This window comes from Psychrobacter sp. 1Y10 (genome assembly GCF_052259005.1).
Taxonomy (GTDB): Bacteria; Pseudomonadota; Gammaproteobacteria; order Pseudomonadales; family Moraxellaceae; genus Psychrobacter; species Psychrobacter saeujeotis.
In genome coordinates, this window is sequence record NZ_JBQQES010000001.1 from 346,028 (window position 1) to 403,698 (window position 57,671).

Consider the following 57,671-nt stretch of genomic DNA (forward strand, 5'->3'; position numbering starts at 1 on the left):
TATCGTTCAGAGTAACTTGTACACCGCCTGCGGTGGTAGTAGAAGTGATATTACTGTCACCAGTGACATTAATAGTATCGCCTAGCGCAAAGTTATTATCTGTCGTACCATTCCCAAAGCTGATACCTTTATCAATATCAGCGGTATTAGTGGTAGTGCGTATATCTAGGTTACCTAGCGCGTCACCAACGTTGTTAACCGTGGTATTGGTAGTCGTATTGGTACCGTCATCCAAGGTATAGGTTGGGGCAGTATAGGTATCAGTTGCTGCATCATAAGCAGCATTGCCGCCCAATGCCGCTAAGTTGCCAGTAGAGCGATTGCTGTTGTCGGTGACATTGGTATTAGTAGTGTTTAATTGATCACCAGTCACCGCTTCAGTTGAACCTGCGGCAACGTTGCCATTAGAAAGGCCACTTAAGGTACGCACGCCATCATTGCCAGTAAAGTCAACGCTTGTACCGCCAGTCTGAGCGCCAACCGTAATCGCGCCTGTGCCAGTATCTTGACGGACGATACCGGTGCGACCAGCGTTGATATCGTCGATATCGCTAGTGTTAGTAGTGGTACGACCATCAAGGTTGGTGAGGGCAGCGCCCACGTTATTGACCGTAGTGTTGACACTAGCATTAGTCCCATCATCTAAAGTATAGCTTGGAGCACTGACTGCGCCAGTGGCTGCGTTATAGTTCGCGCCGCCACCTAGGTTACTCGCTGTACTGTTGCCCAAGACATCGGTCTTAGTATCAGCAGCATTGCTTGATGCTTCTAGCTGACCGAAATTCACTGCGTCGCCTGCGTCCGTACCGTCATCGACGTTGGTTATTTTATTACCGGCGGCATTGATACCAGCACTGGTGATACTCGGTCCACCCGTAATGGTCAGACCGGTGTTGTTTAAGACACTGTTACCGGCGGTGAAGCTACCATTTGCACCAAGATCAACGCTCTCATTTAAACTAACTTGTACGCCATCGGCGGTGGTAGTAGAAGTGATATTACTATCACCAGTGACATTAATAGTATCGCCTAGCGCAAAGTTATTATCTGTCGTACCATTCCCAACGCTAATACCTTTATCAATATCAGCGGTATTAGTAGTGGTACGAGTATCTAAATTACTAAGAGCGCCACCAACGTTGTTGACCGTGGTATTGGAGCCAGTATTAGTCCCGTCATCCAAGGTATAGGTTGGGGCAGTATAGGTATCAGTTGCTGCATCATAAGCAGCATTGCCGCCTAATGCAGCTAGGTTGCCAGTAGAGCGATTGCTGTTGTCGGTAATGTTGCCTGCGTTGATATCGATGTCTGTTCTATTAGCAGTAACGTTAGTATTAGTAGTATTTAACTGATCACCAGTCACCGCTTCAGTAGAATTTGCAGCAACATTACCATTTGCAAGACCACTTAAGGTACGCACGCCATCAGTGCCAGTAAAGTTAACGCTGGTACCACCAGTAGCAGCACCAACAGTGATCGCACCTGTACCAGCATCTTGGCGGACGATACCGGTGCGACCAGCGTTGATGTCGTCAATATCGCTGGTGTTGGTATCAATGTCTGTTCTGTTGGCTGCAACGTTTTGATTGGTAGTGTTTAATTGATCCCCCGTCACTGCATCACTTGATCCAGCAGCAATAGTGCCGTTGGATAGGTTAGTGATTTTATCACCGCCTACATCTAAACCATTAGCTGTGCTGGTCAATACCGTATTGTTAGTGGCATCACCAATAGTCGCTTGGGTGACACTGATGTTCTCTGCTAAGTCGTAGTTAATGCCATTATCGACAGTATTGGTCACAACTAGGTTGCCATCTGTATTGGTAAAGTTAACCGCTTCGCCTAACTGCACGTTGTCTTGAGTGCCATTGTCGGCACTGATGTTAAAGCCCTTTGCAATATCAGTGGTATTCGTAGTGGTACGAGTATCTAAGTTACCTAGCGCGCTACCGACATCGTTATAGTCTGTGGTGGTCGCATCATTATTACCGTTGTTTAGGGTGTAAGTTGGAGCAGTATAAGTATCAGTTGCTGCATCATAAGCAGCGCCGCCGCCTAATGCAGCTAGGTTGCCTGCTGAGCGGTTATCGTTATCAGTGATGTTGCTAGCATTAGTGGCAACATTGCTATTGGTAGTATTTAATTGACTCACGTTCACCGCATCATTGTCGGCTGTTCCGGCAGCAATGCCTGTCAGTTTACGGTTCTCATTTGTTGAATTACTGAAGTCAACGCTGGTACCACCCGTTTGAGCACCAACGGTAATCGCGCCTGTGCCTGTGTCTTGACGAACCAGACCAGTTTTACCTGAGGCCAGATCTGCAAGACCAGAAGTGTTTGCAGTGGTGCGACCATCTAAGTTGCCTAGTGCGCTATCGACATCGTTATAGCCTGTGGTGTTACCATCGTTATCGCCGTTATTTAAGGTATAAGTGGGCGCTTCAACTACGCCAGTGGCTGCGTTATAGTTCGCGCCGCCACCTAGGTTACTCGCTGTACTATTGCCTAGCGCATCAGTCTTGGTATCAGCAGCCCCTGCTGCTGCATCTAATTGACCGAAATTCACCGCGTCATCAGCTACGATACCGTCGGCAACTTTAGTAATACGATTGCCACCGTTATTAAGACCTTCATTGCTTAGAGTCACTGTTTGGTTTGTACCACCGGTTAAAGTAATACCAGATCTATTGACGGTAGTATTACCTGTTCTAACGCTACCATTTACTCCAAGATCAACGCTCTCATTTAAACTAACTTGTACGCCATCAGCGGTGGTAGTAGAAATGATATTACTGTCACCAGTGACGTTAATAGTATCGCCTAGCGCAAAGTTATTGTCTGTCGTGCCATTCCCAAAGCTGATACCTTTATCAATATCAGCGGTATTAGTGGTAGTACGAGTATCTAAATTACCTAGCGCGCTACCGACATCGTTATAGTCTGTGGTGGTCGCATCATTATTACCGTTATTTAGAGTATAAGTGGGCCCGGTATAGGTATCCGTTGCTGCATCATAAGCAGCGCCGCCGCCTAATGCAGCTAGGTTGCCAGTAGAGCGATTGCTGTTGTCGGTAATGTTGCCTGCGTTGATATCGATGTCTGTTCTATTAGCAGTAACGTTAGTATTAGTAGTATTTAACTGATCACCAGTCACCGCTTCAGTAGAATTTGCAGCAACATTACCATTTGCAAGACCACTTAAGGTACGCACGCCATCAGTGCCAGTAAAGTCAACGCTTGTACCACCCGTTTGAGCACCAACTGTAATCGCGCCCGTACCAGCATCTTGACGGACGATACCGGTGCGACCAGAAGCTAGGTCAGCGATGTTGCCAGTATTGGTTGTGATATTACCAGCATTCGTTGCAATGTCACCGGTATTGGCAGTGGTACGAGTATCAAGGTTGCCTAGCGCATCACCGACGTTACGGAAGGTGGAGGTCGTGCTGCTGTTAGTCCCATCGTCTAAGACATAGCTTGGGGCAGTATAAGTATTGTTTGCCGCATCATAAGCAGCATTGCCACCCAATGCAGATAGATTGCCAACAGAGCGGTTGCTATTGTCAGCGATACCAGCCGTGTTGGTGGTGATATTATTCGAGTTAGTAGTGATATTACCTGTATTCGCAGTAACGTCAGTATTGGTAGCATTCAGCTGATTACCAGTCACTGCATCTGTTGAACCGGCTGCAATAGTGCCATCTGCAACATTAGTAATCTTATCACCACCGATATCCAAACCATTAGCCGTACTGGTCAATACCGTATTATTAGTGGCGTCACCAACAGTGACTTGATGGACACTGATATTGTCTGCTAAGTCGTAATTGATGCCATTGTCACTAACGGTTGAGACTAGGTTGCCATCTGTGTTGGTGAAGTTAACCGCTTCACCCAACTGCACGTTGTCTTGGGCACCATTATCAGCAGTGATATCAAAGCCTAGATTGGCTTTGGTTAGAGCACTGTTTGCCGTCGTGTTTGCCGTGTTTGCTGTTGTTTGAGCAGTAGTGACATTGCTATTAGTAGTATTTAACTGATCACCAGTCACCGCTTCGGTTGAACCTGCGACAACGTTGCCATTAGCAAGACCACTTAGCGTACGTACGCCATCAGTGCCAGTAAAGTTAACGCTGGTACCACCAGTAGCAGCACCAACAGTGATCGCACCTGTACCAGCATCTTGACGGACGATACCGGTGCGACCAGAAGCTAGGTCAGCGATGTTGCCAGTATTGGTTGTGATATTACCTGTATTCGCAGTAACGTCAGTATTGGTAGCATTCAGCTGATTACCAGTCACTGCATCTGTTGAACCGGCTGCAATAGTGCCATCTGCAACATTAGTAATCTTATCACCACCGATATCCAAACCATTAGCCGTACTGGTCAATACCGTATTATTAGTGGCATCACCAACAGTGACTTGATTGACACTGATATTGTCTGCTAAGTCGTAATTGATGCCATTGTCAGATACGGTCGCAACTAAGTTGTTGTCAGTATTGGTGAAGTTGACCGCTTCACCCAACTGCACGTTGTCTTGGGTACCATTATCAGCAGTGATATCAAAGCCTAGATTGGCTTTGGTTAGAGCACTGTTTGCCGTCGTGTTTGCCGTGTTTGCGACATTCTGCGCAGCCGCTATATTAGTATTAGTAGTATTTAACTGATCACCAGTCACCGCTTCAGTAGAATTTGCAGCAACATTACCATTTGCAAGACCACTTAGCGTACGCACGCCATCAGTGCCAGTAAAGTTAACGCTGGTACCACCAGTAGCAGCACCAACTGTGATTGGACCAGTGCCAGTATCTTGGCGGACGATGCCAGCTGTCCCATCAGCGACAGCATCAGCCGTTGCCTGAGCACCTCTGATATTATCAACCAACTTATTAGTGACCGAAAAAACCTGACTGCCATTGATCGCATCGGTAGAGGATGCAGAGATCTCACCTGGCGCCACGTTTTTGATCTGGCGCTCACTACCTATGAGACCAACAGACACTTGACGCCCAGCATCGCCTGCATTACCAGCAAAGCCTGACGCACCGTCAAACCCTGTAAAGGTTATACCGTTGACTGTCTGGCTTTCAATCTTTGTTGCGCTACCATCCGTTTTACTACCTGCACCGATAGCAACTGAGCCTTCTTTGGACGCTTCAGCAGATACACCAAAAGCTGATGAGGCAACACCTGTAGCATTGGCCTGCGTACCAAAAGCAGTCGATAGTGCGCCAGAGGAGACCGCTTGTACACCAATAGCGACAGATGCAGCGCCACTTGATTCTGTATATGGATACTGGTTACCACCTTGAGTTGTATCAACTAAATTTCGACCACCAGAGTACTTTTTAAAAGTCGTATTGACTTCACCGCTGTTGACTGTGCCAACAGTCTCTGTGCCATCTGGGTTTACAGTAGTTCCAGAGGCTTTGTTTAGATCATCACCACCGATGGCAATAGAGGAGCTGCCTGATGACACAGCATTAGCACCGATCGCGGTAGATTGGTCACCACTCGCTGTCGTATTCTGCCCACCGTCTACTCCACCGATGGCAATTGATTGCCCACCTGTTGCTTGGGCATTTTGACCGATAGCCACACTCGTACTTCCTTCAGCATTTGCGCCAGTACCACACTGCACCCTATCAACTATACCAACACCGCTTGCATTGTCCTCAGCACAAGCAGCGATAGCTGATGCCTGCATACTAAACCCAGCACTCGCAAGTCCAATACACAACGCACTTAACCGCAACAAGTGCGCACCTCCTGTTGTCGTGCCATTGGAGACATTTGCAGCGTTAGAGCTTACGACGGTACTTGATGATTTTCCTCGGCTCTTTGCATATTCTGCGACTGCCATAAAACAGTTTAATGACTGATTCCAAATAACTTTATAATTGCGATTCATAAGTTAACATCCTGTATTGGTCAAAACCCTGCCTAGTAACAGTAAAACCTGCTGACAATAAATTGACATCACGAAAAACCAATTTATGGTTTATTAAATAAAATTTAATTAATGTTAATGCAAAAATAAATAAAAGTGAAGTTAATAAAAATAATAATTATAAAATAATACGCAGGATATATATTAACCTAAAAGAATATATTCATTCATCTATATATTTATTTTTATGAATATAAAAATTCATTAAAACGAATATTGATGATAGTCGTTATTTGATATAAAAGTTATAGAACATATGAGGAGAATTTTGTTTTTTAATATAGGGTAGTAGTCTGTAGAGGGAGGGGTGCAGGTAGTCTTAAGTGACTGCTAGTCACTCAATCTATAACTATAAAAATGAGAACAGTTTATTTTAAAGTTATTTAATTTATATTTTTTTAAAATAACATTAATTCATTTATTAAAATAAAAAATAAAATTTTGTTATATTGTATTTTAATCGAAATTAAATTAGAAAATAATTATTTAATAATATAAAAAATTAAGATATTTATTTTTTACCTTAATTGTAATAAATTAAATTATTAAAATTTAATTTTCGTTTTAGGTGAGTTTTTAAATAGATATACGATATCGTAATGAGAGACTGATAATCAGACGCATGATTTAGAGTATAATGGCAGAACATATTAATAGTGCAGAATGTACTAGACATCAGTAAAGTTATACATTGAATGAAGCAGGCAAAATATCATGAGGCAAAGGATGCTAACAACAGAACGGCTTGTTCTTAGGCAATGGCAACCAAGTGATTTGGCCGTGTTTGCTAAGATGAATGCAGATCCTGAGGTCATGAGATATTTCCCAAAGCTACTAACACCGACATTGAGCGATGCGATAGCCCATAAATGCCAGCAGCTTATTGAAGACAATGGCTGGGGGTTTTGGGCGGTCAGCTTAAAAAAAAGCAATGTTTTTATAGGGATGGTCGGCTTAAATACAGCACATGCTGATATGCCTTTTGCGCCCAGTGTGGAGATTGGTTGGCGACTGCATAAGGATTATTGGGGGCAGGGTTATGCTACAGAAGCGGCGCGAGCTTCATTGAGGTTTGCATTTGAGGAATTAGAGCTTGATGAGGTCGTTGCCTTTACTGCCGTTGTTAACACGCACTCACAGCTAATTATGCAGCGCATCGGTATGAGTAATACACAAGACAACTTTGATCATCCTATGCTTGATCCTAGCCATCCTCTAGCTGAGCATGTCTTATATAAGATTACGCAGCAGGAATGGCAAGAAGCTATTAATAGTTGATGAACAAACTCTAAAGGTGAAAAACACAAACCATATTGGTTAGTAGAAATATTGTTTACACTTTAGAAACATTTTTGTTAGAAATTTAATAAAGTAACTTTATAATTTTAAGTCAGTTTTTTCAAAATCTTTCAAAAAGCTTAACCATTTCGAGAAAACGTCAAAATATGCCCTTTAAACGGTAGATCCAAATAAGTGGTATCTTCAGGTTTTATATGTTGACTACTAAACCCTGACTCAATCATTTTTGCTGTAAGTTTATTTTTGCGTCCGCGACCTGGATCAACGATGATTACCTCACATTTGGGACTAGCATGGCGCTCAATAAATGCGGCCAATATATCGATATGCTGATCTTCGTAGAGTAGGTCGCTACCGATGATTATATCAAAGCGTCCAAGATGGCTGTTGTCTTCGGCCCAATCTAAGCGCTCAAAGTTAATCTCTTTATTATTATTGAGCGTGGTATTGCGATCAAGGAAATACTCGACCGTCGGATGATAGTCCGTCGCAGTAATGTCTGCATGCCGATGATTAAGTAGTAAGCTGGATAGTGCCATTCCGCAGCCGACCTCCAATATACGCTTGCCAGCGATATCGTAATCGAGCATATGGTTGGCCAGCACTAGGCTTGACGGCCATATCACACCGAACAGCGGCCAAGATGCCGAGCAAATACCTAAATTGAGCGCTTCATCATCAGGGTCACTGAATTGTTGATTGTCACGTAAGGTGCAAATATGAATATCAGTATTGCCAATTTCAATCGTTTGATAACGCACGCGCACAGTAGTAAGCGAAGTCATAAACTGTCCTAAAAAATGAGCAAGAGTGCAAGGGCTGGCAGAGGTTGCCACTATCAGGAGTTGGATAAACTGGTAGGAGAGAAGACTGAATCACAGCTTTTATAAAGAGGTAGAGTTTAATTAATTTAAAATTATCTAGGCAATATTATGCCTGATAGCTCGGTGAATTATTGTTATTTCGCAGGCTATTAATATTACTAGTCTTACTGATGTTACTAGTTTTTTAAAAGGAGCCTGCTATCAAAAGGAGTCTTCTATAAGACATATGGTAAGAGCTTAAGTTTTTCTTGTTTGCTGTTTGCCAGCATGACAGAGGCTGCAAAAATTTATTACAGCAAGCAGCACTGTCTGGCTTTTAGAGTGAATGGGCTATAAGCGTTCACTTAGGTTGGAGTTGGTAAATAGATAGGTGCGCGATTGCTTTAATACAGGAGGTTTTCAATACAAAGTTATCCCTTGCATTGACGTTTTTTGAGATAAAAGGCTTTAGTTATCAAATCGTAGCCCAGAGGTTTTGATTCCCCAGATGAGTTCCACAAAGGCGCGATTGTTAGTCAGTGGTTCGCCATCGATAATGAGAGCGTAGCCGCCACCATCGATCCACAAAAATACAAAGCTGGTCTCAGGTATCAATAAATCAACTTGCTGAAAGAACGATATCGCTTGGCTTTCAATCGCCCAGCCGCGCTGCTTTTGGCGTAGCATAAATCCGGAGAAATCCGCAGCAGCTACACTTAGCATGTCTGCTTCTTCTTGGCTATAACCAATGCGAGCTAGGCAAAATCCTTCATCTGAGGCGATAGCAGCACGGCGCTTGCCAGATAAGCTTGCGACCACATATGGCAAAAACTGATCAAGCGGTAGGTTGGGTGCGGGCAAAAAGGTAGATAGCTTTTCGATAAACCCTTGCTCAACGAAGCTATTTAGCCATCGCTCTGAGTACTCCTCTAACCATCCTGCGACCAGCATCGTCTCGCGATATGATAGGAGCGCTTGTAGTGCTAGCTGCTGTGCGGTCGGTTGCTGTTGGGAAAAAGCCTCGAATACACCAGCAGGAGTCAGAGTAATATAGGTTTTGTCAGCATTATCAAAAATGGACATAAAAACGTTCTCGTTGACAGAATAAGTAAAAATGAATAAGTAGTAAGTGGCTACAGCAATGCTCAATGCGGCAGGTAACTGTTGGGTAAGTAACCGCTACACGCTTGATTGAGTGTCTAAGTTTTGCGTATTTTTTAGGACGGTAGAGCCAGTTTGTTCTAATTGCTGCTGACAGTCACACCAGCGCTCATCAAACTGCCAATCGCTTTTGCCCAAACCAAACCAAACGATGGAAAAAGCCAAACGATCATTACAGGCCAAGCAGTGCGCAAAAAACTCACGTTCAACTTGTTCAATTGTATGCCAATCTTCAGCAGCACGCGCACTCATAAGCTCAGTGGTAATGTTTTTGGCGATTTCTTTTGCATCGTCGCTACTGATGCGTAGACGATGGGTTTGTACGTTTAACGATGGTGTCACCAGCACGCTCCAGCGCGTTGCAAACTCACTGCTATACTTGATGTAATCGAGCTTGTTAATACAGTTATGAAAGGCGTGTTCTATCTGCGGATGCAGGCGACCTTGAATACGGGCAAAGATATCTTTGACATCGTAAGGAATGTCATACCAACAGCCAAAGAAAAAGTCGGCGACCGCGCCTTGTAGCGGTTCTTTTTCGTTAAGTAGCAACGCAGCATTAATACGCTGTTCGTGATAGTAGCGGTTGCTAGGATCGATAAAGATCTTTCGCGCATAATAACGATACGTATGACGTGCAGTCATCTCGCTATCTTTATACAACGACGAGTCTTCAGTTGCAGATAAATCAGCCATGACGGTGTCCTAAATATAAAAAGGAATGTTAGGTTTTGACGCTTAATCGAGCAAGGTTTCCATCAGATCTAACATAAACTCGCCATCTTCTTCACTCATTGCTTCAAATCCTTGTGGCATACCAAGCTCGGTCAGTGCTTCTTTACCACTATCATCTTGATGAAAGGCCAGTAACGCCTGACTCAATGCCTGTGCATCAGCGAAGTCATCTTTAATCAGTAATATATGGCTAATATCTGCTAGATCACTTTCGATCAGCACTGACAGTTGTGCTTTAGTCAAACGTGAGAAGCTGTGAAAGATTTCTGCTAAGAAAAACGCCACTTGAGCGTCACCTTTGATGACCTGCCTTGCTGCCGCTTGATAGTTTTCGGTTACCTCCCAGATAAGATCGGACTCTTCTAAATCTACCGCTTCTAATAAGCGCAGACCGATAAGCTTTACATCACGGTTGTCTGCCATAGCGATAGACGCGCCTTTGGTCAAATCCTCTAAGCGTTTAATATCACTACTGGCGGACGCTGCAATCACCATTTCATCCGACTTACCGATTGGACGCGCAATGGCCCGATAGCCTTTTTCGCGAATCAAAGCAGCAGCATCAAAAGGGTTGGCATAGATAATATGTATGTTACCAGCATTGACCATCTCTTCTTGCTCAACATGAGAGGTGGGCGTATTGAGATGCAAGTGAATGTCAGCACGCTTTTGAATCAAGGTATTAAACATGTGCCAGCCTGCAAAACGATCAGGCGAAAAATCAGGAGCGATTAATAGGTTATAGGTTTTTTCATTCATGGTTTAACCTTCCTCATTCTGTTTCATTTGAGCATATTGCGTGATCGCGGCTTCTATCTTGCGACGCGACGGCTGACGGCGTACAGAGGTATAACCGACGGTCTGTCCGCGGCGTATGTTAGGAACGACCGTTGCATACACCCAATAGTGGCTACCATCTTTGCACAGGTTTTTGACGTAGCCGTGCCATTTTTGTCCTGATTTTACCGTCTGCCATAAGTCTTGGTAGGCGGCACTTGGCATATCAGGGTGGCGCAAGATATAGTGCTGTTGACCGATCAGCTCATCTATCGTATAGCCACTGATTTCGACGAAAGCATCGTTTACATGGGTAAGATGACCATCCAAGTCAGTACGTGAGACGATAAGCTTACCATCAGGGTAGGGACGCTCGATCCCCGAATCATAAATCGTGCGTGAGACACCGTCATGATAGGTTATGCTAACTTCTTTAGCTGGCATGTCAGGCTTTGCAGCATCTAAAAGTGGAGAGCCCATAAGTATTTCCTATATTTACTGTTCTAAATTCTTGGTTATCTAAGTCTGTTTAGATGAGCTTTGCTAGTGCTTCTGATGCACGCTTAATATCCAAAAAAATCAATCCCAGTTTGGCATTTGGCTTGGCCATGATCGTAAGGACTGCTTCATCACCTGATGAAGTGGTGATTACATAGCCTTTTTCACCTTGAATCATAATTCGGTCAATACTGCCCCGAGCCAACTCGCGACCGGCACGATCACCTAGTGATAAAAGCGCAGCCGACATAGCACCAACGCGGTCTTCATCGATGCCTGTCGGTAACGCTGACGCTATCATCAAGCCATCATTTGAGATTAGAGCAGACGCTTCGACATCTGCTGATGAGCTATTAAGGTCTTCTAGTATTTGTTGGAACGTATCTGTACGCATAGATATCTCACAATCCCTTATAGTTAAATGGTCATATGCCATTCGTTGGTAAAGTTAAAAAGGAGTCTTGTACTCGGGTAAACGATGTATTCAGGTAAACGATTATAATACCCTACTAGCAATGTGGATTATTATAAACCCATACTCTTTATATTGATATAGAATTATTAGAATTAAGCCGGTTTTTTTACCTTTTGTTTTGTTTTTGATACCGCTGATACCGTTATCTGTTTTAATATGATATAAGAATCAAAGAGTTATATGGTGACAGGTGGGTTTAAAATTATAGTCATTCATAATTGGTAGCATTTATATTGCAATACGGGATTGACTTTTTTCAGTAGCAAGGTAAATTAAATAAGAGCTATCAAGCAATCTATCGTTCTGACCGCATATGCTGCGCACTATAATTACTGTCTTTGTCATATCTATCCTATCTATGCACAATCAGTATTTTCAAACCGTAGTCTCAAAATAATATGTAGTAGATCTAATCTATCAATGTCATAACGCCTATCGGTTGCTCAACTTATGGGTTATTAAATCCGCTAGCCTTTTATTTACTGTAAAAAAGCCAATCCTGCATCAGTATCTACAATATGATCGTCTTTTAAAGACGACATGGTAGGGATGTAATTCAGCACGACCACACGTTCTATAGTTAAGGAAGATATATGAGTATTAGTCAGGTCATCGAAAAAATCGAATCACGCTACGCCCATCAACCTGAATTTATTCAAGCGGTTAAGGAAGTTGCTCTTACCATTACCCCTTTATATGATGCTCATCCTCAATACGAAAAATTCAAAATATTTGAGCGCCTAGTAGAGCCTGATCGTGTTATCGCTTTTCGTATCAATTGGGAGAACGACAAAGGTGAGGTTCAAGTCAATCGTGGCTGGCGGGTACAGTTTAGTAATGCCTTAGGCCCTTATAAAGGTGGCGTACGGTTCCATCCTACTGTCAACCAATCCGTGTTGAAGTTCTTGGGCTTTGAACAAATTTTCAAAAATGCTTTAACTGGTTTGCCTATGGGCGGCGGTAAAGGTGGTTCGGACTTTGATCCTAAAGGAAAATCAGATAGCGAGATTCGCCGGTTTTGTTATGCCTTTATGCGTGAGCTGCATCACTATGTAAATAAAGACGTTGACGTACCAGCTGGTGATATTGGTGTTGGGGGGCGTGAAGTGAGCTACATGTTTGCAATGTACAAAAATCTGACTCATGAGCATGGCGGCGTGTTGACTGGTAAAGGTGTGGGTTTTGGTGGTAGCTTAATGCGTACAGAAGCCACAGGCTATGGTGCTGTCTACTTCTTAGAAAATATGCTCACAGCGCAAAATGAAGATATTAAAGGTAAAAAGGTATTAATATCAGGCGCGGGCAATGTCTCACTACATGCCGCTGAAAAAGTCTGTATGCTCGGAGGCATCGCAATCACGGTGTCTGACTCAAAGGGCACTTTGTATGATGAAAAAGGCTTTGATCAAGAAAAAATTAATTGGCTAAAAAACCAGAAAGAACAAAGCAAACCGCTAGCTGATTATGTCGATGTCCATGGCGGCGAATGGTTCGAGGGTCAAAAGCCGTGGGGTATCAAAGGAGATATTGCGATACCATCAGCGACTCAAAACGAGGTTGATGAAGATGATGCCAAACTTATGGTCGAAAATGGCGTCAAATATGTTGTTGAAGGCGCTAATATGCCATTGACTGCTAAGGCAGCAGACTACATTTGTCTACATCGCGTACATTATGCGCCAGGAAAAGCCGCCAATGCGGGAGGAGTCGCTGTGTCAGCGCTTGAGATGTCACAGAACTCGGTCCGTCAATATAAGAGTTTTGAGCAAATCGATGAGCGTCTAAAGCTTATTATGAAAGACATCCATGATTGTGCAGCTGACGCATCAGAGAAATATGGTCAGACTGATGATGGCTATATTGATTATATGGCAGGAGCCAATATCGTAGGCTTTAAACGCGTCGCTGATGCCCTTGTGGCGTATGGCATTTTAAACTAATTTATAAGATAAGCTAACTTGAGCTACAAACCAGCTCTGTTTGGTTAAGCGACAGTAAATCTAGATACCGCTACTATGTCTGATAGTTGCGGTATTTTTTTGTACAAAATAAACCCGCCAAGCGGATTCTCTACAGATTAAATGTCGTCACGATATTTTGTAATAACATCAAACGTATGAGATTCAACACGACGTTTACTATCGTTTATAAAAGCTAATAATCAAACAAGACTATCCATACTATAAAGACGATAAATGATTTTATATGGACGCTAAGTAGCTAATAAAGCGAGACTTTTACAATAATTACGTGACGTTACACTACTAGGTTGTTATGTACATTTCATACGTAAACTCTACTATTTATTTCAACTATTATAAAACTTCATACAAGTAAATAGTAAGAATAACTACAAATATTGCTCAGAAAAATTTATATATCAGTAAAAGCTGAGTGTCAATTAAGTACATATATATACAGGCGTTGACCCTCTAACTCGTAAATGCATTACCACAACAATAGAGACCGAAACGTTTCTATTTTTGTCTTAATCTTTTTTAAGTTGATGGGTGAACACAGGAACAAGACATGAGCATTAACAATACAAACTATGCTACAAGAACGCCGTTATCTGTAAGTGAGGAGGTCATCAGACAGAGTGCTATAAAGAAGAATGCTATAGCAAAAGATATAAGAAGGAGAGCTGGTATGAAAAAAATAGCTGCCAATCGCCATACTGGTATAAGGGACGTAGAAGAAAATGCGACTGGTTTAGATTTAACTAAGAATAATATATCAAAAATTGATCGTTCAACTGGTTATAAATTAGATAGCTTTGAGACAGATAGCTTTGAAACACCGATCAATAAACAGGCAAGAGAAGAGCACAGTAATGTTTTTAGAGATAATAATTATAAAGAGACCGTCTTAAATAAGAAAAATAATCGAATATATAAAGGCGCATTAAATAATAACAAACAGAGCAGTACGGATGCTCTAGTACGTTTGAGCTTTCAGCTAATGACTCGTGCTGAGCCGGCGAACATGGTTATTGATACTATTAAGTCGTTATTGGCAATCAAAGCGGACGACGATGAGATCTTAATTGTCGATAACAACAATACCCAAACGTCTTTATATGAGCCTTTGGCACAGTTTTGTGCCAGTCTCGATGCGCATCACAATGTGCATTTTTATCATATCAATGCGGTGGCAGGCTTTAAAGCAGGTGCGCTTAACCTAGCACTGGGTCTTATGGACCCTGAATGTAGTCATGTGGTTGTAGTCGATAGTGACTATCAAGCATTACCGCAGGCGCGTGTATCTATTGCAAAGGCCATTGAGCGTTACCCAGACCATGCGCTATTGCAGTTTCCACAGTTTTATCGTGATGCGGGAAAAGAAGATGTCCATAGCGAATTAAACCATTATTTCAACCATCATTTGTATCGTTCATTTAACCGTCAGCGTGCACTATCGACAGGTACTTATGCCGTTATTCGTCGTCGTGCGCTGCTAGCGATGGGCGGCTGGTCAGGTGCGTCGATTACCGAAGATGCACAGATGGGAGTGCTGATGCATGGTCGCGGTTTGCGTACTCGGTTTATACCTGAAGTCATTGCCACAGGTCTGTTACCGACTACCTTACATGATTTAATGAGTCAGCGTCGTCGTTGGATCTACGGTAATATGCAGGTGCTAAACACTTACTTTTCTACGGTATCAAATTCATCTACACCAAGCTCATCTACAAGTAAGAAACTTAGTGAGCGCCTAGCCTATATGGGTGCACATGTATCACAACTGAGCGCATGGGTGAACTTTACAGGGATATTTATTGTCTTGCAGTTGTTGACGCTACTTATCATTACAGGTGCGCTACTGTTCAGCACCAGTGTCAACATTCATGCTCTGCTTACGCCTCTATATGCAGTGTACGCAAGCTATGCAGTATTTTTGGGTAGGCGCTTATGGGCATATATGCAAGATAATGCTCCGCTGAATCAGCAAACTGACGATGGCGTGGCACCAAGCTTAGGCAGTCGACTTCGAGCTTGGGCGTTACATCTGAATTTCTGGGAGCTTGGTGCTTTGTCATGGTGGCCTGTGCTTTGGGGTCAAAAAAAGCCTTTTATCTGTACACCTAAGCAAGCGCTCGTACGTACACGCATGTCCGTTTATGCGGCTAACCTGATGGCAATGCCTAAAGTGCTACTAATGCTAAATATAACCACAGCTATCATTGTGTCGCCACTTTCATTGCTGTACTCACCGCTATTATTTGGCTGTGCGATAGTGGTTTGTATTTTAAAGATATGGGCGGCCAAAGTCATGCTGGTCAATTATGGTTATGAGAAGCGCTCAGTAACTAATAAAGCTGTAACGGTTAAGAATACCTTCGCTAAAAACCTGTCTCATTCGCGCATAGTCCGTCTTAACGAAAAAAAATCGTTTGAAGATGATAATACTGTAAATTTTTAGCGCCAGCTTATTCACATCTAGCCATTAGACATTGTCAATTTTGATGGTTATGGTTTTGTCTGCTGCTATAGTCGATTTATATCCCCTTAACTTATGTTGGACTCGTTATGCTATCTAGCCCTACTGTCGATATAACAAATATTACTGATGATAGTAATGCAAAAGCAAAGTACGCTTCCGTACTACGTATTGCGGTTATTGCGCATTCTTTATATCCTATTGCACAGCCTTATGCAGGCGGTCTTGAGATGATTACTCAACTGATCTGTGATGAGTTGGTGGCTCAAGGTCATGAGGTATTGCTTTATGCCCATACCGATAGTCAAACGAGGGCGACATTGGTGCCATTTATGACTCGTGATGAGTTTGATAACACGGTTTATCCCAACGAACATGATTCGTTAGGGATGAGCCGCGAAGAGCTATATCAGTATTTGGTTTATCAGCAAGCCATGCGCGATATTATTAGCCGTGATGAACAAGGTATGATCGATGTGGTACATAACCACAGCTTGCACCATATACCGATGACAATGGGTCAAACGTTTGGTGCACGCTTCTTTACCACCTTTCATACACCGATTTTTCCGCAGCTGCGTTTGGCATTATTGACGTTACGCTTAGGGACGCAAACCCAGTTTACGGCGATTAGTGGTCATCAGCAGCAGCTGTTTGATGAATTTGTACCGTCGCATGTAGTCTATAATGGTATCGATGTGCAGTCATTTAATGCCAATACAAACCCAATTGATGACGAAGTATATTTTTGGTACGGGCGCATTTGTGTTGAGAAAGGCACGCATTTGGCAATGGAGTACTGTAAAGCGGCAGGTAAGCGTCTTATTATTGCGGGACCTAAAAGCAATGAGGAATACTTTGAGGAATATGTAGCACCGCTACTAGAAGAAGACAAAAACGATGAGTCTTTATTCGATTACGTCGGTCATCTGAGTAAAGATCAAATCAATGAGCGCTTAAGTCAAGTCACAGCCATGCTATTTACCAGTACGTGGGATGAGCCTTATGGCTTGACACTAGCTGAGAGCTTAGCTTGTGGTACACCCGTGATTGGTTTTGATGTTGGTGCAAGTGCTGAGATTGTCACGCCAAAGACAGGCGTCATCGTACCCAAAATGGATAAAGATGCCTTTATTCAAGCCTTTGATGGTATCAAACACATATCACGCAAGGCATGTCGCGTTCGCGCTGAGCAGTTTTGTTCAGTCGCTGCGATGGTCGATGGTTATCTGCGCTTATATGAGCAAGCAGTAACGGTCGATGATAGCGACAGCATTCAAGAGGCGTTTGTCTAGTTCTTTTTATTCTCTAGTTACTATAGTCGATCCACTATAAAAAAACATAGCGCTACTGGTATAAATTTTCCTTGCGTGCTGCGTACCCAGAGGCTGCGCAAAATTTATACCAGTAGCACGCTGGCATAGCTGTATTCTTTTTATTTAGGATTAACTATATCAGTGACTGCCTTAACCTGTTAGGAACTTTTTATAATGCGTATCGGCTATTATGCTCATCACCATGGCTCGGGGCACTGCCGCCAAGCAGATAAACTGGCCGCCTTGCTACCATCAGAGTTGCGTCAGAAAGTGACGGTGTTTACAAGTTTGCCTAATGACGCTTATCACTTCAGTACGATAACTGATGAGCAAATCGTACGTTTGAGTGCTGAGGATGAGCTGCCAGATGATGTACTACCAGGGCGCGCTGGAAAATACTGGCAGCCAAACAGTTTGCACTATTCGCCAGTGGGTAATGAAAATATTCAAAAGCGCAGTTGGCAGCTGCTTGATGCTATTTATCAGCGCCGGATTGATTTGATGATTGTCGATGTCAGTGTCGAAGTCGCTATGCTGTGCCGTACCGTTAGCGTACCTTATTTGTATGTGAGGCTGGCAGGCGAGCGCGATGACATACCGCATTTAAACGCCTTTGCTGGCGCGCTTGGATTATTAGCTCCTTATCCAAAGATGCTTGAAGCGGCAGCAACGCCAGACTGGGTACGCCAAAAAACACTATATCTTGATTTTTTGCCAAACAAAGCTCAAAGTCTGCCCAGCTTTAGCGAGTTTATAGATAAGCTCATGACGCTCAGCGAAAATGACGCTACTAAACAACAGCTATGCTCGCACTCAAGTGCTGATAAAGCAATCTATGATCATGATAAAGCTAATGCTGAAAATAATCCAAAAACTAATCCAAAAACCAGTGTTAAAACTCATATAGCCACTGTGATTAAAGGTTATGGTGGTCATGAAGCTATTGATGCCAAGCTGCCAGAGCTGCGCCAACTGTTACCAGACACTATAATTGTCTCTCTTGGCCCTATTAATGAAGAAGTAAGACATTGTGTTGATATCGCCGCCCATGTGGATGATGTGACGCCATTTATCGCCTATAGTAATTTGCTGTTGATGGCCTGTGGTCTCAATGGTATCGCGCAAGTCTATGATTACCCAACGCCGCTTGTGGTGCTGCCTGATGTGCGTCCACATCGTGAGCAAGAAGTGATGGCAGAAGCCTTAATTGAGCAAGGGCGTGCTTTAAGTTGGGCACAGTTTATGGCTCAAACTTCCTATATAGACAGTCAGAATGGAACGTCTTTTTTATCAATGAGCGATAAAACCATTAGCAATGAGCAGACTGCTTTGGTCAAAAACCCCACTATGGCGGCGCAAAACTTTATGAATAGCATCGCTGACTATATTTCTGTGAACGCTTGGTTTGCAGAATGGCTATTGCCGCAGTTGGACTTAAAACCTGAGAAATAAGAAGTAACAAAGAAACTTATAATAATAAAAGTAAAGAAGATATTTATGACTACCATACCCCAAGTAGCAAACGCTGCACACAACACCATTCCCGTGAGTGTAATAACGACCTGTTACGGACGCAATCGGCATCTCTACAATCTACTTGGTAGCCTGGCGCAGGGTAGCGTCAAACCAAGCGAGGTTATTATCGTTAATGACGATGCTGAGGCTGAACGTCTGGCAGACTACGATTTAAATATTATTAAGATAGCAACGACTACAGCGACTGAGAAGGGACTGGCAAGTAGCACCTCGTTTGATATTGGTCATAATCGTAATCTTGGCGCTGCGCGTGCCACACATGAGGCCATGATTTTCTTGGATGTGGATTGTATCGTCGCCTATGACTTTATCGAAGGGTTATATGATAAATTGCAAACGTATCCTGATGCGCTACTGATGGGACAGCCACGTTATCTGACACGTCCTTTGACGGATGATGAGGGTAATCAGCTACAACAAGGTAAATTGGCAGTCAACTTTTTAGATGAGCTGTCCGTATTTAACCCTTATCGCGATAACTTTGATTTACAGCATCAGGGTCAATCTATTAAACAGACGCAAGATTATGGCGCATTTTGGAGTCTTTGTTTTGCTATTATGCACAGTCAATTTGAGCGGGTAGGCGGCTTCGATACCGATTATGTTGGCTATGGCGCTGAAGATACGGATTTTGCTTTTATGGCACGCGTGTTAAATATCGATTTTTACTTAGCTGACGATGTGACTTACCATCAACAGCATAGTGTCTATAGACCGCCGCTTAATCATTTAGATAGTATCGTTATCAATGCCAACCGTTTTTATGAAAAATGGCAACATTGGCCGATGGCAGGCTGGCTTGTAGAGTTTGCGCAGCGGCAATTGATTGATTGGCAGGAGGCGCAGACAGTGCCGATTGCTATTAATCGGCAACCCAGTAAAGCGGAGATTAATGCCGCGCATTGTCCAGATGCGCCTTATGTGTAGATATAGAGTCGATACTAAATAAAATAGATATACGGCATTGATACGCTAGACTGGTACAAATTGCTTTTGCGTGCTGTGCCTGCGTAGACAGAAGCTGCAAGAAATTTATCCCAGTCTCGCTACATCAGTTTTAAACTGAATCAACTATAAGTGTTTAATCTTATTAGTAGTGTTCTATTAGTATTGACGAATAATTTCGACATCTTTAGGCGGTGTGGCAAGTTCTTGTCTTTCAAACGCCCAGTTATGACCTTCCCAAAAATGCGCGGTTTTATCATCATTATTAAAACCTAACATCACTATTGATAGCAGCGTCTTAGCTTTCTGTTTTTGCTGAATATGCAGGCGTGCAGATAAAAGTAACCGATATAATAAAAACCCTGAAGTTGGCGCAGATGAATGAATATCAGCAAAGATAGGATAGTCTGCTACTACTTCATGTTGTTCTGACAATACGCGGCAATACTCATCACTGCGTAATAGTTTATCAAGCGCCTCTGAAATCTCTAACACTCGGTCAGCCGTTATGGGGTCATCATGAGGACTTGGGTCATCAGATGGCAATGGGAACTTATAGTCAGTGTTGCCAAACAAAATACCAAGTGGCGCTTGCTTTGCCATATCTAGCATCGCTGTTAAGTTATTACTACGCGGCGGCAGGCCAAAATGTAGCTTACTGTCACCGATTTGTCTAAAAAACAGTAGCTTTGGTAAATCTTTAGCTAGCGGATGATGGACAAAGAAGTCTGCATGAATAAAGTCATTGAATAACACCAGCATATCAGTAGGCTGTAATAGTGCTTCTAAGCTCGCTGTATCTATCGACGGATTGTTAGCTATCAATATGATCCGCTCACTTTGTAATAATGACTCTTGAATCATAAGCGGTAAGCTTGCAAAAGCCAAAGCCGATATCATATTTTCATCGGTAGCAATATTGAAATCAAAGTCACCTATAGAGTGATAAATGTTGTCGTACAATGAGTCTGTTGGCTGGGACGTATGTAGCATAGAAGCTTAAATGACCTAAATAGAAAGAAGAATTAACATTATAAAAAACGGAGAAACATTATAACGTATGTCTATTAAAATAACATCACCTAAGGTTATGATAAATATAGTAAAAAACCGAGTATTAGACAATGTTTTGTAATACATAGATGCTACATTTTGCAACCTTTTTACCTTAGAGTCTTTTTTATATATCCGTACCATAAGAGCAGCTAAATCATAATTAGAAGGATGAATTTATGAAAAAGACATTTAAGAGTTTTAAACTAACGACATTGGGTGCTTGCCTGACTTTGGCATTGACGACAGGGGCATTAAGTACTGCTGTTATTGCGGCAAACCATTCTGATGAAGTAAGTATGGCTCAAGCAACTAAAGTCAGTTTGAAACAGGCCGTTGCTACAGCAAGTAAAGAAGCTGCTGGTTCTTTGGTCAGCGCAGAGCTGGACGATAATGATAGCGATGCCCAAAATGGTAATAGTGTCTACGAATTAGAGTTCAGTACTGATACGACAAGCTACGAGATAAAAGTCGATGCCACGACGGGTAAGATTGTAACGTCTGAAACCGAGCAACTTGATAAAGAGGATATCGACGATTATAAGGTTCAGCAACAAGCCAAGATAAACATGACGGATGCCATTGATATTGCTGAAAAACAAACCAACGGTCATACTCTAGAGATTGAATTTGAGAGTGACGATGATGAGATGGACCATCCAACTTATTATGAAGTTAAGGTGTTAAAAGACAATCAAATATTTGAATTAAACATAGACGCAGAGACGGGTACAGTGTTTGAAAATTCAATTGATGATATAGACGCTACGCCAGATATGACGGCAGTCGAGTTATAACACTTTTAAAGTTTATCTACTGTATTAAATTTTGGTTAACTTCTATCGATAGACAATAAGAAAGCCCCAATCATTCAATGGTTGGGGCTTTCTTTAGTTATGCTAAGTGTCTATATAATTTCGCTATACTGTCTCGCGCCATTTGCCTTGTACCATGATACCTGCAATAGGGTTCAATCCTATTTGATACGCAAGGTCAGCGGGGCGGGCGATGTCCCATAATGCCAAATCAGCATCACAGCCTACTTCTATTTTACCTTTTTTGGCGAGACCTAACGCTTGTGCCGCATGAACAGTTGCCCCTGCCAACACTTCTTCAGTAGTGAGATAAAATAGGGTACAGCCCATGTTCATCGCCAATAACAGCGATGTTAATGGGGAAGTACCGGGGTTGCAATCTGTTGAAACGGCAATTGGAACTTGGTGTTTACGCAATTCTTCAATCGGTGGCAACTTAGTATCACGTAGCGTATAAAAAGCACCCGGCAATAGCACGGCTACCGTGTTGCTTGCGGCCATTTTTTTAATATCTTCTTCTGCTAAGTGCTCAAGATGGTCGCTTGATAATCCTTGGTATTCTGCTACCAAAGCACTAGCACCTATGTTTGAGAGCTGCTCGGAATGCAACTTCACTGGTAAGTCTAATGAACGAGCGACTTCAAAGACGCGCTTAATCTGCTCAGCAGTAAAGGCGATGTTTTCACAGAAGCCATCGACCGCATCGACCAAACCATCGCTATGCAAGATTGGTAACCACTGGCAAACTTGCTCTATATAGTCATCGGCATTGTCTTTGTACTCAGGCGGTAGGGCATGGGCGGCCAAATAAGTGGTGCTGACATGAATATTGTGTTTGTCACCGAGCGCGCGGGCGACTTTCAGCATTTTGCGTTCAGTGTCTAAGTCCAGTCCATAGCCAGATTTGATTTCGACACTGGTCACGCCTTCTTTGATGAGCGCGAGTAGACGTTTTTCACTTTGCGCAAACAATTCTTCCTCATTCGCTGCGCGGGTGGCGCTAACAGTTGAGACAATGCCGCCACCTTGTGCCGCGATATCTTGATAACTGGCACCTTGCAATCGCGCTTCGAACTCATTGCTGCGGTTGCCACCATAAACGATATGAGTATGACAGTCGATGAGTCCAGGCGTTACCCAGTTGCCATCAACATCTTTGATTTGATCGTTTTTATAATGGGTAAGGTGCGGTTTTATTTGCTCATGCGTACCAACCCATGCAATTTTGCCGTCTTTGATACCGATAGCGGCACTTTCTAATTGACCATAAGAGGTGCTTTTTTCTTGGTTTTCGCTATAAATATCAAACCCGTATTGCTCTGAAAAGGTGGCGAGATTGGCATTGATAATGATGTAGTCAAATGATATTAGGGCGGAGTCGTTTATAGGCGTTTGGTCTGTAGAATTTATTGTATTAGTCATGATGTGCTCCTACTTATTAGTATAGATTTAGTGCAGCCATCCATAGTCCGTTCACTTTAAAATAGACATTGTGTCGTTGGTAAAAACGCTTCTTGCTGTGGTGCTGCTGACAGAGGATGTGCAAAATTTACTTCAGTAGCCTTGTATGGTTGGTTTATTTTAAAAATGTTATAGCGTGACTGGTACAAACTTTACTCGCTTGTTGTGCGCAAGCGAGACAAAGGCTTCGCAAAATTCATCCCAGTCACTTGTATAAATATTCATAACACTTTTATTCTGTATCGATTTATTTATACTAAAAGTAAATGCTGCTCGATAATAGTTGCTAAGAGGCGAGCCGCGACTTTACAGCTGCGTCCATCAACATCAAAGGTCGGGTTAATCTCGGCAATGTCAGCCATTTTTACTTTGTTTGATGCCATAATACGTTTGACCGCGCGCTCAACGAAGCTCAGCTCAATACCATAGGCGGCGGGCGCACTGACACCAGGAACGACGCTCGATGGCAAGCAATCCATATCAATGGTTAAATAGACCACATCAACGTCGTTGATAAATTCTTCTATTTGAGCCGCAATTTTTTTCCATTTCTTATTGGTGCAATCTTCGTCACTGATAATGTGTACGCCTAACTGCTCAGCACGGTCGAAGAGCGCGGCTGTGTTGGAAAACCGGCTGACGCCGATACAGCAATAGTGAAATGGCTGACTCTGTTCATCAAGGTGCTCGGCAATCTGGCGAAAGGGCGTACCAGACGTCGCGACATCAGACTGACGAATATCTAGATGCGCATCAAAATTAATCACCCCGATGCTAGGCATTGTGCTCGCATGGCTTTTAACATGGCTTTCGACATTATTTTTGACATCATTTTCGACATTGCTAACGTCATCAATAGACTTATCGGTTTCTGATGACAGTGCCTGCCATAATCCTAAAAAGCTGCCATAAGCGATGGCATGACCACCACCAAGCCCGATAGGTAGCCCGCCTTGCTGGATAATATGACTAATTTTATCGGCATACTTTACTTGAGCTTGCTCCAGAGTACGCTCGGCAAAATCATCATTATCATGACAATGGATATCACCCGCATCACCCAGTAGGGTTGGCAATTGACCATCAAAGCGTTGTTGTAACTCAGCGATGACTGGTAGCGCCGCAAAAGCTTGACGAATCAAAGGCGGCGCAGCTCGTGCACCTACGCGTCCTTGATTACGTCTGACACCTTGGTCACAAGCGAACCCAACCAGTCCAATGCGCTGACCGTTTTGCTGACTGGTGCTATGAAAGGCATAAGGCTGGGCTATTTGATACCAGTAGCGGGCGCGCGCAGACTCAAACGGCTCTGCACGTCCTGTCCACCGACTCATATCAGCTGCAGTATGGCTTACGGCTATTGTCATTGTTGACCTCCTTTCATAATATAAAACCTGACTCTCAATTTAGTATGGCTTACGCCAATAAAGCTAGATGGTTGAGAGTGGGTTTTATATATAAAATTTTGCTATTTAGACTCATACCAATCACTACGCAGTGACTGCCAATATTCGGTGAGCGTACCATCTAATACTATTTGCTTTGCCGCTTCAATATCAGGGGCTAGGTAGCGATCTTTATCATAAAAAGTGACTTGCTCGCGTAGTTTCTGATGCGCTGTCTGTAACGGCTCTGAAGTATCTAGTCCACGATGGAAGTCGATACCTTGACCAGCAGCCAATAGCTCAATGCCGACAATGGTGGCGGTATTTTGCGCCATCTCGTATAGACGGCGTGCGCTATAAGTGGCCATCGATACATGGTCTTCTTGGTTGGCAGAGGTTGGAATGCTATCGACACTGCCAGGATGGGCGATAGACTTGTTCTCTGAGGCTAGCGCCGCTGCGGTCACGTGTGCAATCATAAAGCCTGAGTTTACCCCAGCATTATCAACTAAGAATGGTGGTAAGCCGCCTGATAAGGTTGCATCAATCAATAAAGCCACACGGCGCTCAGACATAGAACCAATCTCAGCAATCGCTAAGGCTAAAATGTCTGCGGCAAAAGCAACTGGCTCGGCATGGAAGTTACCACCTGAGATAGCAACTGGACCATCTTCATTGTTAAAGATAAGTGGGTTATCGGTTACCGCATTCGATTCAATTAATAAGGTTTTTCCTGCTTGGTTGATGATATCAAGGCAAGCACCCATGACTTGTGGCTGGCAGCGTAAGCAATAAGGGTCTTGTACTCTATCGTCCTGTTCGCCATCATGCGATGCGCGGATAGCGCTGCCTTTAATCAGCTGACGATGCGCTTTGGCAATTTCAATTTGACCATGATGACCACGCACTTCATGAATACGTGCGTCAAATGGGGCATCCGAGCCTTTGGCGGCATCAATGGACATGGAGCCGACGATGGTTGCTGTCTCAAGTAAATCTCGCGCTAAGAAATAACCGCGCAATGCCAGTGCGGTGGATACTTGGGTGCCGTTAATCAGGGCAAGACCTTCCTTTGCCGCAAGGGTAATGGGCTCAAGACCATGCTGCGCTAACGCATCAGCAGCAGGTACTTTTTTGCCGCCAACATAGACGTCGCCTTCGCCCATCATCGCCAGCGTCATATGCGATAAAGGTGCTAAGTCACCAGAGGCGCCAACTGAACCTTTGGCAGGAATGTTTGGTGTAATTTGATTATTAATTAAGCCAAGTAAGCTATCGACCACAGCGCGGCGGACGCCAGAGACGCCTTGCGCTAAACTGGCAACTTTCATCACCATAATTAGCCTGACCACGTTGTCTGGTAGCGCCTCACCAGTGCCCACCGAGTGAGAAACGATAAGGTTACGCTGGAGTAGCTCAAGCTGATCATCACTGATGCGGGTTTTTGCTAACAGGCCAAAACCGGTATTGATGCCATAAGCGCTCTTATCACGCGCAATGATGGTACGTACATCTTCGTGTGAGGCATCTATCGCTTCATAAGCACTGTCAGGTAACGTCAATATGACAGGTCGCTCATAAATATCGCGCAACATCTCAAAGCTTAATTGGCGCGGGTGTAGGGTTAGTTTTTTGATATCAGTCATGCGAGTTATCCTAATTTTATGAGCTATATTAATTGTATTTTTTTGTCTATACATTTTAGTTTATGCGTTGTTGTTTATAAACCGTTAAAAGCTATGCTTTCTAAATTTATTTAGCCAATTCGGCTAGTTTTAGTTGGTCTAACTGATCCAGCCTAAATATATCGCTAGATGTCCGAAAGGCGCAGCGATTAGAATGCTAAGCACCACGCGCTCAAACCAGATAATGACCATCTTAGGTACTGACAGCGGAATCTCAGTTGCCAATACACAAGGAATCATCGCTGAAAAGAACAGTACGCTACTAATCGAAACGACGCCTGCCACATAGCGGGTTAAGACCTCAGCTTCCGTTAGCAATAGGGCAGGCAAGAACATCTCAGCCAATCCCGCTGACATGCCTTTAGCAGCAACTAGTGGCTCGGGCATACCGGTTACCCAAGTGAATGGATACAAGAGCAAACCTAATGCATCAAAGACGGGCGTATATTTGGCTAGTAAAAGGCCTGTCAACCCTACTGCGATGATAGAAGGCACAATCGCTGCCGCCATCGTCACCCCATCGCGAAAGTTCGACCACATAATTTGTTTGAGGTCAGTCGCACGGCGTGAGGTAGCTAGTCCTAAATGATAAGCTGCTGCTAAGCGATTGCCTTGTTGGTTGTCCAAATCTGGACGGCTGGCACTATCATCAAAACCCCGGATAGGCGGAATACGGGCAGTAATGGCAGTGACAATAAAGGTAATAATCAGGGTCGACCAAAAGAACAGATTCCAAAACGCCATTAAGCTTAAGGTCTTAGCAACGATGACCATAAAGGCCGCCGATACCGTAGAAAACCCAGTAGCAATAACGACGGCTTCACGGACCGAATATTGCTTTTGCAGAAAGACCCGATTGGTAATAAGTAGCCCAATAGAGTAACTGCCAACAAAGGACGCAACCGCATCAATCGCTGATGAGCCGGGCGTTTTCCAAATCGGCTTCATAATAGGCTGCATGAGTACCCCAAACATCTCCAGCAAGCCAAAACCGAGCAAAAAAGCGAGGATTAATGCGCCAATAGGGACAATCATACCGACTGGTAATGCCAGTTTTTCAAACAAAAACGGCAACATGTCCTTTTCCATGATGATAGCAGGCGCCATATCAGTGATATACATGATGGCGAGTACTAGCCCGATAATCTTAAAGGCGGTTAATACCATATTGGTGATATTTTTACGCCATGAACCATCATAAATGGGCTTGCCAACGCCATAAATCATCAGTAGAAATAGCAAAAACACAGCAAGGGTGTGCTGCTGAGTGACTAGATAAGTTGCCCCATGATCAAATAAAATCGTGCTCTTTTCACCAATAGTGAAGGGCACAAAGAACATCACCAGACCAATAGCACTAAATACGATTAGCTGTATTAGCGCGACAGGTTTGGACAGCAGCTTTTCAAGCGGCGGGCTAGCAGGTGCTGGACTGTCTAGAGGGGTTCTAGGCACGGAGCTGCCTGGGGGCAAAATATCACGTTCAGACATATTATCGTCCTTGATAAAGTGTTGATGATGTCCTTATATCATTTGAGCATATAAGGACAAGGGCAAGCTATTTAATCATCGGTAGATTTAAGCCATAGTCTTTCGCTGTTTTAATCGCCAGCTCATAGCCTGCATCCGCATGACGCATCACCCCTGAGCCGCAATCATTGACCAGTACTCTTGCTAAGCGCTTGGCAGCGGCATCTGTGCCATCAGCGACGATGACCATGCCTGAGTGCTGCGAGTAACCCATACCCACGCCGCCGCCATGATGCAATGACACCCAAGTGGCGCCGCCTGCAACATTGAGCATGCCATTTAATAATGCCCAGTCAGAGACAGCGTCTGAGCCATCTTTCATGCTTTCTGTTTCGCGGTTTGGGCTGGCAACAGAACCAGTATCTAAATGGTCACGGCCGATAACGATAGGGCCTTTTAACTCGCCATTCTTCACCATCTCGTTAAATGCCAAGCCTGCTTTATCACGTTCACCAAGACCTAACCAGCAGATACGCGCTGGCAAGCCTTGAAATTGAATGCGCTCTTTTGCCATGTCTAGCCAGCGATGAATATGGGTATTTTCAGGGAACAGCTCTTTAATTTTTTGATCGGTTTTATAGATATCTTCTGGATCGCCTGATAATGCGACCCAGCGGAATGGCCCTTTACCTTGGCAAAACAGCGGACGAATATAAGCAGGGACAAAACCTGGGAAGTTAAAGGCATTTTTTACCCCTTCATCAAAGGCAACTTGACGAATGTTATTACCATAATCGGTCGTTGGGATATCCATTTCTTGTAGATCTAGCATGGCCTGTACGTGTACTGCACAAGACGCGGCGGCATCTTTGGTTAATGCGGCATGTTGGTCCGGATTTTCTTGTGCTGTTTTCCATTCTTCAACTGTCCAGCCACTTGGTAGATAGCCATTAATCAAGTCATGCGCTGAGGTTTGATCAGTAACCAAGTCAGGTTTTATCTCGCCTGCATTGGCACGCTTGACCATCTCAGGCAAGATGTCTGCAGCATTACCAAGTAGGGCGATTGAGACAGCTTCACCTGCATCCGTATGTTGCTTAATCAGCTCATAAGCATGGTCAAGATTGTCAGCTTGCTTATCGACATAACCAGTACGCAAACGGAAATCAATACTAGACTGCTGGCACTCGATGTTTAGAGAAGTCGCGCCGGCAAAGGTCGCCGCTAATGGCTGTGCGCCGCCCATACCACCAAGACCTGCGGTCAAAATCCAGCGTCCGCTCCAGTCGCCATCATAATGCTGACGACCTGCTTCGACAAAGGTCTCGTAAGTGCCTTGGACGATGCCTTGAGTGCCGATATATATCCAGCTACCGGCGGTCATCTGACCGTACATAAATAGGTCTTTGCGATCTAGCTCATTGAAATGCTCCCACGTTGCCCAGCGCGGGACAAGGTTGGAGTTGGCAATCAATACGCGCGGTGCATTTTCATGAGTTTGAAAGACGCCGACCGGTTTGCCAGATTGCACTAATAAGGTCTCATCGTCTTCTAGTTCTTTGAGTGACGCTAAGATTTGATCATAGCTTTCCCAGTTACGGGCTGCACGTCCGATACCGCCATACACAACCAAGCTTTTTGGGTTTTCGGCCACATCAGGATGTAGGTTGTTTTGAATCATGCGATAAGGCGCTTCGGTCAGCCAGCTTTTGCAATTTAATGTACTGCCAGTCGGTGCAGCAATGTTGCGACTCTCATCACGACGCGTAAATTCATTATTGTTGCTGGTGCCGTTGTTGCTTATTTCATTGTCGGTAGTCATGATCATATCCTTGTGATTATCTATACAGTTTGCTGGTGACATTTTGGTAGTAGCATTATTTGGTATAATGAATAAGTTGTATATACAAATTATCAAAGATTATTTTTTCATGCAAGCATTTTTTTATAAATAGTTAAATTATTTATGAAGTTGCTTTGTTAGATAGGCTGTTCTCATGGTGATTATGATAATGGTCATGATATTATGTCAGCACTTTTATAGCTGCATACCTGTATAGTTGCAGTCGGCGGTTAAAGACGAGCATGACAAAGGTGAAGCGTGACATGACAAAAACAGTTCCAGCATATCAGCGGATTAAAAACGCAATATTGGATAATATCCATTCTGGAAAGTGGCAGGCGGGCGAAGCTATCTCCACCGAAATGGCGTTGGCGGAAGAGTTTGGCGTATCGCGAATGACAGTAAACCGCGCCTTAAAAGAACTAAGTGAGGAGCGGGTGTTAGAACGCAGGCAAGGGTCAGGGACGTTTGTTGCACAGCAGCAGTTCAATCATACCTTTGTAGAAGTGCGTAATATTGCTCAAGACTTAAAATCAGCCAATCGTGACTATCAGGCACAAGTGGTGAGCAAACGCGCTATTACCGCGAGCATGTTAGATGATGAAATGCGCCGTAAATTTGGTATTGATGAAGCAGTCGTGCCCTCTAACTCTAAGGCCACTAATGCAAAGAACGTTGACTCATATAGCATTGATAGCAATACTGATAGCACTGAGGCAGCTGTTTTATATGAAGTAAAAATCATTCACTTTGCGGATGGTCAGCCGATACAGTTCGAAGAGCGCTGGGTTGATGCGACAAAAGTACCAGAATTCATTGAGCAAGACTTTAGCATGGTGAACACCAGCGATTATCTGATTGCCAAAAGCCCGCTTGAGCGCGGTAACTATACCATTCGCGCCTTAGCAGCACCTGATAAGATCGCTGATGCGCTACAAATTGCACCGCAGTCACCAACGTTAGTACTGCGCCGTCAGACTTATTCGGCAGGACGGGTGCTGACCTTTGTAAAGATGTGGCATGCAGGGGATCGTTATCAATTCTCCGGCAAACTTTAACCTTCTTACGTAAGGTCACTGTTTTCGTACGGTCATTCTTGCCAAGTTGTAATAAGATAAGTTATAAATAGCAGACGATTATCAACCATTAACGCTTGGTTCTATTGAATCACGTTTTAATACAAAAAGCTTATTCCAAAAAAATACTATAAAATGGTATTGAAAGACACAAATAATACCCTCAAATCGGGCAGCCAGAGTAGGATATTGCCAAGAGTGAGTTATATTTTGCGGCAACATCGATGGTTTGTTTAACTTGGTCCGCTCATTACATTATTTTCTTACCTTATAAGGACGCCTTATGAAACGTCGTAATCTTTTAGCCCTTGCTGCCAGTACCGTACTGCTTGCCGCTTGTGGTCAGTCACCTACCAATGAAGCGGAAACCAGTGCGACCGATAATGCTGCAACCGAAGGCTCCGATTTGCTACAACGTATCAATAACGGCGGCACGATCAATGTCGGTACAGAAGGTACTTACCCACCGTTCACTTATCACGATGAAAGCGGACAGCTAACTGGTTATGATGTCGAAGTGACTCGTGCAGTCGCTGACAAGCTAGGCGTTGACGTTGAGTTTAAAGAAACCCAGTGGGATGCCATGCTGGCAGGCCTTGATTCTGAGCGTTTTGATATAGTCGCCAACCAAGTAAGCTTGACGACGCCTGAGCGCCAAGCGAAATACGACCTCGCTCAACCTTATAGCTGGTCAGGTGCTGTCGTCTTAGCAGCAACCGATGACAATCGTTATAGCTCATGGGAAGCATTGAAGGGTCTGCGTAGCGCGCAATCATTGAGCAGTAACTATGGTGAAATGGCAGAGCGCTATGAAGCAGAAATCGTTCCTGTTGATGGAATGGCGCAAGCAATCCAGCTGGTGAAGCAGGACCGTGCTGATTTCACAATGAATGACCAACTTGCTGTACTAGACTACCTAAAAAAATTCCCAGACAGCGGCCTAGAGATTAAATTGGAGGCTCCTGCTAGTGAGCAGCGTGGTTCAGGTTTAATACTGCTAAAAGGTGATGATGCTGTCGTAGAAAAGCTGAATGAAGCGATGGGTGAGTTGCAAGCAGATGGCACGTTGACTGAGCTTAGCGAAGAGTTCTTTGGTGCTGATATAAGTCAACAAAAATAATGCTAGCGTCTATAACGTCGATGTTGGCTGATTTATTGGCATTGTTGCCGTTTATGAGTCCTGATCGGGCGCAAATCGTTATTGATTCTTTTTGGCCGATGCTAAAAGGCGGTATTTATTATTCGATACCGCTGGCATTGATATCATTTGCTATTGGTATGATGATTGCGCTGACAGTTGCGCTCATTCGTATTGTGCCGCGGACAGGCTGGTTTCATAAGATTATCTATAGACTGGCTCGCATCTATGTGTCTGCTATTCGCGGTACACCGATGCTGGTACAACTATTTATTATCTTTTATGGTTTGCCAAGCGTTGGCCTCAAGCTTGATCCGTTTCCCTCAGCGATTATCGCCTTTTCATTGAATATTGGAGCCTATGCATCGGAGACCGTGCGTGCAGCGATTTTATCGATTCCTAAAGGCCAATGGGAAGCAGGGTCAACCGTTGGCTTGACGTATTTGCAGACCTTTCGCCATGTGATCTTGCCGCAAGCACTACGGGTATCGGTACCACCGTTATCCAATACTTTTATCAGTTTGGTCAAAGACACCTCATTGGCCTCACTGGTACTGGTTACCGAGTTGTTTAAAGAAGCCCAGATTATCACCGCACGTAACTACGAGTTTATGCTGGTCTATACCGAAGCGGCATTTATATATTGGGGTATTTGTCTGTTCTTGACCTTTATTCAAGGTAAGCTTGAAACTAGGCTTGATCGTTACGTGGCTAAGTAGTTCATTGACTCATTCACCAGCAGTTTTAGTATTATTAGCACAACAGGAACCTTTATGATTCAAGTCACCAATATTCACAAAGCCTTTGGTCATAATCAAGTGCTCAAAGGCATCGACTTGACCATCGAAAAAGGTAAGGTAGTGGTGATACTTGGGCCATCAGGGTCAGGTAAAACAACTTTTTTACGCTGCTTAAATGCGCTAGAGATTCCTGATCAAGGTGTCATTGCTTTTGATGATGACAGTTTGACGATTGATTTTGCTACTAACCCTAAGAAAAAAGCACTACTGGCGCTACAACGCAAATCTGGTATGGTGTTTCAGTCTTATAATTTGTTTCCGCATAAGACGGCGATTGAAAACTTGATGCTCGGACCGACTATCGTACAAGGTCAGAGTAAAGCGCAAGCTCGCGAGCAAGCTTTAGCATTGCTAAAGAAAGTTGGTTTATCTGAAAAAGCTGACCTGTATCCCTTTCAGCTGTCTGGTGGCCAGCAGCAGCGTATCGGTATCGCGCGGGCGCTGGCGATCGAGCCGTCATTATTGTTGTTCGATGAGCCAACGTCTGCACTTGATCCAGAGCTAGTGCAAGACGTGCTTGAGACCATGAAGCAGCTGGCATCTGAAGGCTGGACGATGGTCGTGGTGACCCACGAGATTAACTTTGCTCGTGAAGTGGCAGATCATGTGGTTTTAATTGAAGACGGTTATGTGGTCGAAGAGGGTAGTGCCAAGCAGATGTTTGAGCTATCAACACACCCACGTACACAAGCGTTCTTACAGCGTATAGAGCAGTAGTGTCGCTAAAACAGCCACAATTATCTATTGAATTCTGACGGCTCAAAACCTTCTTTTCTAGTAAACGATGAAGTAATAGAAGTAACACCTCTTTAACGATAATATCATGGCTAAGGGTTTAGCTCTTTATCGACTATAAGCGCTCACAACTTTTAATCACTACACTTTTTGTCGTCTTTTTAGCCAACGCGGTACACGAGTCGTCGTACCGTTTAAGAGAGCATTTAATAAAGCTGCCAGCAAAATGAGTACCACGCCCACATACTGTATCCACGACAATGATTGATGTAGTAGTAGTATTGCTAACGCAATGGCAGTCAATGGCTCAAAGATAGTAAACACCGATGCTCGCGTGGCGGGAAGTTTTACCAATGCTTTCATGTAAAGTGCAAAGGGCGCCACTGTCCCAATCAAAGACAGTCCTAAAGCGTAGCCCCAGGTACGTAGTGGCAAGCTTAGTAATTGCTCGTAAGTTCTATAGGTCTCGGGCAATAAGAGCAATACGCTTGCACTGATGATGATAGAGGTAAAAAACACTAAAGGTGCGGGATGAGCGTAGTGCATAGCGCGTTTGCCAAGTACGCCATATAGGGAATAACACACACCTGATAGCAGTCCGAGCACGATACCCCAATTGATTTGCGCCTCATCACCAAGCATCGTTAATCCCACACCAAATACCGCCATGAGTGCCAGTAATGCCGACTGCCGTGTAATAGACTCGTTTAATAAAAAAGCCGAAAATAACAGACTAAAAACAGGTGCAGTATAAAGCAGAGAGACTGCAGGGCCAGCACCGACATAAATAACGGCAAAGAAATAACAGATCGACATACCCAGTACGCCAATCAACGATTGCAGCGCCAGTCCCAGCCACTGCTTTGGACGCAGTTTGATTAAATAGGGCCATAGTTTTGGTAGCATAACAAGAATAAGAAGAGCGGCAGTCACGACGCGCAAGATAGTAATCTGCCAGCCACTAAAGCCGATTTGATTGAGGTAGGTAGAAAATATTCCCAAAGTACCCCAACAGACAGCGGCTGTAATGATTTGGATGGTGCCTATCCACGATTGCCGCGCTGACATTATGCTATCAGTATTTGCCATATCGCTCTCTATTGTTATGTATTATCAAACTCGAAAAACAACCTCTTCAAGCTTTTTCTTCATTACCATGCTGAAATAATAAAAGACAACCTGATTAAAGGCTGCCTTTTGTTCGTCTTTTCAGTCTATCATGAAAGTGTGACTAACGCGCTAACACAAGTTGATAAGTCATCATTAAATAGATACCAGCGACGAGTGCGAAGTGGCAGAAAGTAAAGAGTATCTATACCAGTAGCGCGTAATTATACTTACTTAAAACAAACTACACTTGCAATAAAAAATTGGTAAGTAGCCGTTTGGCGCCTTCGGTGGCAAAGGACTCAGGGTGAAACTGCATGCCCTGAATTGGGTATTCTTTATGCTGCAATCCCATAATCTCATCTCCTGCAAGCGCTGACTCAGCCAAGCTTAAATGATGGTATGCATCATTTGCAATGACAGCTGTGACGCTTAAACACTCAGGCAAAGTATCTGCTCGTACCATAAGTGAGTGGTAGCGCATGATTTCAAGTTCTTGCGGCAAGCCTTGGTAGACACCTGCGTCATCATGGCGAATGGCTGAGACTTTGCCATGCATCGGTACGCTAGCTTGAACCACATCTCCGCCAAATACATGAGCGATACCTTGCATGCCTAAGCAAACACCCAGTAGTGGCACCGTCTTACCCAGTGTCTCAATTACTTCTGCACAGATGCCAAAATAGGCTGGATCATCGGGGGAGCCAGGGCCGGGTGAGATGATAATACGGTCAAGATTCATCGCTTGTACGTCAGGCAAAGTAATCTCGTTGTTGCGTTTAACGATGACGTTTGCAGCGTTAGTGCCGTCTTTATCATCATCCATGGTTTGCAAAATCTCGCCGATATATTGATATAAGTTAAAGGTAAAGGAGTCGTAGTTGTCGATAATTAAAACGTTCATAAGTCATAAGCTCTTTACTGAGATATAGGAAAGTTAGGCGGTCATAAAGCTGTCTAACACCACTTTCATGGCAGAAAGCTTACGCTGAATCTCAAGATATTCATCAGCAGGGTTGGAGTCGTAGACATTGCCGCCGCAAGTTTGCGCGTAAGCGGATTCACCATTGATAAATAGACTACGAATAGGAATAGCAAAAATACAATCGCCATTAAAATTAAACGAACCAAGCGCGCCGCCATAAGCACCGCGACCATCAGGCTCTAACTCATTGATGACCTTAATAGCCTCTACTTTTGGTGCCCCTGATAAGGTGCCAGCGGGAAAGTTGCTGGCTAGAGCGCTAAACATATCTTCATTAGGGTGCAAAATCCCAACGATTTCAGAAGAAATGTGCTGGACATGTGAGAAGCGTTTGATGTCCATTAGACTGCGTACTTTTACCGTGCCAAAGCGCGCGACGCGGCCGATATCATTACGGTGCAGGTCAACAAGCATATTGTGCTCGGCAATCTCTTTAGCATCATTTAGTAAGGCACGAGCAAGCTTACGGTCCTCCACTATATCGACGCCACGCTTAGCGGTGCCTGCGAGTGGGTAGGTCTCCATCTCACCTTGACGTAAGCGAAACAGCAGCTCAGGGGAGGCACCAATGATGCACTGCTCGGCAAATTTCATAAAATACATATGTGGTGACGGATTGACCGCCCGTAGCTTTTCATAAATCGGCATTTTGTCACCAACGATACGGTACTTTGACTTAAAGCCGACCTCGCACTGAAAAATACGACCAGAGATAATGTCTTCTTTGACCTGCATCACTACCTTGGCATGTTCTTCTGAACTCATGCCATCGCCCAAAAAATCAACTCTGGGCGCTTCATAGCTAGGCGCTGGCTCATCAAGTAGGGCTTTGATTTGCTCAATACGATTGTCTTGCTGAGCAGTCGGGTAATAAAAATAGAAGATTTCCCCGGTCATTTTGTCTAGCGTCAATCCATCTAAATACACGCCAAATTTAAAGGGTTCAAAATCGTCACTGGGCTTAGCATTAAGACTTGGCTCAAAAAAATTGACACTGTCATAACCTAAATAGCCGACCAGCCCACCGCTTTGGTCACGAGCAATGACATGCTGCGGCGTAATTTTTCGCAGCAACTGGTAAGGGTTGCCAGTCTGATAATGTTTGGTATTCGCTGTTTTATTATCAGTGATAGCCAGGGTAGTGCGGTCAATGGCTGCGATAGTCATAACTGGATCAAAACCGATGGCATGGTGACGTGCCATATGACCATCTTCGCCCAATGACTCGAGTAGATAACAGGTCTCAAAAGCACGCTCAATACGTTTAAATAGCGCGAAAAAATCGATATCTTGTGTCAGTTTGATGCGTTGTGGTTTGCTGGGAATATCAATCGCAGCAGGATGATCATGTTGGGATATAGAAGAGCTCATAACAATGTCCGAGGAGATTTATAAATATTGGCAAAAAATAGATTCAAGTTGTGTGATCTTATTTATTAAGCATCTTGTCTATGGGTCGCTAGTAGCGCACTGACATCATGACTTTGCATCACTTTGGCCCCACGCGAGACAGTGGCAATACCGACGCCTAATTGTTCAGATATCTCACGCTGAGTCATACCGTGTGCTAATAGATCAAAAATACGAATACGATTGGCGATTTCTTGCTGTTCTTTATCAGTCAATAACGCACTAAATAACACGTCAATAGCGGTACTGTCACTGCAATTTGCTAAATGAGTTAATAAACTGTGATAGGGATCAATGCTCATGGTATTTAATCTTTATGATAGTAGGATGAATAATATACTGTTTCAGTATTCTAGTGCAATAGTACATGGAAAACAAGTACAGTTATTGATTGTTTTACCAGTACTTGATCAAAGAACTACTTTATTATGATTCAATTTGCTATAAAAACAAAAAACCAGCTAATGGTTATTAGCTGGCTCTATTATGGAGTAGTATGTATTTATAGCGCTTATTACTCAAAGTTACCTATCGTTCTGGACGAATAAACGGCATATGACGGTTCACATCTTTATAGAGTAAGTATCTAAACGGTCCAGGACCGCCAGCGTAGCAAGACTGTGGGCAGAACGCACGCAGCCACATAAAGTCACCCGCTTCAACTTCTACCCACTCAGCGTTTAAGTGGTAGACCGCTTTACCTTCTAGTACATATAAACCATGTTCCATCACATGAGTTTCATCAAATGGAATCACACCACCTGGCTGGAAAGTAACAATGTTTACATGCATATCGTGACGCATGTCTGATTGCTCTGTAAATCTAGTGGTTTTCCATACACCTTCTGTACCTGGCATTTCAATCGCTTCGACTTCGTGATCGCTGGTGACAAAGGGTTCAGGCACATCAATACCTTCTACAAATTGATAAGCTTTACGTATCCAGTGGAATTTAACATGCTTGTCGCCATTGTTTTTCAACGACCATTTGCAACCAGGTGGTAAAAATGCATATCCACCCGCTTCAAGATGATGTGATACGCCTTCTATGGTCATGTCCATCTCACCTTCGACGACGAATATGACACCTTCAGCCTTTGCATCTAGCTCAGGTTTTTCTGAGCCGCCATTAGGTTCAACTTCGACGATATATTGTGAAAAAGTTTCAGAAAAACCTGTCAGTGGGCGTGCAATCACCCACATGCGCATACCTTGCCAAAACGGTAGGTAGCTGATAACAATATCAGTGAGCACACGTTTGGGAATGATGGCATAAGCTTCAGTGAATATAGCGCGGTCAGATAGTAATTGCGTTTGCGGAGGCAAGCCGCCTGTAGGGGCGTAATAAGTACTTTTTGTTGACATAATTGATGTTCCTTAGCAGTTTTGTGTCACGATAAATTTGTATTTAAACTCATAGAGCAAAGAGGAGTTATATCTGTAAAATTATGAATCATCTAACTTCTAAACAGTATTAGCCTTTGCTCTATTTGACCTAGCTTGCTCAGTAGCGACATCAATGCAAACTTCCCAATCATCAATCTCAAATTCATGGCAGTTATTGCCCTCACCATTAATGCGATCGATAACTAAAAAGTCACAATCAGCGTTTAGAGCAAGTAGCGGATGATGCCAAACGTTAGCGTCATATTGAACGCCCTGATGCGAATAAGCATAAAAAACTTCTAAATCATCAGCTGATTTAGGTGGATCGCCTGGTTTGGCCACGACGACTAAATAGTCTGTTGAATTCATAGAAAAAAAAGCTTGTGTACCAAACGGATGATATTCCATAACTGATAGAGTAATAGGGCAATCACGTCTTTTAGTACGGAATATACTAAGACCAACCTCTCCGCCGTCAAGAGCAACTTTTGTGATGGAGTCATGACGACAAGCATAACCGCGATTGATATCCCAGCTATTTTCGGGGGTTTTTTCTTCATCGCTATAAGGCTCAATCACTGAGCCATATGGCTTAAATGCAGCTTTAGTTAAAGGCTGAGCAATTATCGTAGTTTTCATAAGTTCACCTTTATGACAATTAACAATGTCATTCATTATAGATTACATCCAATTAGCAGTATTGTCATCTGTGGCAGGATGATTTTCGTACCAATGTTTGGCGATTTCATCGCGGCGGCAGACCCAAACATCAGGCTTGCTGGTGATGTATTTTAAAAATTGTTTGAGCGCAGTAATACGGCCAGCACGGCCAATAATACGGCAATGCAAGCCAATGGTTAGCATTTTTGGTGCGTTTTTGCCTTCTTTGGCACCTTCTTCATAAAGGGTATCAAAACTGTCTTTTAAATACTGATAAAAGGGTTCAGCATTGGTAAATCCTGGACTTGACGCAAAACGCATATCGTTGGTTTCAAGGGTATAAGGAATAACCAAATGCGGCTTGCGGGTTAGCTGACTGCCTTCTTCTACCTTCACATTGAGCCAGTAAGGTAGTTCATCAGCGTAGGAATCAGAGTCGTAGATATAGCCACCTTGCTCAGCGACCAGCTCACGTGTATTAGGGCTATCACGCCCAGTGTACCAACCTAGTGGCTGACCACCGAGCATGCGATTAAAGATTTCAGTTGCTCGGCGTACATGTTCACGCTCCGTCTCACGATACATGTATTGATAAGTGATCCAGCGTAGTCCGTGGCTTGCCACCTCATGCCCGTCTTCTAAAACACGCTCAATAATGTGCGGTGTCTTTTCAGCAGCAGAAGCACAAGTAAAGGTGGTAATTGGTAGACCATATTCTTTAAAAACATCTAACACTCGCCAAACGCCCACACGGCTACCGTATTCAAAGGCAGACTCGATAGACTGGTGACGGTTGTTAAATTCTGGTGTCCCTAAAACATCCGATAAAAAGCGCTCAGACTGACCATCGCCATGCATGACACTGTTTTCTGCGCCCTCTTCGATATTTAGGACGAACTGCACCGCTATTCTTGCACCGCCTGGCCAGTTTACTTGTGGCGGATTGGCACCATAGCCTTTTAGATCGCGGGGGTAGGCATCATGATTAAAATCGCTGGTAATCTTTTTTGTCATTTTGTTTAATCCTTTATAAAAACAGAGCAGTATAGTCGCTCGAAACTTACTAACTAAAAGAGGATAAGAACGCGATAAAAATATAATAGAGCGTTATCGCGTATTTATTACGAGTTGAATGTTATCGATTGAGCGTTATGAGTAGGCTTCATTAGTGATCTAACCGTTTTGATATTGTAGCAACGCCTATTGAGCAAATAGTCAGTACAAAGATAAGATCGTTTGTACTGACTTTTACAAGCAGGCTTATTTTTATACTGTGGTTCTCATTCTACTATTGTGTCAGGATCTACTGCATAAGAGCGCATCAAGACCCAATATACGACACCCCCTAATGCGGCACCTAACAAGAAACCATAGCCTTCAAGCTTGGTAAGCGCTGGTATCAGCACCGTGGCAATAGAGAATAAAGCACCGATGGCAAAGGCGATAAGCGCACGAATGTTCCAGCCTTTGTAGTAATAATAAGCGCCTGTTGGCTGATCAGAAAACAAATCATTCATATCGATATGTTGACGTTTAATCAGGTAGTAATCGATTACCAAGATTCCAAAAAATGGAGCGATGATGGCACCGACAGCATTGACAAAACCAACAATACCGATCTTACTGATGAATGATAACCACAGTGCGCCAACAAAGAAGGCGATAATAGCAGTGATTAAGCCGCCCCTACGAAAGTTAATATGTTTAGGGAACAAATTGGCCAAATCGTAAGCTGGAGGAATAAAGTTTGCGACCATATTGATACCGACCGTAGCAGCAAAAAAGGTCACCGCCGCAACAATAGTCAAGGAGAGGGTGTCCACTCTATCAACAATGTCCGATGGATTGGTCAACGCTTCACCAAATATGACCAAGGTACCAGCAGTAATGACCAAAGCGATGAAAGAGAAAAACACCATATTAATGGGTAGACCCACTAAGTTACCTAAGCGCATATCACGCTCGCTGCGTAGAAAGCGTGAGAAATCCCCGAAGTTGATGACGACTGCGGCAAAGTAAGCAACCATCGTACCGACGATAGCAGTAAATGCTTGGATGGAGTTTCCACTGTAATCACTGCCACTTGCAAAGATAGAGTTGATGGCTGGTAGCAACTCAGAACCTGACTGATACCAAATAACCGCCATAAGGACGACCATCACAACATAAACCAGGGGACCTGCCCAATTTAAAAAGTGCTTGATTGGCTCAATACCTGCCCAAAATAGCAGAATCTGAAATACCCAAACAATCACAAAAGCAATCCATGCGGTACTGTTTAAACCTAAAAATGTTGTATCCGGACTGCCTATAAAGATTGCCAATAAGATGGCGACTGCGGTCGAGGCAAAGTAGGTCTGCACCCCATACCAGAAGATACCGATAATAGCGCGTAAAATAGCAGGTAAATTGGCACCGTTGATGCCCATGCTGGCACGTATCAATACAGGAAAAGGAATACCATATTTGACACTAGGCTTACCAGTTAAGTTCACCATCCACATGACGATAAAGCCTGAACAGATAATGGCTGCCATAACCCACCAACCACTCAAACCATAGCTCAAAAACAAAGACGCAGCAAGGGTATAACCAAATAAACTTTGGATGTCATTAGACCAGACATTAAATATCGCAAACCAGCCCCAGTTGCGCTGTTCTGGCTGTAACGGTGCTAAATCTTCATTGTATAATCTGGAGCTTTTACGCTCGGGATTAAACTTATTACAGTCATAGAGAGCCGTGTTCTTATGAGTATTCTGCTGACTTCCTTGTCGCTCATTATTAGACATCCTTTTCTTCCTTTAGATTAGAGTCAATCGTAACTGAGATTGTTAACACTTAATAATATCCATTGTTAACACTTTAAGGATGTCTAAGTCATTGGTCAAGATAATTTTTGACTTAACTGAATGAATAGCGACAACGTTGTAAACGGTAAGTAATCATGAGCTTAGCATTATTACTTACACCATAAGAGTCGGTATTTGAAAACTACAAACCTGAAGTGTAAGCGACGATCTGCTGACGTTCTTCATCCGTTAATTGCGTAATGTTGCCTAGAGGCATATAGCCACTTTGTACTGCAGTGACGATTTTGGCTTTGTGAATTTTCATATCTTCAGGCGTTTGAAGGATGATGCCTGCTGGCGGGGCAGCAAATCCTTGTTGAGTCGGCTGCACGGCATGACACGTACTACAGCGCGTATGCACGACAGCCATGATAGCATCGTCAGCTGAGGCGGTAACTGGTACAGTTTCAGCAGCGCTACTATCATTAGCACTGTCAGTAGTACTGGTCGTGTCAACGGCTGCAGCATTTTCTACTTCAGTATCTGTACTAGCAGTCGGTGGCGTGCTGTCAGTCACTGCAGGTGCAGCAGCGACTGGAGCTGTAGCAGCAGGCAATGGCTTAATTGGGGCTGGACGCATCCAAATAATTAATAATAACGTTAATAGCGCAGGAATCCATAAGAATTTTGTTTGAGTATTACCTAAATGCTTTTGGTTAAAATAGTGTCTTACAAGGGCTGTGATAATACCTACAAATACTAAGATTAACCAACCATGCTCATGAGAATACATCATCGGATAGTGGTTACTAATCATGGTAAAAATAAGCGGTAAGGTAAAATAGTTGTTCATCAGTGAACGGTTTTTTGCTTGTAGAGCTAGATCAGCAACTTCTTTACCTGGTTTTTCACCGCGCCGCACACAATCTACAAGTGCTCGCTGAGCTGGCATGATGCCAAAGAATACGTTACCTGCCATCACAGTACCTAAAATGGCACCAATATGAATAAAGGACGCGCGATCGCTGAACAGCTGATACGAACCCCACGTTGCAATAATTAATAAGGTAAAGATAGTCGAGCTAAATACAAAGGCATTTTTGCCTAGATGACTGCGAACAATCACTTCATAAATAAAGTAACTGCCAAATAAAAATAGTAAGCTTGTTGATATGGCACCAATGCCACTACCAAAAGCGATTTTGCTTGGGTCGATGAGATAAGCGGTGGCGTTGGCATAATAAACAATAGAAAGCATCGCCATGCCCGTCAACCATGTCGTATAAGCTTCCCATTTAAACCAATGCAAAGTTTTGGGCATCTCTTCAGGTTCAAGCTTATATTTAGCAATCTCATAGAAACCGCCGCCATGTACAGCCCATAAGTCGCCTGAAATACCTTTGTCGGTTTTCCATTGTGGTGGCTTACGAAGGCTAAGATCTAACCAAACAAAATAAAAGGACGCACCAATCCATGCAATTCCAGCAATAACGTGAAACCAGCGAAAAAATAAAGCGACCCAATCGAGAAGATATGCACCCATATGGCAAATGTCCTTTTGTCCAATGTTCTTTCATTCAGTATGTTCTTACACTGAAATGTAATAATTTTTACGAACCGCGATAGGTACTGTAGCCATGTGCGCTTAGTAATAGCGGTATATGATAATGACCATTGTCACTTATCATAAAATCGATAACCACTTGCGGATAAAAAGCTGTTAGCTTTTGTGCGTCAAAATAAGTTTGAGTATCAAACGTTAATGTATAACGACCAACATCTAAATGATATTCGGCAATGTCAATAGTCGGGTCAAAAGACCAGCTATCTGGTGCTACGCGACCATCAGCGTTGGTGACCCCCTTGGCCAATAGTGATGCCTCACCGCTTGCGTTTACACGATGGAGCGTCACAGCGATGTCAGCGGCAGGTTTGCCAAGATGGGTGTCTAAGATATGTGATGAGAGAGTACCTGACATGATAATTCCTTTTATTTATTGTACAAGTAAGACGAAGTTTAAGTTAAGCTGTGCCCAGTAGTTTTTGTAGGCGCAAACGCGTAATTTTGTTTTGCTCATTAGCAGCATTAACCAGCTCAGTAGCGCGATCGTTTGGTAGGCGTGCTAACAATAGGTCCAGCATTTGCTGTGCGCTTTTACCCGTGGCAAATACGATAAAGATAAAACCAAACTTATCTAGATAGTCTTGATTACCTTGAGCCAGTGCTGCAATCACATCATCCTCGGCATCATTTGCGCCTGATTGTTCATGCGCAGCGCTATCTTGAGTATTGCGGTATTTTTCTTTTAGTGAGTCGACATTACCGATTTGCGGATGACCGTCAAAGGCCTCAAGCAGATTTGCTTCAGTCGTTTGAGCCTGTTGCCATGCTTCATCGCTATAAGTGAGTAAAGCATCTATATCTGTAAAAGGACGAGCATTCGCCACTTTCTGTGCCCAGCTGGTGCTCGTGCAACAGGTTAAGAGACATGAGGTCGCCTTTTCTTGCGAGAGAGTATTAAATTGCTGTAAAGTTAAGCTCACAACGAAATCCTTTTCTTTTTATACAAAAGTAGTATTACTTAAGTAGTTATTGCTTTAATATTACCTATTCTGCTTAAACCTGACCATTTGGTCAACTACTTTATGCGAAATACTTGTATTTATCTTACTATGTTCTATAAAAACTAAAAATTGTTCTATAAAAACCAACAATTCAACTCATTTGTTCACCAGAACATAGCTACTCAACAATAATACCTAATGGTTTAAAATATGGCTCATCAAAATCAAGAAAACATCTCATCCGCCTTTGAAGCATATACTCATCGTAGTCAACAAGATATACGCGCGCAAAATCAGGCACTGATTTTGTCAGCGGCTGAAGAGGAGTTTGTTCTACAAAGCTATCGCGGTGCCACCATGCAAGGTATCGCTGATCGAGCAGGGTTACCAAAAGCCAATATTCATTATTATTTTAAAAATAAAAAAAATCTGTACAAGGCTGTGCTGCATTCTATTATTCAAGAATGGAACGAGGGGCTGATTACCATGACAGTGGATAGTGATCCCAAAGTCGTTATCGAAAAGTTTGTACGTACCAAGCTGCATCAGGCATTTGCCAATCCAAACCGACATAAGCTGTTCGCGCTTGAGGTCATCGGCGGTGCACCGCACCTCCATGATTTTATGTCGACTACGATGAAAGAGTGGGCACTGGATAAAACGCAGGTAATGAAGACATGGCATGAACAAGGCAAAATAAGCGTTGTTGATCCATTACAATTGCTGATTCTGATTTGGGCGACAACTCAAAGGTATGCTGAATTTGAAACAGAAATCGTCGGTCTAATGGAGAAAAATGCTTATGATAAGCAAGATGAAGCACGAGCGGCTGAGTTTTTGGTACCGTTTATCTTGAAAGGCTGTGGTCTTTAATGGCTTGTATAGTCAATACGAAAAACCCTATTAACAATGGAGCTGTATGAGTGCTTTATCGTTAAACAGGTACTAAAAGTACAGCAAGCCCTTCTTGCTGTACTCAATTAAATGAAGGGCAAATTATAGCGCCTGTCTTTCGACCTCATTTTTACTCTGAGGTGATTTGTGTACAGGTTTCAAGCCATCCTCATGATGCTGCTCATCAGTATCGTATTCAACACCGAAGCTCTTCGGTAAAATCATATCAAGCATAATAGCTACTATACCTGACATCGTCACTGCTGAACCAAAGATATTGCGGAATAGCTGTGGCATTTGTGCGAATACATCAGGTACAAATGCAACCCCCAAGCCAAGGCCTAAAGATGTGGCAATGATTAAAATGTTGCGATGAGTAAAGTTCACTGTTGATAGAATACGAATACCAGCGGTGGCCACGGTTGCAAACATTAGCAAGGTTACTCCGCCAACAACTGGTTTTGGCAGCTGAGTAAATATAGCGCCCAAGATAGGAAATAAACCCATAAAGAATAAGATACCAGCGACATAGAAGCCAACATAACGACTGGCAATACCTGTCATCTGAATAACACCGTTGTTCTGACTAAACGTAGTGACTGGGAAGCTGTTAAATATGCCAGCAATGGCGGAGTTGACACCATCACCTAATACCCCACCTTTAATACGTTTTTCGTATATTGGACCTTTAATAGGCTCGCCTGAGATCATTGAGGTCGCAGTTAAGTCACCCGCAGTCTCAATACTAGTAATGATATACATAAAGGCAATAGGAATAAACGCCTGCCAATCAAAACCAAAACCAAACTTAAAAGGAATAGGTACAGTCAATAGTGGGGCTTCAGCGACTAAAGAGAAGTCGATACGACCCATAAATGCTGCTATCAGCAAGCCTAACATCAGACCAATAAAAATAGCGCTTGAGCGAATAACTTTATTGGGTACGATACTAATAAGCACTACGCTCACTAAGACACCGCCACCTAGTAACAAGTTTGGTATGCTACCAAAATTTTCAGCACCAACACCGCCTGCTAGATCGGTTAGACCAACTTTAGTGAGTGACAGACCGATAGTGACAATGACACAACCAGTGACGATTGGGCTCATCAGGGACTTAAGTTTAGTGATGAACTGGCTTAAAAAGATTTCAACGAATGCTGCAAGGAAGGTGATACTAAAGATGACCGATAAAATCTCTTCAGGACTTCCCCCTTTGTTTTTGACTACAAAACCTGCCGCCAATACGGCCGCTAAGAAACCAAAGCTGGTACCTTGTAGTGCCATAAGGCCTGAGCCTACAGGGCCGACCTTGCGAGTCTGAATAAAGGTAGCAACCCCAGATACCATCAGGGCCATACTGATAAGGTAGGGAATATGTTCACCCAGACCTAAAACACCACCAATGATTAATGAGGGAGTAATAACGCCGACAAAAGCGGCTAAGACGTGCTGTACGGCACCTAAAAATGCTTTTGTAGGGGCGGGACGATCATGCAGACCGTATAATAAATCAGGGTTTCCTTGAGTGGTCTTACTCATCTGGGCTTCCTCCTAGAGTGACTTTTTAGTCCAATCCTTATCAGAAATATTTAGTAATACAGGAAGTGTGTAAGCTAGAACTCCCTATTCGCTTAAAACTATATAACGAATCGTATTGCCTATCTATCCAACAAAGAGTCGCACTGATCCTTGTGCTAATTAATAAAACCGATTAGCCATTATTAATAGTTAATTTACTATAAAAGAGTTATAACAGTCGCTTGCTTAAAGTGTTACGCAACCAACTGTATGTAGCTGATTTATAACTTCTTTAAATAGCACTAACTATGTCAATAATCATCTATTTATTAATGTCATTAACTATAATACCTAAAAAACCTGACTATATGGTCAGATATCTTAGCGTATAACGAAAAGGTAGCTAATTGCAATGTTTTTCTAATATTAAATTCTCATATTAATTATTGCCAAAATGTTATTACTCCGTTATCATACTTGCCATTATTTAAATGTTAATCATTATCATTAACATTTACAATATTCTTATTATATGTAATTAACTGATTACGATTGAAGCTTTAGTTGTTGTAAAACCAATCTTGTTAAAAGCAGATAAGTATTTAAAAGGTGAGTTAGGGTAAAAACCGTTGATAAACAGTTTTTAATAGTAATTCTAAAAATATAATTTTGACCGTCATTAAAGTGAGTGTGTTATGCGTGAAGTAAAGTTATCAATCTCATCCAACCCATTAACCGTATTATCAATGGGTGTGGCAGCCATATTATGGACACAAGCGGCCAGTGCGGCGGCAGACAATACGCCTAGTACGACCTTACAAACCATTACCGTTACGGCCAATACGTCGGTCAGAGATAAAGTACAAGAAGACAGCGTTTATATCGAAGATTATACGCCCGCCAAGCAGGCCAGCCATTTGAGCGATTTTTTAAACGTGGTGCCAGGGGTGACAGTCGGCGGCACATCCACAGTCAATCAGCGCATCCGTGTGCGTGGCCTTGATGATACCAATTTAAAAGTCTCAATCGATGGCGCGCGCCAAGAAGGGCCACTGTTTTATCATATGGGCGATGTCACCATCGATCCTGACTTGCTCAAGCAAGCTGAGGTGTCCGTGGGCAACAACTCAGTCACGCTTGGCAATGATGCCTTGGGCGGTGCAGTCGCGTTTGAAACCGTTGATGCCGCAGACTTGCTAAGACCTGGTCAAAAAATTGGCGCAAAATTAAAAGCCGGTTATGCCAGTAATAATGACGAGCTACTCACATCAGCGACGGTCTATGGCGCGCCAACTGATAATGTCGATTTATTGGCCTACTATGGCAAACGTGATACAGACTCAGGCGAAGATGGCAGCGGCCGCGAATTGTTTGAAGACAGCGAAAGCGAAAATGTCTTATTAAAAGCTGGTGCTTATCTCACGGACAATCACCGAGTGGGTGCAAGCTTTAGCCGTACCGACAAAGAAGGTGTTTTCCCATTTCGTCCGGATTTTCCAAGCTTAGGTGATGACCCAATACCGCAACAGGTAAAACGCGACACTTATACGCTCGACTACAATTTCAATCCGCTAAATAAGCTGGTTGATGTTGATACCACTGTTTATCAAACCGAGACAGAGATTTCTCGTAATAATAATGCTGAGGTAACATCAGACTATGACTGGAATGCAAAAGTAAAAACCACGGGCGCTAAAGTTGAAAACACCAGTGTCATTGATACCAATGCAGGTCGCCATAAGCTAATCGCAGGCGCTGAGCATTATAAAAAAGAATCTGAAATGGCGCGAGATGGTGCTCAGACTGGTGATGACAGTGCCAATAACACTTCAGTCTATCTAGAAGACCAATGGCAAATGGGCAAATTGACCCTGACGCCAGGCGTGCGCTATGACCGTTATAAATCGCCTGAATTTGTGGCGGGTGGCTCCACTTATGACAATGTCGTCGGTGCTTTGGCGGCCAGCTACGAGATTGCCCCGCGCACGCAAGTATTTGCTAGTTATACTCAGCTGTTTAATGGCCCAGATTTGGCTCAAGCCGTGTTTAATAAAAACGGTGAAGGACTTTATGTCAATAATGATCTCAAGCCAGAAGAGGGTTATAACTCTGAAGTTGGTGTGGCTACTACACTACGCGATCTAACCGTCGCTGATGATGCGCTACAACTGAGTGCAAAATACTTTAGAACCAATATCGAAGACTATCAGCTGTATATGCGTACGGGTGATCGCCCAGGCAGGTTTGGTCTGGACTGCGAAACTGGCGCGATAGGCGGTGAGTGCCAAGGTATGTACAACAGTGATGAAGACTATAAGATAGATGGTGTTGAGCTGGCGGCCAACTATGCTGTTCAAGACTTTGGCATGGGTCTGAGCTATTCGCGTGCCCGTAGCGAAGGCGATAAGACTGGCGATAGCATTCCCTCAGTGAGCGGCGGTAGTGCTGACTCAGGCGATCGCTATATGGTCAACTTAAACTATGCACCAAATGATATGGTTGGGCTTGGCTGGCGCAGTACTTATGTCGCCTCTATCACTGACAATCAAGGAGAGACTAAGCCAAGCTATGACGTACACGATATCTATATGGATTACGCGCCGCGTCAGCTTGATAATGTTACTACAACGCTTGGAGTGTATAACTTGTTTGATGAAACCTATGCCAGCCATGCGTCACGCTTCAATGCCATTGAAGATGAGAGTACTGACTTTGAGCCAGGTCGCAACATCAAAGCCTCACTCACGTATCAATTCTAAACCTTTTTTGGTATTTTAAGTACAAAAAAGCCAGCTGTCTGTATGAGAGCTGGCTTTTTTTATCGTAATTTTAGATCCCACTAAGATACTGTATCTTTTTTAAAGTGGGTCAACGAGACAGTTAAAAGGAGCTGAAAATGGCCAAACCTAATCCAAGACTATTGGAAGTAAAAGGCATCGCTAATACCACCCCAAACATGCGCCGCATTACGCTTGGCGGTGAAGGCATGCAAGGCTTCCCAGCAGATCAAGAAAGTAGCTATATTAAGCTGATGTTTGCAGGAGAGGTAGGGCAAAAGCCTATCATGCGTACCTATACCATTATCCAGCAACGCGCTGATAAGATTGATGTCGATTTTGTGTTGCATGGTCTCAATCACAAAGGCGCTGAAGGTCCTGCCTCACATTGGGCCAAAACCGTACAGGTCGGTGATACCATTATGATCGGGGGACCAGGCCCCAAAAAGCTTATCAATCATGAGGCGGATTGGTTTTTATTGGCAGGTGATATGACCGCCCTGCCAGCCATCACCGTCAATTTGGCACAGCTGCCTAAAGACGCTACGGGCTATGCAGTGATAGAAGTATTAAGCGAAGACGATATTCAGCCGCTACAAAAACCAGAAAACATCACGATCCATTGGGTGATAAATCCGGTAACCACCGATAGCCACTATCCGTTATTAGATAAAATTAACACGCTGGACTGGCTGGACGGTGAGGTGGCCGTGTGGACGGCGTGTGAGTTCAATAGTATGCGCGCGCTACGCCGCTACTTTAAAGAAAAAAGCGTGAATAAAGCCTATTTTTATATCTCCAGTTACTGGAAGCTAGATAATAGTGAAGATGAGCACAAAGTCATTAAGCGTGAAGATGCCGCGTTAGCGTTATAAGTCAAGCATAACAACCAAAGAGAAGTCCGTCCCAAGCTGTATGTCCTAATAAGCCTCGATGTTTTAGATACCAACTATTAGGTAACAGTGCCTTTTAAGCGACAGTTTTAGTTTTTTGCCTACCTTATCTTAAACCGTATCAACAATCACTGGACGGCCCTGATGATTGAGCACAGTTACATCGACGTTGTATAACTCTTTCATCGTTTCTTGCGTGATGACATCGACAGGCTGACCAACAGCCATCACTTGGCCTTCTTTCATGGTGACTACGGTGTCAGCGAATTGTGTGGCTTGATTGATATCATGCAGGACAATTACTACAGTTTTTTGTTGACTGTGGCTTAACTCACGCAGCTCACGCATGAGGCGGCCCGAATGATACATATCCAAATTATTTAATGGCTCATCGAGCAGCAGATAGGGCGTATCTTGGCAGACAATCATAGCGATAAGTACGCGCTGACGCTGTCCACCTGACAGTGTCGACAAGAAGCGCTCGGCAAGTGGCTCAAGCTCAAAGCGCTCAAGGATTTCTTGCACTTTTTGCTGATCATCTGCGGTGGGTTGTCCTTGATGATAAGGGTAACGACCAAACATCAGCAGCTCATGTACGCGCAGGCGTCCTTGTACATGATTGTCTTGCCCGAGCATAGCGACAGTCTTGGCAAGTGTCCGTGCTTGACAGCTGACAATATCATATTCACCGAAGCTCACTTGACCGGATTGTAGCGGCTGCAAGCGGGCCATGACAGAAAACAACGTAGACTTCCCAGCGCCATTAGGGCCAATCAGAGCAATCACCTGTGCTGTTGGTAAGGTCAACGTAATGTCATGCAAGATCTGTTGTTTACCGATATGGTGAGAGATATTATTCAGTTTAATCATAATCGTCTTATTTTAAAAAATCTTAGGGTTTTCTTGATGAATCGTATTAACTAAATGAATAGTGTCAGCTAAATAGTCATAAAGAACGACGTTGAGACATAAATATCAATGCCAAAAACATCAATCCGCCCGCTAGCTCTATCACTACGGACAACACGCCAGCCATACCGAGCAGTTGCTCAAATATCGTTTGACCCAATACCAAGCAAATCATGGCGATCAGACTGACGAGTATCAGCCGCTCACTATGATACATATGACGCGCCAAACGGTTGGTCAAGGCGCAGACCAGTAGCCCAAAGAAAGTCACCGGACCCACTAGCGCGGTGGCGGTGGCGACCAATACAGCGATGACGATTAACAGTCCAAATGCCAAGCGTTGATAATTGATGCCAAGGTTAATGGCCTGCGATTTACCGAGCATCAACACATCACACTGGTAACGACAGCGCCAGACAAACAGAGCGCTTATCACGCAGATAACCATACTGATGCCCAGTAGCTGCGGATTGACGGTATTGAATTGCGCGTAACTTGCCGACTGTACCACCACAAAGTCATCGGGATTAATCAGCCTCGCAATTAAAGCTGATAAGCTACGAAACAGCACGCCAAAGATTACGCCCACTAGTATCAGTCGCGTCAAATCCTGACTGCTTTTAGAAAACAGCAGCTTAAATAACAATAAGGAGGCGCCAAACATCAAAACGATCTCAAGGGTAAACTTGGCAATGGGGTTGATGCTGGCAAAGCTCATCGCCCCTAAAAAGAACACCAATAGACTTTGCAGCAGCACATAAAGCGAGTCAAAGCCAAGTAAGGAGGGCGTCAAAATCGGATTGTGCGTTAGCGTCTGAAACAGGAGCGTCGATACCCCAATCGCATAGCCGACCACCACGAGCGCCAGCAGTTTTTTGCCGCGTAAGGGTAGCGCAAAATCCCAATAACCATTGACATTGAGGGTCAGAAACAAAGTCATTGATATGAGTAGAATGATAGCTGCTATGGATTTTGGATATGCAGCTATGAATGCCCAAAATTTTGCTAACTGACTTTGGGTAGCGGCTGAATACTGACCGTCTGTTGAAGATAAGTTATCTATCGCTGTGCTGGTTTTGGTAGCACCAATCTTTGTAGAAGTAAGCTTAGTTGATGAGAACATATAAAACCCCTATGGTGCCAAGCTTAGCTAATAAAGCAAAAACAAACGACAGTAAATGAGTGCTGAAAATGAATACAAGTTAGTAAACATAGTGCTACTGTTCAGCTGGAGCACGCAATAACAGCCATAAAAACAGCACCGTACCGACCACACCGAATACCGTAGCGACAGGCACTTCAAATGGGTAGCGAATAGAACGCCCAATGATATCGCACAGCAACACAGCAGAAGCGCCAAGTAGCGCGACCGCAGGCAGGCTACGCCGTAATTTGTCCCCCATGATACGGCTGACGATATTGGGAACAACCAGACCGATGAACGGAATCATACCAACCGTCACCACGACCATCGCACTCATCATGGCGACCATACCAACGCCAATCCAAGTAACCTGACGCTTACTAATACCCAAATTCAATGCGATATTGTCACCCAAGCCGACGATGGTCAGCTTATCCGCGATAATATAAGCAATGACGCAGAGGGCGCCCGTCAGCCAAAGCAGCTCGTAACGACCAGCTAATACGCTTGAGAAATCACCAAACTGCCAGACGCTGAGCATCTGCAAGGTCTCAGTCTGATAGGCAATAAAGGTGGTAATCGCCTCAATAATACCGCCAAAAACAATACCAATCAGCGGAATCATCAAAAAATCCGTCGGCGGGATACGGTGGATGAGCGCCATAAACACCATCATGCCAATAAGCGCGGTCACGGTTGCCACGCTCATTTTGATCAATAAGGTGCTGGCAGGAAACAGCAAACTGACCACCAATAGCCCTAACGCGGCGCTTTGGGTGGCGCCTACCATGGAGGGCTCCACAAAGCGGTTTTTGAGCACCACTTGGATAATCATGCCTGCCACCGCCATCGCAATACCGGTCAAAATAATGGCAATGGTACGCGGCAGACGGCTGACCAGCATCAGCGAGCTGTCTGCATTGGCGCTATGATTCACTAAGCTTTGTAGCATACCCGACCAAGAGAAGTCAGCTACCCCAATGGATAAGCTTAATAACACCAATAAGCTCATAACCACTAAGCTGCCACCATTGATGAGCCACGGCGGCGGGGTGCGCTTGCTGGTAGGGCTGCGAGCACCATATCCTGAGCGCCAAGATGAGACTGCTGTTAAGCTCGCCGCGCCGTGAGTCGCATGATAGGCACTACTGTTATTACGTTTAGAAAATAATGACATAACGGCTACTGGCTTAAAAGCTGTTGTAGGCTGAATGAGAAATCAGCCTACGCTAGAGTATTTGAGGTATTATTTTGCATTACTAAAAGCGGTCTTAATCGAGGTCAAGTCTTGCATCCACTGATTATAACCACCAAATGCCAGGTAGGAGTCTGGGCTTAGGTACACCACTTGGTCTTTTGACCACGCATTGGTTTGCGCCACTAGCGGATTATCGAGTACCGCTTTTGCGCCCACGCCATCTTCACCGATAGCCGCGCTGCGGTCGATGACAAACAACCAGTCCGGATTGGTTTTTTGCAGGTACTCAAACGAGATCGGCTGGCCGTGACGCGCGTCCTCGATTTGCTTATCTGCCATTGGCACGCCAAGCACGCTATGGATAAACCCGAAGCGCGACTTATCACCATAGGCGGACAGCTTATTACCATTGACCATGACCACCAAGCCGGTACCGCTGTCTTGGCTCAAAGCTTTGGTTTCATCAATCAGTCCGTCGATGTTTTGTTGCAGCTTTAGCGCCTCATCACTTTTGCCAAACAAGGCCCCCAAATCATGCAAGCGCTGTTTGCTGGACTCGTAAATATTGGTGGTATCGATCGTCATATCAAGTGTGGGCGCGATGCTTGAGAGCTCATTGTATTTTTCTGCCATACGTGAGCCGACCAAAATCGCTTGTGGCTGCATGGCGTTTAGGGCTTCAAGATCAGGCTCAAATACCGTACCCACCTCTTCTGGATCCGGCTGATTTTTGGAGTACAAGTTATCCAATTTTAGACCACTTGGGATACCTGTGACTGCGACATCAAGCGCCGCCAAGTCCTGCAATAGGGTCATGTCGTAGACCGCTATTGGTGAGGGATTGATCGGTAGGCTGACATCCCCTTTTACTGTATCAATATCGATAGCATTGACAGAAACGGCATCATTATTAGCGACGTTTGAAGCCGCATCCGCTGTTTTATTCTCAACCTTAGTGTCGTCTATTTCCGTCTCATTTGAGTCAGGTGACGAGCAGCCAGTTAAACCGATACTGACAAGCATTGCTGCCGTCATCGTTGCTAATAATGGACGTTTAAATAAAGTAGTAGCGGTCGTAAAATTATTGTTAGCCATAAGGAACTCGGTATATCAGCTGAATGAGCAGTGTATAAAAAAATGTTGATCAGCGTCTTAAAAGCCTCAACGTTAGTCTTAAATACAAAAATAGTCGTGACACTACTCATCTAAAACAAGAAAAATTTGTCTTGCAGGATTAACTACATGGGGCGGTACACAAGACAAAGCTCGGTGGTATTTTTTATCATTTATGCATTCACTATCTACAGGCTTATTGATGTTATTGGTCTAATTAAGCAGTCTTAGCGCATAGATAAGCGGTCATGATAAATTAATTGAGACTCATTATCAATATAAACGATAATGGTTTTTATTAACGTATATTGAATATTCTTTTATTTTATTCAATTAAAACCCCTTATTTACGACCTATAAACTTCCATCTGCTTATCATCTAACAGGCAATTATTTAATAAAATTATCATAATTTATTATTGATAATAATTATCGTTTGCATTATTATCTACACCATTATATCTTAGTTAATGCATATTAGAGTGTTATGAGTTCAACGAATTTAGACGCACCATCCTCCAAATTAACACTGACAGCTGTCGCGGCTGTCATTGGCCTACATGTGCTGACTGCTGTAGCCTTGATTGGGATGAAAGCACCTGACATAAAAGTAGCACCAAAAAACCAAATACCGCCTATCGAGATAGAGCTTGTAACATTGTCGCAAAAACAGCCTGTGGCAGCGGTGGAGGAAGTGGTTCCTGATTTGCCGCCAGCCACACCGCCCAAACCTAAAGCGTCACCAGCCGTCAAGGCTCAGCCGAAACCGCGTAAAGAACCTGTCATAAAAGAGCAGAAACCTGAGGTCGCACCGCCCAAAAAAGTAGAAGAAAAAAAGCCTGACATCATTAAAACAAAAACACCAATAGCTGAGCTTAAAGTCGATACTCAAGTGGTTGAAGACCAGCGCAGAGCCAAAGAGCGCCGCCAAGCTGAAGAGCATCGTAGAATAGAGCAAGCACAGCAGAAGGCTGAGCAAGAAGCGCGTGATAAAGCTGAGCAAGAGGCTGAGAAGCTGGCCACAGAACAAGCTGTTAGAGAAGCTGAAGCAAAAGCTGCTCAACAAGCGGCAGCACAAAGAGCAGCACAAGCAAAAGCAGCTAAAGAAGCTGCCGAGGCGGCAGCACAAGCGAAAGCTGCAGCAAGCAATACGCCTGTGAGCTTTACTGCCAGTAATGCAGATTGGGCATCTGCACCGAGATTGAGCTTTCCTGAGCGTGCTGCTCGTAATGCTCGCTCAGGTGATACCTTTAACGTGGTACTAGTGTTAAGAGTCAATAAGCAAGGCGGCATTGATAGTGTGAGAGTGGCACAGTCGTCAGGCAATCCAAGAGTAGATAAAGAGGCGCAGCGTCAAGTACGCTCTGGCAAGTTTAAGCCCTTTACACAAAACGGCGTACCTGTGGTAGGCGATGTAACCTTACCTGTCAGCTACGCTGTACCCTAACGCTGGTGATTAACTAAGATATTCTAAAACATATTTATTTTAAATATTCGTGATAACGAAAGCTGTAATAAAAGTGGCGTTATCCTGTAATGGTATTAAACATTAAGGAGTCTGACATGGACTTTATGCACTACTGGCAAATTAGCGATATGGTGACCAAGACCCTGTTCTTTTTGCTATTGATTTTGTCTATTGTCTCTTGGGTGACGGGTATCATCCGTGTGCTACAAAGTCGCAAATTGGCTGCTACAGTCGCGGACGACTTGAGTCAGCAGATTGCTTCCAAACAGTCTGATCTACTAGAGTCTGATGCGGTCACTCGTCGTTCGGTTACAGAACAGACGCTACTCAAATATATCGGTCGCTACCGCTTTGCTAGTGAGCGCGGACTGCCTATTTTAGGTACGACAGCCGCCATCGCACCCTTTATCGGGCTATTTGGTACGGTATGGGGTATTTTCCATGCGCTACATAACATTGGTAGCACTGGGCAGGCAGGACTTGCGCAAGTAGCAGGGCCTGTGGGCGAGGCACTGATTATGACGGGTTTAGGTATTGCTGTCGCGATTCCAGCCGTTATATTTTATAACCTTGCAGTGCGTATCAATCGCCGCGTTATGTATCATGCCAATGACCGCGCCCATGATTTATTAGCGTCGTCTGCCAAGCAAGCAGCCACCAATAGCCGTCCAAGTACCATACCAACCGCGCAGCTAGCAAAAGATCAGCAAGTTGCCAAAAAAGACGCACAGCACGCCGCGCATTATCATAGCTCAGCACCATCACAGGGGTAGTAGCCATCCTCTAATAAGGTCGTTAAAACCGACGAAGGTTATGATCAGATAATAGATGTAAGTGGTAGTGTGAATAACCAAATGAATCAAAAGCAGCATGTCGAGGGTAATTATGGCATTTCAACTGGGTGATGATGACGTTCAAGGTATGAATGAGATGAACCTTATTCCGCTGATCGATGTCATGTTAGTGTTGATGATTATTTTTTTATTGACGGCGACGGTATTAAACCCCACAGTGCCACTAGATTTGCCAAAAACTAGTGCCACAGTTAATGAGACCCCGCCTGAGGTGATTCAGATCAGTATTGATGAAGATGCGGGAATATTTTGGGATGATAAAGCCATTAGTCTAGAGGCTTTAGAGGTACGTTTGCAACAAGAAAGCGCTAAGGGTCAAGAGCCTTCAATACAGCTACGCGCGGACAAAGATAGCAAGTACGATACCGTGGCGCAAGTATTGGCAACGGCTAGTGAAGCAGGTCTGTCCAAAATAGCTTTTGTAAATGAGTAGTTTTTATAGATAGGCTGTATTGAAAGGTTGGCCCTTATAGTAATAGGCTTGCCAAAAAAACCAATAAACCCAGCAATAAAAATATAATCAATACAATAAGAAGAATAATTAAAATAATAAATTTTTTCTCCAGCCTTACTTGGGTAACCTTGTAAGGTTT

General features: G+C 43.7%; 45 protein-coding genes and 1 pseudogene (1 of these 46 cut by a window edge). 17 read left to right on the forward strand and 29 right to left on the reverse strand.

Annotated features, from left to right (window positions below; translation table 11 throughout):
• Positions 1–5,905, reverse strand: a pseudogene (locus ACTXGH_RS01520) (YadA-like family protein); its annotated part reaches 3,623 nt to the left of the window's first position; the annotation flags it as partial.
• Between the two features lie 777 nt (positions 5,906–6,682).
• Between ACTXGH_RS01520 and ACTXGH_RS01525 the strand changes: the two are divergent.
• Positions 6,683–7,234 carry a GNAT family N-acetyltransferase gene (locus tag ACTXGH_RS01525; protein WP_439295938.1) on the forward strand — a complete coding sequence of 184 codons (552 nt, stop codon included), beginning with the start codon at positions 6,683–6,685 and terminating at the stop codon, positions 7,232–7,234.
• Between the two features lie 140 nt (positions 7,235–7,374).
• Here the strand turns inward: ACTXGH_RS01525 and ACTXGH_RS01530 are convergent, their stop codons facing one another.
• The 6 genes from ACTXGH_RS01530 to ACTXGH_RS01555 all read right to left on the reverse strand — a co-directional run bounded on the left by ACTXGH_RS01530 (position 7,375) and on the right by ACTXGH_RS01555 (position 11,623).
• Positions 7,375–8,040 carry a class I SAM-dependent methyltransferase gene (locus tag ACTXGH_RS01530; protein ID WP_439295937.1) on the reverse strand — a complete coding sequence of 222 codons (666 nt, stop codon included), beginning with the start codon at positions 8,038–8,040 and terminating at the stop codon, positions 7,375–7,377.
• A gap of 486 nt (positions 8,041–8,526) precedes the next feature.
• Positions 8,527–9,141, reverse strand: a complete 615-nt coding sequence (locus ACTXGH_RS01535) for a hypothetical protein (RefSeq protein ID WP_439261709.1) — start codon at positions 9,139–9,141, stop codon at positions 8,527–8,529.
• A 96-nt stretch (positions 9,142–9,237) separates the two neighbouring features.
• A complete protein-coding gene (locus ACTXGH_RS01540) occupies positions 9,238–9,915 on the reverse strand; it encodes a hypothetical protein (protein WP_439261708.1) in 678 nt (225 codons plus the stop codon).
• A 42-nt stretch (positions 9,916–9,957) separates the two neighbouring features.
• Complete coding sequence (locus ACTXGH_RS01545) at positions 9,958–10,713, reverse strand: phosphate/phosphite/phosphonate ABC transporter substrate-binding protein (RefSeq protein WP_439295936.1); 756 nt, start codon at positions 10,711–10,713, stop codon at positions 9,958–9,960.
• A gap of 3 nt (positions 10,714–10,716) precedes the next feature.
• Positions 10,717–11,211, reverse strand: a complete 495-nt coding sequence (locus ACTXGH_RS01550) for a PAS domain-containing protein (RefSeq protein ID WP_439261706.1) — start codon at positions 11,209–11,211, stop codon at positions 10,717–10,719.
• 49 nt (positions 11,212–11,260) lie between these two features.
• Positions 11,261–11,623, reverse strand: a complete 363-nt coding sequence (locus tag ACTXGH_RS01555; protein ID WP_058369317.1) for a roadblock/LC7 domain-containing protein — start codon at positions 11,621–11,623, stop codon at positions 11,261–11,263.
• A 674-nt stretch (positions 11,624–12,297) separates the two neighbouring features.
• On the opposite strand from ACTXGH_RS01555, the gene gdhA reads away from it, so the two are divergent.
• From gdhA to ACTXGH_RS01580, 5 genes are all read left to right on the forward strand, one after another.
• Complete coding sequence (gene gdhA / locus ACTXGH_RS01560; RefSeq protein WP_439261705.1) at positions 12,298–13,644, forward strand: NADP-specific glutamate dehydrogenase; 1,347 nt, start codon at positions 12,298–12,300, stop codon at positions 13,642–13,644.
• 709 nt (positions 13,645–14,353) lie between these two features.
• On the forward strand, positions 14,354–16,126 hold the full coding sequence (locus tag ACTXGH_RS01565; RefSeq protein ID WP_439295935.1) for a glycosyltransferase family 2 protein: 1,773 nt from the start codon (positions 14,354–14,356) through the stop codon (positions 16,124–16,126).
• Between the two features lie 107 nt (positions 16,127–16,233).
• Positions 16,234–17,439 (forward strand): glycosyltransferase, encoded by a 1,206-nt coding sequence (locus tag ACTXGH_RS01570; protein ID WP_439295934.1) that lies wholly within the window; start codon positions 16,234–16,236, stop codon positions 17,437–17,439.
• A gap of 195 nt (positions 17,440–17,634) precedes the next feature.
• Positions 17,635–18,912 (forward strand): hypothetical protein, encoded by a 1,278-nt coding sequence (locus ACTXGH_RS01575; protein WP_439295933.1) that lies wholly within the window; start codon positions 17,635–17,637, stop codon positions 18,910–18,912.
• A gap of 45 nt (positions 18,913–18,957) precedes the next feature.
• Entirely contained in the window at positions 18,958–19,923 is a 966-nt protein-coding gene (locus ACTXGH_RS01580) for a glycosyltransferase family 2 protein (RefSeq protein WP_439295932.1), read from the forward strand.
• A 177-nt stretch (positions 19,924–20,100) separates the two neighbouring features.
• Here the strand turns inward: ACTXGH_RS01580 and ACTXGH_RS01585 are convergent, their stop codons facing one another.
• Positions 20,101–20,934 (reverse strand): hypothetical protein, encoded by an 834-nt coding sequence (locus ACTXGH_RS01585; RefSeq protein ID WP_439261700.1) that lies wholly within the window; start codon positions 20,932–20,934, stop codon positions 20,101–20,103.
• A gap of 239 nt (positions 20,935–21,173) precedes the next feature.
• On the opposite strand from ACTXGH_RS01585, the gene ACTXGH_RS01590 reads away from it, so the two are divergent.
• The gene (locus tag ACTXGH_RS01590; protein ID WP_439295931.1) at positions 21,174–21,791 is read left to right on the forward strand and encodes a PepSY domain-containing protein; all 618 of its coding nucleotides are present in this window, start codon (positions 21,174–21,176) and stop codon (positions 21,789–21,791) included.
• Positions 21,792–21,914: 123 nt separating this feature from the next.
• Here ACTXGH_RS01590 and hutI read toward each other — a convergent pair whose 3' ends face one another.
• The 5 genes from hutI to hutU all read right to left on the reverse strand — a co-directional run bounded on the left by hutI (position 21,915) and on the right by hutU (position 29,632).
• Entirely contained in the window at positions 21,915–23,231 is a 1,317-nt protein-coding gene (hutI, locus tag ACTXGH_RS01595) for an imidazolonepropionase (RefSeq protein ID WP_439295930.1), read from the reverse strand.
• A 290-nt stretch (positions 23,232–23,521) separates the two neighbouring features.
• Positions 23,522–24,637: a formimidoylglutamase gene (locus ACTXGH_RS01600; RefSeq protein WP_439295929.1), complete on the reverse strand. Its 1,116-nt coding sequence runs from the start codon at positions 24,635–24,637 to the stop codon at positions 23,522–23,524.
• 101 nt (positions 24,638–24,738) lie between these two features.
• A complete protein-coding gene (gene hutH / locus ACTXGH_RS01605) occupies positions 24,739–26,301 on the reverse strand; it encodes a histidine ammonia-lyase (RefSeq protein ID WP_439295928.1) in 1,563 nt (520 codons plus the stop codon).
• Positions 26,302–26,439: 138 nt separating this feature from the next.
• Complete coding sequence (locus ACTXGH_RS01610) at positions 26,440–27,831, reverse strand: YjiH family protein (RefSeq protein ID WP_439295927.1); 1,392 nt, start codon at positions 27,829–27,831, stop codon at positions 26,440–26,442.
• Between the two features lie 67 nt (positions 27,832–27,898).
• Positions 27,899–29,632: a urocanate hydratase gene (hutU, locus tag ACTXGH_RS01615; RefSeq protein WP_439295926.1), complete on the reverse strand. Its 1,734-nt coding sequence runs from the start codon at positions 29,630–29,632 to the stop codon at positions 27,899–27,901.
• A 284-nt stretch (positions 29,633–29,916) separates the two neighbouring features.
• Here hutU and ACTXGH_RS01620 point away from each other — a divergent pair, with 284 nt between their 5' ends.
• From ACTXGH_RS01620 to ACTXGH_RS01635, 4 genes are all read left to right on the forward strand, one after another.
• A complete protein-coding gene (locus ACTXGH_RS01620) occupies positions 29,917–30,711 on the forward strand; it encodes a UTRA domain-containing protein (RefSeq protein WP_439295925.1) in 795 nt (264 codons plus the stop codon).
• Between the two features lie 301 nt (positions 30,712–31,012).
• Positions 31,013–31,849, forward strand: a complete 837-nt coding sequence (locus tag ACTXGH_RS01625; RefSeq protein WP_439261693.1) for an amino acid ABC transporter substrate-binding protein — start codon at positions 31,013–31,015, stop codon at positions 31,847–31,849.
• Positions 31,849–32,586, forward strand: coding sequence for an amino acid ABC transporter permease (locus ACTXGH_RS01630; protein WP_439261692.1), 738 nt, complete (start codon positions 31,849–31,851; stop codon positions 32,584–32,586). The genes ACTXGH_RS01625 and ACTXGH_RS01630 overlap by 1 nt, the downstream gene beginning before the upstream one ends.
• A gap of 54 nt (positions 32,587–32,640) precedes the next feature.
• Positions 32,641–33,384, forward strand: a complete 744-nt coding sequence (locus ACTXGH_RS01635; protein ID WP_299217208.1) for an amino acid ABC transporter ATP-binding protein — start codon at positions 32,641–32,643, stop codon at positions 33,382–33,384.
• A gap of 159 nt (positions 33,385–33,543) precedes the next feature.
• Here the strand turns inward: ACTXGH_RS01635 and ACTXGH_RS01640 are convergent, their stop codons facing one another.
• From ACTXGH_RS01640 to uraD, 11 genes are all read right to left on the reverse strand, one after another.
• Complete coding sequence (locus tag ACTXGH_RS01640) at positions 33,544–34,491, reverse strand: DMT family transporter (RefSeq protein WP_439261691.1); 948 nt, start codon at positions 34,489–34,491, stop codon at positions 33,544–33,546.
• 262 nt (positions 34,492–34,753) lie between these two features.
• Entirely contained in the window at positions 34,754–35,413 is a 660-nt protein-coding gene (locus ACTXGH_RS01645; protein WP_439261690.1) for an anthranilate synthase component II, read from the reverse strand.
• Between the two features lie 33 nt (positions 35,414–35,446).
• Entirely contained in the window at positions 35,447–36,865 is a 1,419-nt protein-coding gene (locus ACTXGH_RS01650) for an anthranilate synthase component I family protein (protein WP_439261689.1), read from the reverse strand.
• A 65-nt stretch (positions 36,866–36,930) separates the two neighbouring features.
• On the reverse strand, positions 36,931–37,206 hold the full coding sequence (locus ACTXGH_RS01655; RefSeq protein ID WP_439261688.1) for a Trp family transcriptional regulator: 276 nt from the start codon (positions 37,204–37,206) through the stop codon (positions 36,931–36,933).
• Positions 37,207–37,432: 226 nt separating this feature from the next.
• Complete coding sequence (locus ACTXGH_RS01660) at positions 37,433–38,269, reverse strand: bifunctional allantoicase/(S)-ureidoglycine aminohydrolase (RefSeq protein ID WP_299217194.1); 837 nt, start codon at positions 38,267–38,269, stop codon at positions 37,433–37,435.
• 99 nt (positions 38,270–38,368) lie between these two features.
• The gene (locus ACTXGH_RS01665; protein ID WP_439261687.1) at positions 38,369–38,929 is read right to left on the reverse strand and encodes an ureidoglycolate lyase; all 561 of its coding nucleotides are present in this window, start codon (positions 38,927–38,929) and stop codon (positions 38,369–38,371) included.
• Between the two features lie 42 nt (positions 38,930–38,971).
• Complete coding sequence (puuE, locus tag ACTXGH_RS01670; RefSeq protein ID WP_439261686.1) at positions 38,972–39,964, reverse strand: allantoinase PuuE; 993 nt, start codon at positions 39,962–39,964, stop codon at positions 38,972–38,974.
• Positions 39,965–40,230: 266 nt separating this feature from the next.
• A complete protein-coding gene (locus tag ACTXGH_RS01675; RefSeq protein WP_439261685.1) occupies positions 40,231–41,742 on the reverse strand; it encodes an NCS1 family nucleobase:cation symporter-1 in 1,512 nt (503 codons plus the stop codon).
• A gap of 202 nt (positions 41,743–41,944) precedes the next feature.
• A complete protein-coding gene (locus ACTXGH_RS01680) occupies positions 41,945–43,285 on the reverse strand; it encodes a urate hydroxylase PuuD (protein ID WP_439261684.1) in 1,341 nt (446 codons plus the stop codon).
• Between the two features lie 67 nt (positions 43,286–43,352).
• Positions 43,353–43,721, reverse strand: coding sequence for a hydroxyisourate hydrolase (uraH, locus tag ACTXGH_RS01685; RefSeq protein ID WP_299217180.1), 369 nt, complete (start codon positions 43,719–43,721; stop codon positions 43,353–43,355).
• Positions 43,722–43,764: 43 nt separating this feature from the next.
• Positions 43,765–44,286, reverse strand: coding sequence for a 2-oxo-4-hydroxy-4-carboxy-5-ureidoimidazoline decarboxylase (gene uraD, locus ACTXGH_RS01690; RefSeq protein WP_439261683.1), 522 nt, complete (start codon positions 44,284–44,286; stop codon positions 43,765–43,767).
• 231 nt (positions 44,287–44,517) lie between these two features.
• Here uraD and ACTXGH_RS01695 point away from each other — a divergent pair, with 231 nt between their 5' ends.
• On the forward strand, positions 44,518–45,180 hold the full coding sequence (locus ACTXGH_RS01695; protein ID WP_439261682.1) for a TetR/AcrR family transcriptional regulator: 663 nt from the start codon (positions 44,518–44,520) through the stop codon (positions 45,178–45,180).
• Between the two features lie 123 nt (positions 45,181–45,303).
• On the opposite strand, the gene ACTXGH_RS01700 is transcribed toward ACTXGH_RS01695, so the two are convergent.
• The gene (locus ACTXGH_RS01700; RefSeq protein WP_439261681.1) at positions 45,304–46,743 is read right to left on the reverse strand and encodes a uracil-xanthine permease family protein; all 1,440 of its coding nucleotides are present in this window, start codon (positions 46,741–46,743) and stop codon (positions 45,304–45,306) included.
• Between the two features lie 674 nt (positions 46,744–47,417).
• Between ACTXGH_RS01700 and ACTXGH_RS01705 the strand changes: the two genes are divergently transcribed.
• Together ACTXGH_RS01705 and ACTXGH_RS01710 are read left to right on the forward strand one after the other, a co-directional pair.
• Positions 47,418–49,481 (forward strand): TonB-dependent receptor domain-containing protein, encoded by a 2,064-nt coding sequence (locus tag ACTXGH_RS01705; protein ID WP_439295924.1) that lies wholly within the window; start codon positions 47,418–47,420, stop codon positions 49,479–49,481.
• A gap of 137 nt (positions 49,482–49,618) precedes the next feature.
• Entirely contained in the window at positions 49,619–50,374 is a 756-nt protein-coding gene (locus tag ACTXGH_RS01710; RefSeq protein ID WP_439295923.1) for a siderophore-interacting protein, read from the forward strand.
• Between the two features lie 129 nt (positions 50,375–50,503).
• Here the strand turns inward: ACTXGH_RS01710 and ACTXGH_RS01715 are convergent, their stop codons facing one another.
• The 4 genes from ACTXGH_RS01715 to ACTXGH_RS01730 all read right to left on the reverse strand — a co-directional run bounded on the left by ACTXGH_RS01715 (position 50,504) and on the right by ACTXGH_RS01730 (position 54,738).
• Positions 50,504–51,262 (reverse strand): iron ABC transporter ATP-binding protein, encoded by a 759-nt coding sequence (locus ACTXGH_RS01715; protein ID WP_439295922.1) that lies wholly within the window; start codon positions 51,260–51,262, stop codon positions 50,504–50,506.
• A gap of 76 nt (positions 51,263–51,338) precedes the next feature.
• Positions 51,339–52,424 carry an iron chelate uptake ABC transporter family permease subunit gene (locus ACTXGH_RS01720; protein ID WP_439261677.1) on the reverse strand — a complete coding sequence of 362 codons (1,086 nt, stop codon included), beginning with the start codon at positions 52,422–52,424 and terminating at the stop codon, positions 51,339–51,341.
• Positions 52,425–52,518: 94 nt separating this feature from the next.
• A complete protein-coding gene (locus ACTXGH_RS01725) occupies positions 52,519–53,622 on the reverse strand; it encodes an ABC transporter permease (RefSeq protein WP_439261676.1) in 1,104 nt (367 codons plus the stop codon).
• A 69-nt stretch (positions 53,623–53,691) separates the two neighbouring features.
• Positions 53,692–54,738, reverse strand: a complete 1,047-nt coding sequence (locus ACTXGH_RS01730) for a siderophore ABC transporter substrate-binding protein (RefSeq protein ID WP_439261675.1) — start codon at positions 54,736–54,738, stop codon at positions 53,692–53,694.
• A 505-nt stretch (positions 54,739–55,243) separates the two neighbouring features.
• On the opposite strand from ACTXGH_RS01730, the gene ACTXGH_RS01735 reads away from it, so the two are divergent.
• The 3 genes from ACTXGH_RS01735 (at position 55,244) to ACTXGH_RS01745 (ending at position 57,511) form a co-directional block, all read left to right on the forward strand.
• Positions 55,244–56,203, forward strand: coding sequence for an energy transducer TonB (locus tag ACTXGH_RS01735; protein WP_439261674.1), 960 nt, complete (start codon positions 55,244–55,246; stop codon positions 56,201–56,203).
• Positions 56,204–56,319: 116 nt separating this feature from the next.
• A complete protein-coding gene (locus ACTXGH_RS01740) occupies positions 56,320–56,997 on the forward strand; it encodes a MotA/TolQ/ExbB proton channel family protein (protein ID WP_439261673.1) in 678 nt (225 codons plus the stop codon).
• A gap of 112 nt (positions 56,998–57,109) precedes the next feature.
• Positions 57,110–57,511, forward strand: coding sequence for an ExbD/TolR family protein (locus ACTXGH_RS01745; RefSeq protein WP_439295921.1), 402 nt, complete (start codon positions 57,110–57,112; stop codon positions 57,509–57,511).
• The last annotated feature ends 160 nt before the right edge of the window (positions 57,512–57,671 follow it).

What these genes read in the sequence shown, in the direction of transcription:
- puuE (WP_439261686.1), bottom strand. Translation starts at nt 39,964, where the DNA reads ATGACAAAAAAGATTACCAGCGATTTTAATCATGATGCCTACCCCCGC.
- ACTXGH_RS01610 (WP_439295927.1), bottom strand. Translation starts at nt 27,831, where the DNA reads ATGTCTGAACGTGATATTTTGCCCCCAGGCAGCTCCGTGCCTAGAACC.
- ACTXGH_RS01625 (WP_439261693.1), top strand. Translation starts at nt 31,013, where the DNA reads ATGAAACGTCGTAATCTTTTAGCCCTTGCTGCCAGTACCGTACTGCTT.
- ACTXGH_RS01665 (WP_439261687.1), bottom strand. Translation starts at nt 38,929, where the DNA reads ATGAAAACTACGATAATTGCTCAGCCTTTAACTAAAGCTGCATTTAAG.
- ACTXGH_RS01660 (WP_299217194.1), bottom strand. Translation starts at nt 38,269, where the DNA reads ATGTCAACAAAAAGTACTTATTACGCCCCTACAGGCGGCTTGCCTCCG.
- ACTXGH_RS01680 (WP_439261684.1), bottom strand. Translation starts at nt 43,285, where the DNA reads ATGGGTGCATATCTTCTCGATTGGGTCGCTTTATTTTTTCGCTGGTTT.
- ACTXGH_RS01555 (WP_058369317.1), bottom strand. Translation starts at nt 11,623, where the DNA reads ATGCGTACAGATACGTTCCAACAAATACTAGAAGACCTTAATAGCTCA.
- ACTXGH_RS01580 (WP_439295932.1), top strand. Translation starts at nt 18,958, where the DNA reads ATGACTACCATACCCCAAGTAGCAAACGCTGCACACAACACCATTCCC.
- ACTXGH_RS01545 (WP_439295936.1), bottom strand. Translation starts at nt 10,713, where the DNA reads ATGAATGAAAAAACCTATAACCTATTAATCGCTCCTGATTTTTCGCCT.
- ACTXGH_RS01585 (WP_439261700.1), bottom strand. Translation starts at nt 20,934, where the DNA reads ATGCTACATACGTCCCAGCCAACAGACTCATTGTACGACAACATTTAT.
- ACTXGH_RS01630 (WP_439261692.1), top strand. Translation starts at nt 31,849, where the DNA reads ATGCTAGCGTCTATAACGTCGATGTTGGCTGATTTATTGGCATTGTTG.
- ACTXGH_RS01720 (WP_439261677.1), bottom strand. Translation starts at nt 52,424, where the DNA reads ATGTTCTCATCAACTAAGCTTACTTCTACAAAGATTGGTGCTACCAAA.
- ACTXGH_RS01655 (WP_439261688.1), bottom strand. Translation starts at nt 37,206, where the DNA reads ATGAGCATTGATCCCTATCACAGTTTATTAACTCATTTAGCAAATTGC.
- hutH (WP_439295928.1), bottom strand. Translation starts at nt 26,301, where the DNA reads ATGACTGATATCAAAAAACTAACCCTACACCCGCGCCAATTAAGCTTT.
- ACTXGH_RS01620 (WP_439295925.1), top strand. Translation starts at nt 29,917, where the DNA reads ATGACAAAAACAGTTCCAGCATATCAGCGGATTAAAAACGCAATATTG.
- ACTXGH_RS01730 (WP_439261675.1), bottom strand. Translation starts at nt 54,738, where the DNA reads ATGGCTAACAATAATTTTACGACCGCTACTACTTTATTTAAACGTCCA.
- ACTXGH_RS01675 (WP_439261685.1), bottom strand. Translation starts at nt 41,742, where the DNA reads ATGTCTAATAATGAGCGACAAGGAAGTCAGCAGAATACTCATAAGAAC.
- ACTXGH_RS01700 (WP_439261681.1), bottom strand. Translation starts at nt 46,743, where the DNA reads ATGAGTAAGACCACTCAAGGAAACCCTGATTTATTATACGGTCTGCAT.
- ACTXGH_RS01530 (WP_439295937.1), bottom strand. Translation starts at nt 8,040, where the DNA reads ATGACTTCGCTTACTACTGTGCGCGTGCGTTATCAAACGATTGAAATT.
- hutI (WP_439295930.1), bottom strand. Translation starts at nt 23,231, where the DNA reads ATGACTAATACAATAAATTCTACAGACCAAACGCCTATAAACGACTCC.
- ACTXGH_RS01645 (WP_439261690.1), bottom strand. Translation starts at nt 35,413, where the DNA reads ATGAACGTTTTAATTATCGACAACTACGACTCCTTTACCTTTAACTTA.
- ACTXGH_RS01640 (WP_439261691.1), bottom strand. Translation starts at nt 34,491, where the DNA reads ATGGCAAATACTGATAGCATAATGTCAGCGCGGCAATCGTGGATAGGC.
- uraH (WP_299217180.1), bottom strand. Translation starts at nt 43,721, where the DNA reads ATGTCAGGTACTCTCTCATCACATATCTTAGACACCCATCTTGGCAAA.
- ACTXGH_RS01735 (WP_439261674.1), top strand. Translation starts at nt 55,244, where the DNA reads ATGAGTTCAACGAATTTAGACGCACCATCCTCCAAATTAACACTGACA.
- ACTXGH_RS01600 (WP_439295929.1), bottom strand. Translation starts at nt 24,637, where the DNA reads ATGACAATAGCCGTAAGCCATACTGCAGCTGATATGAGTCGGTGGACA.
- ACTXGH_RS01575 (WP_439295933.1), top strand. Translation starts at nt 17,635, where the DNA reads ATGCGTATCGGCTATTATGCTCATCACCATGGCTCGGGGCACTGCCGC.
- hutU (WP_439295926.1), bottom strand. Translation starts at nt 29,632, where the DNA reads ATGACTACCGACAATGAAATAAGCAACAACGGCACCAGCAACAATAAT.
- ACTXGH_RS01715 (WP_439295922.1), bottom strand. Translation starts at nt 51,262, where the DNA reads ATGATTAAACTGAATAATATCTCTCACCATATCGGTAAACAACAGATC.
- ACTXGH_RS01725 (WP_439261676.1), bottom strand. Translation starts at nt 53,622, where the DNA reads ATGTCATTATTTTCTAAACGTAATAACAGTAGTGCCTATCATGCGACT.
- ACTXGH_RS01745 (WP_439295921.1), top strand. Translation starts at nt 57,110, where the DNA reads ATGGCATTTCAACTGGGTGATGATGACGTTCAAGGTATGAATGAGATG.
- ACTXGH_RS01535 (WP_439261709.1), bottom strand. Translation starts at nt 9,141, where the DNA reads ATGTCCATTTTTGATAATGCTGACAAAACCTATATTACTCTGACTCCT.
- ACTXGH_RS01740 (WP_439261673.1), top strand. Translation starts at nt 56,320, where the DNA reads ATGGACTTTATGCACTACTGGCAAATTAGCGATATGGTGACCAAGACC.
- ACTXGH_RS01590 (WP_439295931.1), top strand. Translation starts at nt 21,174, where the DNA reads ATGAAAAAGACATTTAAGAGTTTTAAACTAACGACATTGGGTGCTTGC.
- ACTXGH_RS01650 (WP_439261689.1), bottom strand. Translation starts at nt 36,865, where the DNA reads ATGAGCTCTTCTATATCCCAACATGATCATCCTGCTGCGATTGATATT.
- gdhA (WP_439261705.1), top strand. Translation starts at nt 12,298, where the DNA reads ATGAGTATTAGTCAGGTCATCGAAAAAATCGAATCACGCTACGCCCAT.
- ACTXGH_RS01570 (WP_439295934.1), top strand. Translation starts at nt 16,234, where the DNA reads ATGCTATCTAGCCCTACTGTCGATATAACAAATATTACTGATGATAGT.
- ACTXGH_RS01710 (WP_439295923.1), top strand. Translation starts at nt 49,619, where the DNA reads ATGGCCAAACCTAATCCAAGACTATTGGAAGTAAAAGGCATCGCTAAT.
- ACTXGH_RS01695 (WP_439261682.1), top strand. Translation starts at nt 44,518, where the DNA reads ATGGCTCATCAAAATCAAGAAAACATCTCATCCGCCTTTGAAGCATAT.
- ACTXGH_RS01565 (WP_439295935.1), top strand. Translation starts at nt 14,354, where the DNA reads ATGAAAAAAATAGCTGCCAATCGCCATACTGGTATAAGGGACGTAGAA.
- ACTXGH_RS01550 (WP_439261706.1), bottom strand. Translation starts at nt 11,211, where the DNA reads ATGGGCTCTCCACTTTTAGATGCTGCAAAGCCTGACATGCCAGCTAAA.
- ACTXGH_RS01525 (WP_439295938.1), top strand. Translation starts at nt 6,683, where the DNA reads ATGCTAACAACAGAACGGCTTGTTCTTAGGCAATGGCAACCAAGTGAT.
- ACTXGH_RS01635 (WP_299217208.1), top strand. Translation starts at nt 32,641, where the DNA reads ATGATTCAAGTCACCAATATTCACAAAGCCTTTGGTCATAATCAAGTG.
- ACTXGH_RS01705 (WP_439295924.1), top strand. Translation starts at nt 47,418, where the DNA reads ATGCGTGAAGTAAAGTTATCAATCTCATCCAACCCATTAACCGTATTA.
- ACTXGH_RS01540 (WP_439261708.1), bottom strand. Translation starts at nt 9,915, where the DNA reads ATGGCTGATTTATCTGCAACTGAAGACTCGTCGTTGTATAAAGATAGC.